The organism is Streptomyces sp. NPDC032091 (assembly GCF_055580265.1).
The window spans coordinates 55207-111233 of sequence record NZ_JBVILR010000022.1; the positions used below are offsets into that span (position 1 = coordinate 55207).

The 56027-nt window shown below is 72.4% G+C and carries 48 protein-coding genes (2 of these 48 only partly in view); 23 read left to right on the plus strand and 25 right to left on the minus strand.

Going from position 1 to position 56027, the window contains the following annotated elements; genetic code table 11:
* Positions 1-720: the 3' end of an ATP-binding protein gene (locus tag ACZ5NJ_RS29555; RefSeq protein WP_468768730.1), read on the plus strand. The gene continues 2670 nt to the left of window position 1, outside the view; only the last 720 of its 3390 coding nucleotides appear in the window; the start codon falls outside the window, past its left edge; it ends in the stop codon at positions 718-720.
* 135 nt (positions 721-855) lie between these two features.
* On the opposite strand, the gene nucS is transcribed toward ACZ5NJ_RS29555, so the two are convergent.
* The gene (gene nucS, locus ACZ5NJ_RS29560) at positions 856-1527 is read right to left on the minus strand and encodes an endonuclease NucS (RefSeq protein WP_468768732.1); all 672 of its coding nucleotides are present in this window, start codon (positions 1525-1527) and stop codon (positions 856-858) included.
* 220 nt (positions 1528-1747) lie between these two features.
* Between nucS and ACZ5NJ_RS29565 the strand changes: the two genes are divergently transcribed.
* Positions 1748-2140, plus strand: coding sequence for an SCO5389 family protein (locus ACZ5NJ_RS29565; protein WP_468768733.1), 393 nt, complete (start codon positions 1748-1750; stop codon positions 2138-2140).
* 105 nt (positions 2141-2245) lie between these two features.
* Here the strand turns inward: ACZ5NJ_RS29565 and ACZ5NJ_RS29570 are convergent, their stop codons facing one another.
* Entirely contained in the window at positions 2246-3277 is a 1032-nt protein-coding gene (locus ACZ5NJ_RS29570) for an LLM class flavin-dependent oxidoreductase (RefSeq protein ID WP_468768735.1), read from the minus strand.
* Positions 3278-3528: 251 nt separating this feature from the next.
* Between ACZ5NJ_RS29570 and ACZ5NJ_RS29575 the strand changes: the two genes are divergently transcribed.
* The gene (locus ACZ5NJ_RS29575; protein ID WP_468768736.1) at positions 3529-3855 is read left to right on the plus strand and encodes an ATP/GTP-binding protein; all 327 of its coding nucleotides are present in this window, start codon (positions 3529-3531) and stop codon (positions 3853-3855) included.
* A gap of 19 nt (positions 3856-3874) precedes the next feature.
* Here the strand turns inward: ACZ5NJ_RS29575 and ACZ5NJ_RS29580 are convergent, their stop codons facing one another.
* The 6 genes from ACZ5NJ_RS29580 to scy form a co-directional block, all read right to left on the minus strand.
* Positions 3875-4690, minus strand: a complete 816-nt coding sequence (locus ACZ5NJ_RS29580) for an ABC transporter permease (RefSeq protein ID WP_468768738.1) — start codon at positions 4688-4690, stop codon at positions 3875-3877.
* Entirely contained in the window at positions 4687-5808 is a 1122-nt protein-coding gene (locus ACZ5NJ_RS29585; protein WP_468768742.1) for an ABC transporter ATP-binding protein, read from the minus strand. The genes ACZ5NJ_RS29580 and ACZ5NJ_RS29585 overlap by 4 nt, the downstream gene beginning before the upstream one ends.
* A 166-nt stretch (positions 5809-5974) precedes the next feature.
* On the minus strand, positions 5975-6754 hold the full coding sequence (locus ACZ5NJ_RS29590; protein WP_468768743.1) for an ABC transporter permease: 780 nt from the start codon (positions 6752-6754) through the stop codon (positions 5975-5977).
* 2 nt (positions 6755-6756) lie between these two features.
* Complete coding sequence (locus tag ACZ5NJ_RS29595; protein WP_468768746.1) at positions 6757-7683, minus strand: ABC transporter ATP-binding protein; 927 nt, start codon at positions 7681-7683, stop codon at positions 6757-6759.
* 138 nt (positions 7684-7821) lie between these two features.
* Complete coding sequence (locus ACZ5NJ_RS29600; protein WP_042811317.1) at positions 7822-8760, minus strand: coiled-coil domain-containing protein; 939 nt, start codon at positions 8758-8760, stop codon at positions 7822-7824.
* A 194-nt stretch (positions 8761-8954) separates the two neighbouring features.
* A complete protein-coding gene (gene scy / locus ACZ5NJ_RS29605) occupies positions 8955-13643 on the minus strand; it encodes a polarized growth protein Scy (RefSeq protein ID WP_468768749.1) in 4689 nt (1562 codons plus the stop codon).
* Between the two features lie 900 nt (positions 13644-14543).
* On the opposite strand from scy, the gene ACZ5NJ_RS29610 reads away from it, so the two are divergent.
* Complete coding sequence (locus ACZ5NJ_RS29610) at positions 14544-14912, plus strand: zinc ribbon domain-containing protein (RefSeq protein ID WP_468768845.1); 369 nt, start codon at positions 14544-14546, stop codon at positions 14910-14912.
* Here ACZ5NJ_RS29610 and mce read toward each other — a convergent pair.
* Positions 14906-15349 (minus strand): methylmalonyl-CoA epimerase, encoded by a 444-nt coding sequence (mce, locus tag ACZ5NJ_RS29615; RefSeq protein WP_468768750.1) that lies wholly within the window; start codon positions 15347-15349, stop codon positions 14906-14908. The two genes, ACZ5NJ_RS29610 and mce, sit on opposite strands and share 7 nt — an antisense overlap.
* Before the next feature lie 146 nt (positions 15350-15495).
* Here mce and ACZ5NJ_RS29620 point away from each other — a divergent pair, with 146 nt between their 5' ends.
* Together ACZ5NJ_RS29620 and meaB are read left to right on the plus strand one after the other, a co-directional pair.
* The gene (locus ACZ5NJ_RS29620; RefSeq protein ID WP_468768752.1) at positions 15496-16698 is read left to right on the plus strand and encodes an acetyl-CoA C-acetyltransferase; all 1203 of its coding nucleotides are present in this window, start codon (positions 15496-15498) and stop codon (positions 16696-16698) included.
* Positions 16699-16709: 11 nt separating this feature from the next.
* Positions 16710-17672 carry a methylmalonyl Co-A mutase-associated GTPase MeaB gene (gene meaB, locus ACZ5NJ_RS29625; protein WP_468768754.1) on the plus strand — a complete coding sequence of 321 codons (963 nt, stop codon included), beginning with the start codon at positions 16710-16712 and terminating at the stop codon, positions 17670-17672.
* 53 nt (positions 17673-17725) lie between these two features.
* On the opposite strand, the gene ACZ5NJ_RS29630 is transcribed toward meaB, so the two are convergent.
* The 4 genes from ACZ5NJ_RS29630 to ACZ5NJ_RS29645 form a co-directional block, all read right to left on the minus strand.
* On the minus strand, positions 17726-18202 hold the full coding sequence (locus ACZ5NJ_RS29630; protein WP_468768847.1) for a MarR family winged helix-turn-helix transcriptional regulator: 477 nt from the start codon (positions 18200-18202) through the stop codon (positions 17726-17728).
* An 85-nt stretch (positions 18203-18287) separates the two neighbouring features.
* Positions 18288-19091, minus strand: a complete 804-nt coding sequence (locus tag ACZ5NJ_RS29635) for an AIM24 family protein (RefSeq protein ID WP_468768848.1) — start codon at positions 19089-19091, stop codon at positions 18288-18290.
* An 11-nt stretch (positions 19092-19102) separates the two neighbouring features.
* On the minus strand, positions 19103-19753 hold the full coding sequence (locus ACZ5NJ_RS29640; RefSeq protein WP_079429815.1) for an AIM24 family protein: 651 nt from the start codon (positions 19751-19753) through the stop codon (positions 19103-19105).
* Positions 19753-20391: an AIM24 family protein gene (locus tag ACZ5NJ_RS29645; protein ID WP_468768756.1), complete on the minus strand. Its 639-nt coding sequence runs from the start codon at positions 20389-20391 to the stop codon at positions 19753-19755. Before ACZ5NJ_RS29645 ends, ACZ5NJ_RS29640 begins: the two co-directional genes overlap by 1 nt.
* Positions 20392-20551: 160 nt before the next feature.
* Here ACZ5NJ_RS29645 and ACZ5NJ_RS29650 point away from each other — a divergent pair, with 160 nt between their 5' ends.
* Both ACZ5NJ_RS29650 and ACZ5NJ_RS29655 read left to right on the plus strand, forming a co-directional pair.
* Positions 20552-20896 (plus strand): DUF3817 domain-containing protein, encoded by a 345-nt coding sequence (locus tag ACZ5NJ_RS29650; protein ID WP_079429816.1) that lies wholly within the window; start codon positions 20552-20554, stop codon positions 20894-20896.
* Positions 20893-21189 carry an MTH1187 family thiamine-binding protein gene (locus ACZ5NJ_RS29655; protein WP_468768758.1) on the plus strand — a complete coding sequence of 99 codons (297 nt, stop codon included), beginning with the start codon at positions 20893-20895 and terminating at the stop codon, positions 21187-21189. The genes ACZ5NJ_RS29650 and ACZ5NJ_RS29655 overlap by 4 nt, the downstream gene beginning before the upstream one ends.
* Here the strand turns inward: ACZ5NJ_RS29655 and ACZ5NJ_RS29660 are convergent.
* Positions 21176-22174 carry an ArsR/SmtB family transcription factor gene (locus tag ACZ5NJ_RS29660; protein WP_468768760.1) on the minus strand — a complete coding sequence of 333 codons (999 nt, stop codon included), beginning with the start codon at positions 22172-22174 and terminating at the stop codon, positions 21176-21178. The two genes, ACZ5NJ_RS29655 and ACZ5NJ_RS29660, sit on opposite strands and share 14 nt — an antisense overlap.
* A 112-nt stretch (positions 22175-22286) precedes the next feature.
* Between ACZ5NJ_RS29660 and ACZ5NJ_RS29665 the strand changes: the two genes are divergently transcribed.
* The 4 genes from ACZ5NJ_RS29665 to ACZ5NJ_RS29680 all read left to right on the plus strand — a co-directional run bounded on the left by ACZ5NJ_RS29665 (position 22287) and on the right by ACZ5NJ_RS29680 (position 26312).
* Positions 22287-23561 (plus strand): MFS transporter, encoded by a 1275-nt coding sequence (locus tag ACZ5NJ_RS29665; protein ID WP_468768761.1) that lies wholly within the window; start codon positions 22287-22289, stop codon positions 23559-23561.
* Positions 23562-23604: 43 nt separating this feature from the next.
* Positions 23605-24114: a MarR family winged helix-turn-helix transcriptional regulator gene (locus ACZ5NJ_RS29670; RefSeq protein WP_468768763.1), complete on the plus strand. Its 510-nt coding sequence runs from the start codon at positions 23605-23607 to the stop codon at positions 24112-24114.
* 50 nt (positions 24115-24164) lie between these two features.
* Entirely contained in the window at positions 24165-24494 is a 330-nt protein-coding gene (locus ACZ5NJ_RS29675) for a DUF3817 domain-containing protein (protein ID WP_045948372.1), read from the plus strand.
* 117 nt (positions 24495-24611) lie between these two features.
* Positions 24612-26312: an acyl-CoA mutase large subunit family protein gene (locus ACZ5NJ_RS29680; RefSeq protein WP_468768764.1), complete on the plus strand. Its 1701-nt coding sequence runs from the start codon at positions 24612-24614 to the stop codon at positions 26310-26312.
* A 112-nt stretch (positions 26313-26424) separates the two neighbouring features.
* Here ACZ5NJ_RS29680 and ACZ5NJ_RS29685 read toward each other — a convergent pair whose 3' ends face one another.
* The gene (locus ACZ5NJ_RS29685) at positions 26425-27057 is read right to left on the minus strand and encodes a TetR/AcrR family transcriptional regulator (RefSeq protein WP_468768766.1); all 633 of its coding nucleotides are present in this window, start codon (positions 27055-27057) and stop codon (positions 26425-26427) included.
* A gap of 250 nt (positions 27058-27307) precedes the next feature.
* On the opposite strand from ACZ5NJ_RS29685, the gene ACZ5NJ_RS29690 reads away from it, so the two are divergent.
* The 4 genes from ACZ5NJ_RS29690 (at position 27308) to ACZ5NJ_RS29705 (ending at position 31503) form a co-directional block, all read left to right on the plus strand.
* On the plus strand, positions 27308-28291 hold the full coding sequence (locus tag ACZ5NJ_RS29690; RefSeq protein WP_468768767.1) for a tetratricopeptide repeat protein: 984 nt from the start codon (positions 27308-27310) through the stop codon (positions 28289-28291).
* A gap of 601 nt (positions 28292-28892) precedes the next feature.
* Positions 28893-29537, plus strand: a complete 645-nt coding sequence (locus ACZ5NJ_RS29695; protein ID WP_468768768.1) for a DUF6230 family protein — start codon at positions 28893-28895, stop codon at positions 29535-29537.
* Positions 29538-29651: 114 nt separating this feature from the next.
* Positions 29652-30203 carry a DUF6114 domain-containing protein gene (locus ACZ5NJ_RS29700; RefSeq protein ID WP_468768769.1) on the plus strand — a complete coding sequence of 184 codons (552 nt, stop codon included), beginning with the start codon at positions 29652-29654 and terminating at the stop codon, positions 30201-30203.
* Positions 30193-31503, plus strand: coding sequence for a hypothetical protein (locus ACZ5NJ_RS29705; protein ID WP_468768850.1), 1311 nt, complete (start codon positions 30193-30195; stop codon positions 31501-31503). The genes ACZ5NJ_RS29700 and ACZ5NJ_RS29705 overlap by 11 nt, the downstream gene beginning before the upstream one ends.
* 114 nt (positions 31504-31617) lie before the next feature.
* On the opposite strand, the gene pyk is transcribed toward ACZ5NJ_RS29705, so the two are convergent.
* The 3 genes from pyk to pta form a co-directional block, all read right to left on the minus strand.
* The gene (gene pyk / locus ACZ5NJ_RS29710) at positions 31618-33048 is read right to left on the minus strand and encodes a pyruvate kinase (RefSeq protein ID WP_468768770.1); all 1431 of its coding nucleotides are present in this window, start codon (positions 33046-33048) and stop codon (positions 31618-31620) included.
* 62 nt (positions 33049-33110) lie between these two features.
* A complete protein-coding gene (locus tag ACZ5NJ_RS29715) occupies positions 33111-34325 on the minus strand; it encodes an acetate/propionate family kinase (RefSeq protein ID WP_468768772.1) in 1215 nt (404 codons plus the stop codon).
* Between the two features lie 93 nt (positions 34326-34418).
* Entirely contained in the window at positions 34419-36512 is a 2094-nt protein-coding gene (gene pta / locus ACZ5NJ_RS29720; RefSeq protein ID WP_468768774.1) for a phosphate acetyltransferase, read from the minus strand.
* A gap of 263 nt (positions 36513-36775) precedes the next feature.
* Between pta and ACZ5NJ_RS29725 the strand changes: the two genes are divergently transcribed.
* Entirely contained in the window at positions 36776-37801 is a 1026-nt protein-coding gene (locus ACZ5NJ_RS29725) for an ATP-dependent 6-phosphofructokinase (RefSeq protein ID WP_468768775.1), read from the plus strand.
* A gap of 82 nt (positions 37802-37883) precedes the next feature.
* Here the strand turns inward: ACZ5NJ_RS29725 and ACZ5NJ_RS29730 are convergent, their stop codons facing one another.
* Positions 37884-38507 carry an XRE family transcriptional regulator gene (locus ACZ5NJ_RS29730; RefSeq protein ID WP_468768852.1) on the minus strand — a complete coding sequence of 208 codons (624 nt, stop codon included), beginning with the start codon at positions 38505-38507 and terminating at the stop codon, positions 37884-37886.
* Between the two features lie 403 nt (positions 38508-38910).
* On the opposite strand from ACZ5NJ_RS29730, the gene ACZ5NJ_RS29735 reads away from it, so the two are divergent.
* Together ACZ5NJ_RS29735 and ACZ5NJ_RS29740 are read left to right on the plus strand one after the other, a co-directional pair.
* The gene (locus tag ACZ5NJ_RS29735; RefSeq protein ID WP_468768777.1) at positions 38911-39318 is read left to right on the plus strand and encodes a MerR family transcriptional regulator; all 408 of its coding nucleotides are present in this window, start codon (positions 38911-38913) and stop codon (positions 39316-39318) included.
* Positions 39315-39659 (plus strand): thioredoxin family protein, encoded by a 345-nt coding sequence (locus ACZ5NJ_RS29740; RefSeq protein ID WP_468768779.1) that lies wholly within the window; start codon positions 39315-39317, stop codon positions 39657-39659. The genes ACZ5NJ_RS29735 and ACZ5NJ_RS29740 overlap by 4 nt, the downstream gene beginning before the upstream one ends.
* Here the strand turns inward: ACZ5NJ_RS29740 and glgB are convergent.
* The 4 genes from glgB to ACZ5NJ_RS29760 form a co-directional block, all read right to left on the minus strand.
* Positions 39649-41940: a 1,4-alpha-glucan branching enzyme gene (gene glgB / locus ACZ5NJ_RS29745; protein ID WP_468768780.1), complete on the minus strand. Its 2292-nt coding sequence runs from the start codon at positions 41938-41940 to the stop codon at positions 39649-39651. The two genes, ACZ5NJ_RS29740 and glgB, sit on opposite strands and share 11 nt — an antisense overlap.
* Complete coding sequence (locus ACZ5NJ_RS29750; protein ID WP_468768781.1) at positions 41937-43370, minus strand: maltokinase N-terminal cap-like domain-containing protein; 1434 nt, start codon at positions 43368-43370, stop codon at positions 41937-41939. Before ACZ5NJ_RS29750 ends, glgB begins: the two co-directional genes overlap by 4 nt.
* A gap of 185 nt (positions 43371-43555) precedes the next feature.
* Positions 43556-45250 carry a maltose alpha-D-glucosyltransferase gene (gene treS, locus ACZ5NJ_RS29755; protein ID WP_468768782.1) on the minus strand — a complete coding sequence of 565 codons (1695 nt, stop codon included), beginning with the start codon at positions 45248-45250 and terminating at the stop codon, positions 43556-43558.
* Positions 45247-47241 carry an alpha-1,4-glucan--maltose-1-phosphate maltosyltransferase gene (locus tag ACZ5NJ_RS29760; RefSeq protein ID WP_468768784.1) on the minus strand — a complete coding sequence of 665 codons (1995 nt, stop codon included), beginning with the start codon at positions 47239-47241 and terminating at the stop codon, positions 45247-45249. The genes treS and ACZ5NJ_RS29760 overlap by 4 nt, the downstream gene beginning before the upstream one ends.
* A gap of 499 nt (positions 47242-47740) precedes the next feature.
* On the opposite strand from ACZ5NJ_RS29760, the gene ACZ5NJ_RS29765 reads away from it, so the two are divergent.
* Together ACZ5NJ_RS29765 and glgP are read left to right on the plus strand one after the other, a co-directional pair.
* Positions 47741-48595: a hypothetical protein gene (locus ACZ5NJ_RS29765; protein WP_468768786.1), complete on the plus strand. Its 855-nt coding sequence runs from the start codon at positions 47741-47743 to the stop codon at positions 48593-48595.
* Between the two features lie 76 nt (positions 48596-48671).
* Positions 48672-51311 carry an alpha-glucan family phosphorylase gene (glgP, locus tag ACZ5NJ_RS29770; RefSeq protein WP_468768788.1) on the plus strand — a complete coding sequence of 880 codons (2640 nt, stop codon included), beginning with the start codon at positions 48672-48674 and terminating at the stop codon, positions 51309-51311.
* A 19-nt stretch (positions 51312-51330) separates the two neighbouring features.
* On the opposite strand, the gene ACZ5NJ_RS29775 is transcribed toward glgP, so the two are convergent.
* The gene (locus ACZ5NJ_RS29775) at positions 51331-52362 is read right to left on the minus strand and encodes an Lrp/AsnC family transcriptional regulator (protein WP_468768790.1); all 1032 of its coding nucleotides are present in this window, start codon (positions 52360-52362) and stop codon (positions 51331-51333) included.
* 157 nt (positions 52363-52519) lie between these two features.
* On the opposite strand from ACZ5NJ_RS29775, the gene ACZ5NJ_RS29780 reads away from it, so the two are divergent.
* Both ACZ5NJ_RS29780 and ACZ5NJ_RS29785 read left to right on the plus strand, forming a co-directional pair.
* The gene (locus ACZ5NJ_RS29780; RefSeq protein ID WP_468768791.1) at positions 52520-54061 is read left to right on the plus strand and encodes an MFS transporter; all 1542 of its coding nucleotides are present in this window, start codon (positions 52520-52522) and stop codon (positions 54059-54061) included.
* 187 nt (positions 54062-54248) lie between these two features.
* Entirely contained in the window at positions 54249-54764 is a 516-nt protein-coding gene (locus ACZ5NJ_RS29785) for a hypothetical protein (RefSeq protein WP_468768793.1), read from the plus strand.
* A 113-nt stretch (positions 54765-54877) separates the two neighbouring features.
* Here the strand turns inward: ACZ5NJ_RS29785 and ACZ5NJ_RS29790 are convergent, their stop codons facing one another.
* On the minus strand, positions 54878-56027 hold the 3' portion of the coding sequence (locus ACZ5NJ_RS29790; RefSeq protein WP_468768795.1) for a M4 family metallopeptidase. It continues 1127 nt past the right edge of the window; the window shows 1150 of its 2277 coding nt (coding positions 1128-2277); its start codon lies off the right edge, out of view; the stop codon is at positions 54878-54880.

Genomic DNA, 56027 nt, shown 5'->3' on the forward strand with positions numbered 1-56027 from the left:
CAGAGCGCGTCCGGGGCCGGGGGGAAGGGTTCCGTCGCGCGGCCTGGGGAGACGGGCGGCGGTGCGCCCGGGGCGGAGGCCGTCACGCAGGTGAACCCGGTGATCCGCCGGGCCCAGCTGCCGCCCCCGGAGACCCCCAAGAACCTCTCCGCGGTGTTCGGCAGCGCCTTCCCGCCGCCCGCGCCCGCGCCGCCGCCCGCCCCGCCCCGCCCCACCGGCCCGCACCCGGCGGCCGGCCGGGAGAGCCGGCGCCGGACGGCGCTGCTGGGGGCGGCCGGTGTGCTCACGGTGGCGGCCCTCGGCACGGTCATCGGTCTGGCGCTGGCCTCGGGCGGCACGGAGGCCCCCGAGGCCCCCTCGGTGTCATCGAGCCCCTCGGCGCAGGTGTCCCCGCGCGTCCCGCAGGTGCCCGGCACCGGCGGCGGCGACCCGGCGACGGACCCGGCCCCACCGGCCACCCCCGGCCGGTCCGCCGGCCCGCAGCCGAGTTCCAGCGGGGGCACCTCGGCCGCCCCGACGCCGAGCGGGACGCCCTCGTCCCAGCCCCCGGCGTCCTCGCCGGCCCCCGGGCCGTCGCCGAGCCCGTCGGCGCCGAGTCCGTCCGTGTCCGTCAGCTCCAGTGGGAACCCGAGCCCCTCCCACTCCGCGTCGGACTCGGGTCCGCCGGTGGTCCCGACGCCGCCGACGGCGGAGCCGCAGTCCCCGACGGCCACGCCCTGACGCGTCCGGGCCCTGCGGGGCCTGCCCCTCCCCACCCTTCGCCCGTTCCCCGGGGCTCCGCCCCGGACCCCGCGCCTCAAACGCCGGCGGGGCTGGAGAGTCTCCAGCCCCGCCGGCGTTCGTCCTCCGCGCGCGTCAGAACAGCCGCAGCTTGTCGTCCTCGATGCCGCGGAGGGCGTCGTAGTCCAGGACCACGCAGTCCATGCCCCGGTCGGTGGCCAGGACCCGGGCCTGCGGCTTGATCTCCTGCGCCGCGAAGACACCCCGTACCGGCGCCAGGTGCGGATCGCGGTTGAGCAGTTCCAGGTAGCGGGTCAGCTGCTCGACGCCGTCGATCTCCCCGCGCCGCTTGATCTCCACCGCCACCGTCGCGCCCGCGGCGTCCCGGCACAGGATGTCCACGGGCCCGATCGCCGTCATGTACTCGCGCCGGATCAGGGTGTAGCCCTCGCCCAGCGTCTCGATGCGGTCGGCCAGCAGCTCCTGGAGGTGCGCCTCGACGCCGTCCTTGATGAGGCCCGGGTCGGTGCCCAGCTCGTGGGAGGAGTCGTGGAGGACCTCCTCCATGGTGATGATGAGCTTCTCGCCCGCCTTGTTGACGACGGTCCAGACGTGTCCGTCGTCCCCGCTCCCCTCCTTGAGGGTGCACGGGGGCGACATCCAGTTGAGCGGTTTGTACGCCCGGTCGTCCGCGTGGATCGAGACACTGCCGTCGGCCTTCACGAGGATCAGACGGGGTGCCGAGGGCAGATGGGCGGTGAGCCGACCCGCGTAGTCGACGGAGCAGCGGGCAATGACGAGACGCATGGTCGGCAACGCTACTCGACCGACGGGCCTTCACGCGATTCGCCCCTGAAAGCCCCGTTCGCCGATGGCGCGTTGTATGCGCATTCTCCTGGTGCGCCACCCGGTGGGCGCCTACCGTGGTGAGCGGGAGGTTGCCGAGCGTGCACACTGCGTCGCGGCCTCCCTCCCTGCCCGAAGGACTCCGGCGACCCAAGAAGCCGGGGTCACGAGAGGAGAACCCATGTCGCTCGACGTCTCACCGGCCCTACTCGAACAGGCCGAGCGAGGCGAGGTCGACGAAGCCGCCTTCGTCGACTGCGTCCGGACCTCCCTGCCTTACGCATGGGAGATGATCAGCTCGTTGACGGCCCAGCTGGAGGTTGACGGCGGAGAGTTCGCCGACAACCAGACGCCGCCGCCGGACGAGCAGGCGCGCGGCCAGCTGCTGCGCGCGCTGGCGAGTGACGCGATACGGGGTGCGCTGCAGCGGCACTTCGGGGTGCGCCTGGCCTTCCAGAACTGCCACCGCGTCGCGGTGTTCCCGCTGGACCCCTCGGTGGACGACCGGCTGGCCAAGTTCACCTCGATCCGCGGCCAGCTGCTCAACCAGTCGCCCGAACTGCGCGACTGCTAGCAGGACCGGTACTCCGCTGCCGCTCCGTGTCGCGGGAGGTGCGACTGACACAGGAGCGGCAGCCCAGGCCGTACGGGCCGGGCCCGCCGCAGGCGGGCCGACGGGTCAGGCGAGCCGGGGCAGGACCTCCGCGCCGAGACGCCGGACGTTCTCCTCCGTCGCGGCCAGGTCCCCGGAACCCTCCGCCAGCAGCGCGAAGCGCGTGATGCCCGTCCGCTCGGCGGTGGCCGCCAGCCGGTCCGCCGCCAGCTCGGGCGTGCCGACGGGGTGCAGGTCGCACAGCAGCTCCGTGTAGGCGTGGGGGTCGCGCATCGCGCGGTGCCGGCCGTCCACCGTCACGTGCGCGTCGAGGCCCTGCCGCAGCCAGCCGGGCATGGCCTTCAGCAGGGTCTCGCGGGCGTCCGCCGTACGGTCCGCCAGCTGGCACACCCCGGCCGACACGTGCCCGGCCGCCCGTACGGCCCCGGGATCGTGCCCCGCCGCCAGCGCGGTCTCGCGCCACAGCGCGACCATCCCCGCCTTGTCCTCGTCCCCGCAGTGCATGCCCAGCAGCATCGGCAGCCCGCGCCGCGCCGCCGTCCGCACCGACGCGGGGGAGGTGCAGGCGACGATCACTTCCGGCCCCGTCCCGTCCCCGTCCAGGGACTCGGCCGGGCGCGGTACGACGGCCACCTCACGGAAGCCGTGCCGCTCACCCGCGGCACCCACCCGGGGCTCGGCCAGCCAGCGCCGCAGCAGGTCCAGGTCCTCCGGGAACCCGTTCTCGTACGCGTCGAGCCCGCCGCCGAACACCTCCAGGTCCACCCAGGGCCCGCCCCGCCCCACCCCCAGGGTGAACCGGCCCCCGGAGGTGACGTGGAGCAGGGCCGCCTGCTCCCCGAGGGCCACGGGGTGCGTGTTCGGCAGCACGCTCACCGCCGTCCCCACCCGGAGCCGCCGGGTCCGGCCCAGCATCAGCGCCGCCAGCGTCACCGCCGACGGGCAGACCCCGTACGGGACGAAGTGGTGCTCGGCGACCCAGGCCGAGTCGAGCCCGGCCTCCTCGGCCACCTCGGCGGTCCGCACCGCCCGGTGCAGCGCCTCCCCCTGCCCCTGGCCCGGGAACTGGGCAGCCAGTACAAACGCTCCTACGCGCATCGCCCTTGGCCTCCTCGCGGCTGGCGCGGCCTCCCCCAGGTGGACCGGCTCGTTGCTCGTCGACGGCATCGACTTCTGCTGGCAACAACGTCTGACACGTGCCAAAGGCACGGCCTGACAGGAAAGTTATTGAGATAGTCGGGCCAGTTCCGTTCGGACGCCGGCCTACACCGAACACCCTGCGGGTACCCCGCCTCGCGGCGCGTAGTCTGGGAGAAAGTCACCGACCGCCGCCCCTTCGTGAGGTATACGTGTCACCGCGCCACAACCGCCCCAGGGGCGGCGAGACCCCGGAAGAACGGCCCGCCTCCGGGTACGACCGGTACGGACTGGAGCGCACCGAGGAGTACCTGGGCGAGGACTGGAAGGTCCGGCACGTCGCGGGCGCCAGCGCGGCGGGCAAGCGCTACCGCTGCCCGGGCTGCGACCAGGAGATCCCCTCGGGCACCCCGCACCTGGTGGCGTGGCCCGAGTACGGCGGCGTCGACGACCGCCGGCACTGGCACAAGGCCTGCTGGAACGCGAAGGACCGCCGCACCTCCAAGGTGCAGCGGTCCCGCAACGCCCCGCGGTACTGATCCCCGCGGCCGCCGGCGCTCAGACGTCCCGGCGGCTGACCACGGCGTAGGAGGCGGCGATCGCGGCCGCCGTCACCAGGACGATCAGGCTCATCTGGGCCAGGTCGCTGGGCATCGTCGCCCCGCCCATCCCACTGTCCTGGATCCCGAACAGCTGGAACAGCCCGACGGGCGCGTTGTAGCGCAGGACCAGCCCGCCCACCCCGCTGGTGACCGGCCAGACCATCAGTATCGACCCGAGCACCGGGGGCATGGTGACCACGCCGAGCATCACCGCGATGGCGCCCGCCGAGTGCCGCACCAGCGCCCCGACGGCCATCGCGAGCAGGCCGAGCAGGGTCACGTAGAGGCAGCCGGCCAGCGCGCCCGCCCACTCGGCGAGGCCGTGCGGTCCGGCGGCCGGCCCGCTGTGGAGGATCGCCGCCCAGAGGCCGACGAACCCCACCGACAGGGTGGTGGTGACGAGGGCGACCGTGCCGAAGACCAGGTACTTGGCGGTGAGTACCCGCAGCCGGTCGGGGGCGGCGGTGAAGGTGGTGCGGATCAGGCCCGTGCCGTACTCCGAGGAGATCGTCAGCACACCGAGCATGATCACGGCGATCTGCCCGACCATCAGCCCGAAGAGGGCCGGTGCCGTGTAGGGGAGGTTCGCGTAGTCCCGGGAGGCGGTCTGCACCACGGCCAGCATGCCGACGCCGACGACCAGGCCCACCAGGGAGCCGAGCGTCCACAGGGTGGAGCGCACGGAGGTCAGCTTGGTCCACTCCGAAGCCAGTGCGTGCCCCAGGTGCGGCCGCGGGGTGGGCAGCGGCGAGCTGTAGGGGGTGGTGGTCATCGGGGGTCCTCGGGGGTGCGCTGGGGGGAGGGGGCCAGATCGGCGGCGGTGTCCGGCATCAGGAAGGGGCGCCGCTCGGCTCCCGGCGGCGGGGGAGCGAAGAAGCTCGCCGCCGTCTCGGGCGCGACGGCCGCCGGAGCCTCGTCCTCCCACGCGGGGACCGTCAGCGGCTCGGGTTCCCACAGCTCGGCGCGCGGATCGTCGGAGGAGGTGTACTCGACGGAGGACTGGGTCATCCGCATGTAGGCCTCCTCCAGCGAGGCCCGGTGCGGGGACAGCTCCCACAGCCGTACCCCGGCCGTGTGCGCGAGCTCGCTGATCCGCGGGAGCTCCAGCCCGGTGACGCGCAGCGCCCCGTCGGACTCCTGGAGCACCCGGCCGCCCGCCCCGGTCAGGGCGGTCGCCAGGGTCCGGCTGCCGTCGGGGTCCGCGTCGGCGGCGCGGACCCGCGCGAATCCGGCCGAGTTGTGCGTGATGAAGTCCTGCGTGCTCATGTCGGCCAGCAGCCGGCCCCGGCCGATCACGATCAGGTGGTCGGCGGTCAGGGCCATCTCGCTCATCAGGTGCGAGGAGACGAAGACGGTGCGGCCCTCGGCGGCGAGCTGCCGCATCAGGTTGCGGACCCAGAGGATGCCCTCGGGGTCGAGGCCGTTGACCGGCTCGTCGAAGAGCAGCACCTGGGGGTCGCCGAGCAGGGCGGCCGCGATGCCGAGCCGCTGGCCCATGCCGAGTGAGAAGCCCTTCGTCCGCTGGCGGGCCGCGGCCTGGAGGCCGACCACGCCGAGGACCTCGTCCACCCGCTTCTCGGGGATCCCGGAGAGCTGGGCGATGGACAGCAGGTGCGTACGGGCGCGGCGGCCGCCGTGCACGGCTTTGGCGTCGAGCAGGGCGCCGACGTGCCGCTGGGCGTTGGGCAGCTCCCGGAAGGGGAGGCCGTTGATCGTGACCCGGCCCGAGGTGGGCCGGTCCAGTCCGAGGATCATGCGCATGGTGGTCGACTTGCCGGAGCCGTTGGGCCCGAGGAAGCCGGTCACGTGGCCGGGCTTGACCTGGAAGGACAGCTCGTCGACGGCGGTCTTGGCGCCGAAACGCTTCGTCAGGCCGACGGCCTCGATCATGGTGCTGCCCCTTGTCGGCCCCGGACGGCTCTCGCCCGCCTATGCCCTAAGAGGATATCGAGCCCCGGCCGGTTCCCGCCGGGGCCGGATCCCTGAGCTGTCCCTGAGATCCGGCCCGGGGTTTTCCCGTAGTACGCGGGACGTCCGCCCTGAGGCGGACCCGCCGTCAGGCGTCCCGCTTGCGCAGGACCAGGTAGCCGCCGGCGACCGCGGCGAGGACCCACAGGACCATGATGCCGAGCCCGCCCCAGGGGCCGTAGGGGGCCTGGACCTGGTTCATGGCGTCCGGGACGGTTTCCATGATCTTGGAGCCGGCCTGGTCCGGGAAGTACTGGGCGACCTTCCGGGTCGAGGCGAAGGCGTGGAGGATGTTCGAGATCAGGAAGAAGAACGGCATCAGGATGCCCAGCGCCAGGATCGAGCTGCGCAGGACGGCGGTGACGCCCATCGAGAACAGCGCGATCAGGGCCATGTAGAGGCCGGCGCCGATCACCGCGCGCAGGGCGTGCTCCCGGCCGAGGCCGGTGCCGTGGTCGCCCAGGATCGCCTGGCCCAGGAAGAAGGACAGGAAGCTGGTCGCCAGGCCCACGGCCAGGGCGAGTGCGGTGGCGGCGGTGAGCTTGCCGAGCAGCAGGGTCCCGCGGCGCGGCACGGCGGCCAGCGAGGTGCGGATCATGCCCGTGCCGTACTCGGTGCCGACGACCAGGACACCGAAGACGATCATGGCGAGCTGGCCGAGGGACATGCCCGCGAAGCTGATCATGATCGGGTCGAAGGTGAGCTTCTCGGCGGGGGTCATGTCCTTGAAGCGGGATGCGGTGAAGGAGCACAGCAGGGCGCCGAGCCCGACCGTGACGACCAGGGCGCAGGCCAGGGTCCAGGTGGTCGAGGCCACGGTGCGGATCTTCGTCCACTCCGACCGCAGGACGGCGGGGAAGGAGGCCATGCTCACTCACCGCCCTGTCGGGGCGCGTGGGCGTGGTATTCGACGGAGTCCGCCGTCATGCGCATGAACGCTTCCTCCAGTGAAGCCCGTTGGGGGCTGAGTTCGTGCAGCACGATCTGGTGCTGGGCGGCGAGTTCGCCGAGCCGCTCGCTGGGGACGCCGTCGATTTCCAGGGCGCCGGTGGCGGGGACGCTGATCGCGTCGATGCCGGCCTGGTGCAGGACGTCCTTGAGGCGTTCCTGCTGCGGCGAGCGCAGACGTACGTAACTGCGGGAGTTCCGGTGGATGAAATCCGCCATGGACAAGTCGGCGAGGAGCTTTCCTTGTCCGATGACCACCAAATGGTCTGCGGTCAGCGCCATTTCGCTCATCAGATGGGAGGAGACGAAGATCGTCCTTCCCTCTGACGCCAGGCCCTTCATAAGATTGCGGATCCAGAGAATTCCCTCGGGGTCCAGACCATTGACGGGTTCGTCGAACATGAGGATCTGCGGATCGCCCAGCAGCGCGGCGGCGATTCCCAGCCGCTGGCCCATTCCGAGCGAAAATCCTTTCGACTTCTTCCGTGCCACCGGCGTCAGTCCGACCAGGTCCAGCACCTCGTCCACCCGGCTCCTGGGAATCCGGTTCGACTGGGCGAGGCAGAGCAGGTTGTTGTAGGCGCTGCGGCCGCCGTGCATGGCCTTGGCGTCCAGCAGCGCCCCGATGTGCTTCAGCGGTTCCTTGAGGTCCCGGTAGTGCTTCCCGTCGATCCGGACCGTGCCGCTGGTCGGATGGTCGAGGTCCAGCATCATGCGCATGGTGGTCGACTTCCCCGCCCCGTTCGGGCCGAGGAAGCCGGTCACCGCCCCCGGTTTGACCTGGAAGCTGAGGTGGTCCACGGCGGTCTTCGCGCCGAATCGTTTCGTGAGGCCCTCTAGCTCGATCATGCGGCCACGCTAGAACGCCGCAGGGCCGTACGCCACCTCGAAAGGTGATGTACGGCCCGGGATGCCCGATTTGGGGCTACCAGCGAGTAGGTCCGCGTGCGCACGGGGGTGTATCCGCACGCGGGCGTACGGGAGTTGCTAGCGGCTCTGCTGCGCCGGCACGCCGCGGGTGACCGGCTCGTCGTCGATCGGGGAGCCGGCGGCGGCCACGGCCGCACCGGTCAGGGTCGCCAGCATCTCGCGGACGTTGGTCAGCTGGGCGTTGATGGAGTCGCGGCGGTTGGTGAGCGCCGCCAGCTCGCGCTCGGACTCGCTGCGGATGCGGTCGGCCTTGGCGTTGGCGTCGGCGACGATGTCCTCGGCCTGGCGCTGCGCGGTCTCCACGGTCTGGCGGGCCCGGCGCTCGGCGTCCGTACGGAGCTTCTCGGCCTCCAGGCGCAGCTGTTCGGCGCGGTGCTCGATCTCCGCAAGGCGCTTTTCGGCCTTCTGCTGACGCGAGGCCAGGTCGCGCTCCGACTGCTCGCGACGCTTGGCCAGGTTGGTCTCGAAGTCCGCGGCGGCCTGGGCGGCCTTGGCGCGGGTCTCCTCGAAGAGGGCGTCGGCCTCCTCGCGCTTGGAGGCGGCGTCCTTCTGGGCCTCGGCGCGCAGGGTGGCGGCGTCCCCCTTCGCCTTCTCGACGATGCGGACGCCCTCGTCCTCCGCCTTCGACTTCCGGTCCGCGGCGAACGACTCGGCGTCGTTGCGCACCTGCTGCGCGGCGGACTCGGCCAGCTCACGGTGCTGCTCGGCCGCGCGACGGGCCTCCTCGCGCAGGTCCTTCGCCTCCTCCTCGGCCAGCCGCAGGATCTTCTCGACCCGGGCGCCGAGGCCGGCGTACGACGGCTCCGCGTCGCTCACCTGGGCCTGGGCGTTCTGCGTTTCGAGGTGCAGCTCCTCGATCCGCTTTTCCAGAGAGTTGATTCGTCCTAGGGCGCTGTCGCGGTCGGAGACCAGCTTGGTAATGCGGTCGTCCACCTGACCGCGGTCGTAACCACGCCGCACGAGCTCGAAGCCGAAGGGGGAGGAAGTGTCGCTCATGGGGTTCCTGTCGAATGAGACCGATGAGGTGCTACGTGAGGTGTTGAGGGGAATCCTAGGCGCCCGGGCGGCGTGTCATCGAGTCAATCCGCGTTTGCCCTGGACAATGACACCCCTTTTGAGTGGCAAGGCGACGGAATGATTGTCACTCCTTCGACTGAACCTCCCTCGGAAGCACACATCCTGCGCTCTGACTACCCCTCGGAGGCCTTGCCACCCGAACGAGTGGACCCCGCTGATGCGCCGGCCTTCACGCCCCCCGCGCCCTGGCCGCCCAATGCGGGCTTTCCGCCACCCGAAGGTGCCTCGAATGATTCCAACGCCTCAAGAACGTCCTGGACACGGGAGATCTCGGCCTGAATGTCCTCGCGCCTGCGCACCAGCACCTCCAGCTCGCGCCGGCCCTCGTCCACGATCCGCTCCGCCTCGGCCTGGGCCTCCGCGAGCGCCTTCTCGGCCTGGCGGGAAAGCTCCGCCTTCTTCGTCTCGGCCTCCTTGAGCAGCGTCTCGGCCTTGCGCACGGCCGCGATGCGGACCTTGCTCGCCTCGCTGCTCGCGTCCGACACCAGCTCCTTGGCCTTCGCCTCCGCCTCGGCACTCTGCTCGGTCGCCGCACGGACCAGCTTGTCCACGCGCTCGCCGGCCGACTTCATCTGCTCCGCCGACTCCCGGCGGGCACGCTCGTGCAGCTCCTCGACCTCGGACTCGACGCGGGTACGCAGCTCCTCCGCCCGCTCCCTTATCGCCGCGGCGTCGCTGCGCGCCCCGACCAGCAGCTCGTCGGCGTCCGTACGGGCCTTCTCCACCAGGGAGTTCCCCTCGACGGTCGCCTCGGAGGTGATCCGCGCGGCCTCCTTGCGCGCCGCGTCCACCATCGCGTCGGCCTGCTCCTCGGCCGCCGTCGTGGCGGCCAGGGCCTGCCGGCCCGCGTCGGAGGTCAGCTTGTCGGCCTCCGCCGCCGCCTCCGTGATGAGCCGGTCCACCTGCTCCGCGGCCTCGCGGCGGCGCTTGTTGGCCTCCTCGCGCGCCTCGTCCAGCGCCCGCTCGGACTCCTCGCGGGCCTGCGTACGGACCCGGTCCGCCTCGGTCGCGGCCTCCGCCTTGACCCGCTCCGCCTCGGAACGGGTGCGGGTGGCGTGCTCCTGCGCCGAAGCCAGCGCCTCGGCCGCCTCCGCGCGCAGCCGCTCGGCCTCGCCGGCCGCCTCGCCGACCGTGCGCTCGTTGTCCTTGCGGGTCTGCTCGGTGAGCTTCTCCGACTCCGACACGGCCTCGGTGATGAGCCGGTCCGCCTGCTCGGCGGCGTCCGTGCGCAGCCGGTTGCCCTCCGCGCGCGCCTCGTCGAGGGTCTGCTCCGCCTCCCGCTCGGCGCTCGCGAGGGTCTCGTTCGCCGCCGTGGTGACGCGCTCCGCCTCCGCGGTGGCCTCGCCGATGATCCGGCCGCCCTCCGCACGGGCCTCGTCCAGGGTCCGCGCCGCCTCGGCGCGCAGCCGGTCCGCCTCCGCGGCGGCCTCGCCGACCGTCAGCTCGTTCGCCGCGCGGGTCTCCTCGATCAGCCGGTCGCCCTCCGCACGGGAGTCCACCAGGATCTTGGCCGAATCCCGCTCGGCGGCGGCCAGCGTCGCCGCGGCCTGCGCCGTGAGCTTCTCCGCCTCGGCGGCGGCCTCGGTGATGAGGCGGTCGGCCTGCTCGGCGGCCTCGGTCCGCAGCCGGTTGGCCTCGGCACGCGCCTCGTCCAGCACGGCCTGCGCCTCGGCGCGGGCGGCCTCCGCGGCCTGCTCGGCCTCCGTCGTGAGGCGCTCCGCCTCCGCGGCGGCCTCGCCGACCGTCAGCTCGTTCGCCGCCCGGGTCTCCTCCGTCAGCCGCTCCGCCTCGGCGGCGGCCTCGGTGATGAGGCGGTCGGCCTGCTCGGCCGCCTCGGTCCGCAGCCGGTTGCCCTCGGCGCGGGCCTCGTCCAGGACGGACGCCGCCTCGGCGCGGGTGGCCTCCGCGGCCTGCTCGGCCTCCGTCGTGAGCCGCTCGGCCTCCGCCGTGGCCGCCGCGACCGTCAGTTCGTTCGCCGCGCGGGTCTCCTCGGTGACCCGCTCCGCCTCCGCCGTCGCCTCGGCCGTGATCCGGGCGCCCTCGGCGCGGGAGGCCTCCAGGGACTCCGCCGCCTCGTTCCGGATCCGGTTGGCGTCGTCACGGGCGTCCGCGCGGGTCCGCGCCGCGTCGCGCTCGGACGCCGCCAGGGCGTCGGTCGCCTCCGTACGCACCCGCTGCGCGTACTCGGCCGTGTCGGCGCGCAGCTGCTCCGCCTCGGCGATGGCGTCGCCGACCGTGCGCTCGGCCAGGGCCTTCGCCGCGTCCGTCTCGACCTTGGCCTCGTGGCGGATGCGGGTGGCGTCCTCGCCGGCCCGGTCCCGCTCGGCGTGGGCGTCGGCGCGGACCCGGTCCGCCTCCTGCTCCGCCTCGGCGCGGGTGCGCTCCGCCGCCACCTCGGCCGCGCTGCGCAGCCCGGCGATCTCCTCCTCGGCCTGCTCGTGCAGCCCGGCCACGGAGTCCCGTACCTGCTGGGCGGTGGCCTCGGCCGCCGCGACCAGCTCCGCCGCGCGGACCTCCGCCTCCTCGGTCAGGCGGGCCGCCTCGGCCTGTGCCTCCTCCGAGCGCTTGCGGGCCTGCGCCAGCAGCTCCTCGCTCTGCTCGCGGGCCTGCGCCCGCTCGTTGCCCGCGTCCGTCCGGGCCGCCGACAGGGTCTCCTCGGCCTCGCGACGGCGCCGGGCGGCCTCCTCCTGGGCGGCGGCCAGCGCCTCCGCGGCCTCCGCGGCGACCCGTTCGGCCGCCGCCTTCGCCTCGGCGCGCAGCCGGTCCGCGGTCTCCTGCGCCTCCGTGCGGACCCGCTCCGACTCGGCCTCCGCCTCGGCGCGCAGCCGTACGGCGACCAGCTCGGCCTCCGCGCGGACCCGGCCGGCGTCCTGCGCGGCCTCGGAGCGCAGCTGCTCGGCCTCCGCCTCCGCCTGCCCCTGGAGGGTGCGGATCCGCTCCGCCGACTCGGCGCGCAGCCGGTCGCTCTCCTCGGTGGTCTCCTTGCGGATGTTCTCCGCCGCCAGCCGGGACTCGCGCAGGGTCTGCTCGGCCGACGCCAGGCGGGCCTCGGCGTCCGTCTGGAGCCGGGTGAGCTCGGCGTCGGCCTCCGCCCGCTTGGCCGCCAGGGCCTGCTCGGTCTCCTCACGCCGTGCCCGGACCGCCGCGTCCGCCTCGGCGGTGACCGCCGCGGCCTGCTCCTCGGCCTCGGCGCGCAGCCGTTCCGCCTCGGCGCGGGTGCGCTCCAGGGTCTCCTCGGCCTGCCGGCGCAGGGTGGTGGCCCGCTCCACGGCCTCGGCGCGGACCCGCTCGCTCTCGGCGCTCGCGCCGGAGCGCAGCTCGTCGGCGTCGGCCTTGGCCTTGCCCAGCAGCTCCTCGGCGGTCTTGGCCGCCTCCTCGATCTGCCCGACCGCCTCGCGGCGGGCCTCGCCGCGGATCCGCTCGCCCTCGGCGACCGCCTCGGCGCGCAGCTGCTCGGCCTCGCCGCGCAGCCGCCGGGCCTCCTCCTGGAGTTCGACCGTGCGGGCCCGGTACTCCTCGGTGTCGTCCTTCGCGGCGCCCTTGAGCTCCGCTGCCGCGTCCGCCGCCTGGGCGCGCAGCCGCTCCGCCTCGGCCTCCGCCTCGCGGCGGATCCGCTCGGCCTCCTCGGAGGCGGCGCGGGTGGTCGCCCGGGCGTCCTCCGAGGCCTTGTTCAGTACGTCCTCGGCGGTACGGGCCGCCTTCGCCAGCTGCGCCGCCATGTCCTCGGCGGCGGCCGTACGGGCCTGCTCGCCGGCCTCGGTGCGCAGCCGCTCCGCCTCGGCGCGGGCGTCGGCCAGCGCGTGCTCGGCCTCGGCCTTGAGGGCCTCGGCCTCCTTGGTGGCCTCGCCGACCAGCCGTGCCACCTGCTCCTTGGCGGTGCGGGTGCGCTGCTCGTTGACGGACTCGGCCGAGGCGAGCTGCCGGGCGGCGCTCTCCTTGGCCTCCGCGAGCAGGGTCTCCGCCTCGGCCCGGGCCGAGCGCAGCGCGCCGTCGGCCTCCTGGACCCGCGCCTCGGCGACGCGGCCGAGGTCCAGGGTCTGCCGGCGGGTCTGCTCGGCCTCGGCGGTGGTGGTGGTGCGCAGCCGCTCGGCGTGCTCGGTGGCCTCCTGGGCCTGCGCGGAGGCGGCGGCCAGCAGCCGCTCGGCCTCCTTGCGGGCGCGCAGCAGCGCCTGCTCGGCCTCGGCGCGGGCGGCCTCGGCGTCGGCGGCGAGCCGGCGGCGGGCCTCCTCGGCGGTACGGGCGGCCTCGGCGCGGGCGGCGTTCAGCGCCTGCTCGGCCTCGGCGCGCGACTCCTCCATGAGCCGGCGGGCCTGGGCCTCGGTGCGGGCGCGCAGCTGCTCGGCCCAGGCGACGTTCTCGTTGACGTGCGCCTCGACGGTCTGGCGGCGCTCGTTGAGCTCCTGGTCCAGCCGCTGGCGGCGGTTGACGGCCTCGGCGTGCAGCTCGGCCTGGAGGCGCGCCTGGTGCTCGGCGTGCTCCTGGAGGATGCGCTGGGTCTGCGCCCGGGCGTCGCGCAGTTCGCGCTCGGCGTCGGAGCGCATCTGGTCGGCCTGGATCTGGGCGTTGCGCAGCAGCTGCTCCGCCTGGTATCCCATGTCCGCGCCGTCGTAGGCGGGCCGGGACGCGAGGGCGCGGCGCACCTCGTGCAGCTTGGCCCGCAGCACCTCGACCTGGTAGCCCAGGTCCTCGGCGTGCTGGACGGCCTTCCCGCGCTCCTTCCTCAGCCGTTCCATCTCGGCTTCGAGGCGCGTGAGATGGTCGGCTTCAGCCTGATGGCTCTCCTGGCTTTCGTAGCCGAGCACAGCGCGGTCCCGTCCGTCCCCTGGTCGCAAGCTCACCTTCAATTGAGCATCGCTCGCCCGCTGAACGACGCCCCCGGGGAAATGGTGTCAGAAACCGGGGCAGGGGTATCAGGTCCCGCCCCGTCTCCGACCGCACCCCGGCCGAGCCATGGCCACTCTACCGGCCGGGGAATGGGGGCATCAGTGCGCTGAGGCGGGGCTGTCCCCCGTCGGGTGCCGAGACGCCTTGCTCCATGGGCCCGTGATGAATGGATTTGCGGTGTTCGAATGAATCTGTCCGAGGGTGCCGAGTAGCGTCGTTGACGTGAAGCTCGTCGTCGAAGTGAAGCTTCAGCCTGCGGGAGCACACCTACGCCGAGGTCAAGACACGCTGGGGGCTGGGTGCGCAGGCCGCGCAGCATGTGATCAAGAAGACGTGCGACGCGTATGCGACTTTGAGGGCGAATCTGACGGCCGGCCGCCTTGGCGGGCCTGGGTCGAAGCGCCACCGCTTGGCATCGGGCAAGCCCATTGAGTTCCGGGCGGCCGCAGCCCAGCCGTATGACGACAGAATGCTTTCCTGGCAGCTGGATGCCCGCACCGTCTCCATCTGGAGCACCAGGGGCAGACTCAAGGGCCTCGCCTCCACGGGAGGCCGGGAGCAGCTGGCCACTCTGGCTCGGTACCGCATGGGGGAGTCGGACCTGGTCCACCGGGACGGTGCCTGGTTCCTGCTCGCGACGTGCGAGGTCCCCGAGGCGCAGCCGAACAGCAACCCGGTGGACCTCCTGGGTGTGGACCTGGGCGTCGTCAACATCGCCACCACCAGCGACGGCCATGTCATGGCGGGACGTCGTCTGAACCGCTCCCGCGCGCGGGATCGGTCTGGAAGACCTGACCGGGATCCGCGAACGGGTACGGCTGAGGAAGCCCCAACGGGCCATGGTGCACAGCTGGGCGTTTGCCCAGCTCGGCGCGTTCATTGCGTACAAGGCCCGCCGGGCCGGGGTGCCCGTCGTGTACGTCGATCCGGCGTACACCTCGTGCACCTGCTCCCGGTGCGGCTACGTTGACAAGGCGAACCGGGTCTCGCAGGCCCGCTTCGTGTGCCGGTCCTGCGGATTCGTTGATCACGCAGACCGCAACGGCTCCCGCAACGTCCGCGCACGTGCGCAGGCGTTGTGGCGCAGCGGGGCCCCGTCGACGGCCCCAGCCGCCCTTGTCGGGCTGGACGCGGACGGCACACCACAGCCAGCGGTGTGCCGTAACGCAAGCGCATCACGTCAGTGATGCGCGGTTGACTGCTCCGGGTTGCTGGTGACCAGTTCGGTGAGGACTCCGTGGCAGTCCTTGGGGTGCAGGAAGGTGATCCGGGAGCCCATCGAGCCGATGCGGGGCTCGTCGTAGAGGACCCGGACGCCCTTGGCCCGGATGGCCTCGGCGTCGCCGTCGACGTCGGCCGTGCCGAAGGCGATGTGGTGGACGCCCTCGCCGTTCTTGGCGAGCCACTTGCCCACCGCGGAGTCCTCGCGGGTGGGCTCCAGGAGCTGGAGGTAGGAGGCGCCGCCGTCGGAGGTCTCGTTGATCTTCAGCATGGCCTCACGGACGCCCTGCTCCTCGTTGACCTCGGTGTGGAACACCTCGAAGCCGTACGTGGCACGGTAGAACTCGACGGTCTTGTCCAGGTCGAAGCAGGCGATCCCGATGTGGTCGATTCTTGTCAGCATGGGTCCAGTGCACCGCCGAGGAGGGTCGTCACGCAACGTGCCAGCGATCACACCGACTGCCCGGTGACGGCGCGGGTACTGCTCAGTACATTCAGGTAAACCCTCGTTCACTCCTCAGCTTCCCCGCTGAAAGGGGATTCGCCCTCATGTCCGAAGCGATCAACACCACCTCAGTGATCGTCGCCGGGGCCCGCACGCCCATGGGGCGGCTGCTCGGCTCGCTGAAGTCCTTCTCGGGCGCCGACCTCGGCGGCTTCGCCATCAAGTCCGCGCTGGAGCGGGCCGGTATCTCCGGCGACCAGGTCCAGTACGTGATCATGGGCCAGGTGCTCCAGGCCGGCGCGGGCCAGATCCCGGCCCGCCAGGCCGCCGTCAAGGCCGGCATCCCCATGAACGTGCCCGCGCTCACCATCAACAAGGTGTGCCTCTCGGGCCTCGACGCCATCGCCCTCGCCGACCAGCTCATCCGCGCGGGCGAGTTCGACATCGTGGTCGCGGGCGGCCAGGAGTCGATGACGAACGCCCCGCACCTGCTGCCGAAGTCCCGCGAGGGCTACAAGTACGGCGCGATCGAGATGCTGGACGCGATGGCCTACGACGGCCTCACCGACGCCTTCGAGAACATCGCGATGGGCGAGTCCACGGAGAAGCACAACACCCGCCTGGGCATCGAGCGCGCCCCGCAGGACGAGTTCGCCGCCGCCTCGCACCAGCGGGCCGCCGCCGCGCAGAAGAACGGTGTCTTCGAGGCCGAGATCACCCCGGTGGAGATCCCGCAGCGCAAGGGTGACCCGGTGATCTTCGCCGCGGACGAGGGCATCCGCCCGGAGACCACGGTCGAGTCGCTCGGCAAGCTGCGCCCGGCGTTCGCCAAGGACGGCACCATCACCGCCGGCACCTCCTCGCAGATCTCCGACGGCGCCGCCGCCGTGGTCGTGATGAGCAAGGCCAAGGCCGAGGAGCTGGGCCTGGAGTGGCTCGCCGAGATCGGCGCCCACGGCAACGTGGCCGGCCCGGACAACTCCCTCCAGTCGCAGCCCTCGAACGCGATCCTGCACGCCCTGAAGAAGGACGGCCTGGAGGTCGCCGACCTGGACCTGATCGAGATCAACGAGGCCTTCGCCGCGGTCGCCGTGCAGTCAATGAAGGACCTCGGCGTGACCCCGGAAAAGGTGAACGTCAACGGCGGCGCCATTGCCCTGGGCCACCCGATCGGCATGTCCGGCGCCCGCGTGGTGCTCCACCTGGCGCTGGAGCTCAAGCGACGCGGCGGCGGGGTCGGCGCGGCCGCGCTGTGCGGCGGCGGCGGCCAGGGCGACGCCCTCGTCATCCGCGTTCCGAAGGCGTAGGTGCGGCCCTTATGACGACGGTGGACGTCCCCGCGCTGGTGGCGCAGGCCCGTGAGGGCCGGCCGCGGGCGGTCGCCCGGCTGATCTCCCTGGTCGAGGGGGCGTCCCCGCACCTGCGCGAGGTCATGGCCGCCCTGGCGCCGCTCACGGGCGGCGCGTACGTGGTCGGGCTGACCGGCTCCCCGGGGGTGGGCAAGTCGACCTCGACCTCGGCCCTGGTCACGGCCTACCGCAAGGCCGGCAAGCGGGTCGGCGTGCTCGCGGTGGACCCGTCCTCGCCCTTCTCGGGCGGGGCCCTGCTCGGCGACCGGGTCCGCATGTCGGACCACGCCTCCGACCCGGGGGTCTACATCCGCTCCATGGCCACCCGCGGGCACCTGGGCGGGCTCGCGTGGGCGGCGCCGCAGGCGATCCGGGTGCTGGACGCGGCCGGCTGCGACGTGGTCCTGGTCGAGACGGTCGGCGTCGGGCAGTCGGAGGTGGAGATCGCCTCGCAGGCCGACACCTCGGTGGTGCTGCTCGCGCCGGGGATGGGCGACGGGATCCAGGCCGCGAAGGCGGGGATCCTGGAGATCGGCGACGTGTACGTGGTGAACAAGGCCGACCGGGACGGCGCGGACGCGACCGCCCGGGAGCTGAACCACATGCTGGGCCTGGGAGAGTCCCGCGGCCCCGGCGACTGGCGGCCGCCGATCGTCAAGACGGTCGCGGCCCGGTCGCAGGGCATCGACGAGCTGGTCGAGCAGCTGGAGAAGCACCGGGCGTGGATGGACGAGCGCGGGGTGCTGGCCGAGCGGAGGGCCGCGCGGGCGGCGCGGGAGGTCGAGACCATCGCGATCACCGCGCTGCGGAGCCGGCTGGCCGACCTGCACGGGGACGCGCATCTGGGGGCGCTGGCCGCCAGGGTCGCCGGGGGCGAGCTTGATCCCTATGCGGCGGCCGACGCGCTGCTGGACAGCCTGACCGAGGGCTGAGGCCGCCTGCGGGGGCGGGGTGGGGTGTTTCCCCGCCCCGCCCTTTCGCAGCCCTAGATCTTGCCGCGGGTGCCGCGGAGGTGTTCCGCGACGGGTGCCAGGGATGCGCGCAGGGCCTGGAGGGCCTCCGGGGGGAGCAGGTCGATGAAGTGCTCCCGTACGGACGCCACGTGGCGCGGGGCGACCTTGCGCATGGTCTCCATGCCCTCGTCGGTGAGGACGGCGTACAGCCCGCGCCGGTCGGACTCGCAGTTGACCCGGCGCACCAGACCCGCGGTCTCCATGCGGGTGATCTGGTGCGAGAGCCGGCTCTTGGACTGGAGGGTGGCCGTCGCCAGGTCGCTCATGCGCATCCGGTGGCCCTCGGACTCCGAGAGGTTCACGAGGATCTCGTAGTCGTTGTTGGTGAGTCCGAAGGGCTGGAGATCCTTTTCCAGCTGGTGCATCAGCAGTCTGCTGACGTCCAGGTGGGTGCGCCAGGCGCACTGTTCGGCTTCGGTGAGCCAGCGGGTGGCCGTCTCGGTCTCCATCGTCTCCATGAATGAACTCTACCTAAGAAGTTGAATTACGTACAAAAATAGGAAGATCTTCCCGGCCCGCGAGGCGTGCTCCTCCTCACAGGCCGAGCCGCCGCTGGAGGTCGCCGAGCTGCCCCGGCATCCGCGGCACCCCCAGCTGCCCCAGCGGGCCCTGGCCGGCCCCCGGGACGCCCTGCGCGTTGCCCGCGGCCGCCCCGGCGCCCACCGCGCCGACCGACTGCTCCGCCATCAGCATCTCGCTCGACTGGAGCAGCACCGTGCCCGCCCCGACGAACTCGAACTGGTGCTCCTCGCCCGAGGCGCCTCCGATGCCCGTCAGGGCGCGCAGCCCGCCCATCACGCCGGACATGTAGCCGTGGTCGTAGTGGTGGCAGGGGGAGGGGCAGTCCGCCCAGCCCACCAGCGCCTGCGGATCCACCCGCAGCGGCGGCTCCATGAAGACCACCGGACCGTTGGACGCGGCCACGAACTTCCCGGTTCCGATCAGCGTGAGGAAACCCGGGACGATCGACTGCTTGAGGGCCAGCGAGGGCTGGTAGGCGAGGAGGTTCCCGGACCGGATGGTCAGGTTGCCCTCGTCCAGGTCGTACGAGTTCACGTCGAAGGCCCGGTCGGCCAGCAGCATCTTGCCCTGGCCCTCGGCCACCACCCAGTCGCTCGCGTGCAGCGGCGAGTGGAAGCTGGTGCGCAGCAGCCGGTCGAAGCGGCCGTGCCCGATGCCGTTGAACTCGATGCGCCCGTAGTACGAGATCATCTTGCCCTTCTGCAGGAACCACTGGTTCCCCTTGAGCTCCACGCAGAAGGTGTACTTGTTGACGTTGTCGTCGGAGGGCAGCGTGTACGGGTCGAAGACCGTCGGGCCGCCCGGCCCGCCGCTCACGGGTCCGAAGTTCACAGCTTCTCCTCCGAGGCCTGTACGTAGACGGCGCCCTGGCCGGACAGTTCCAGCTGGAACGCCTCGCCCGAGCCGCGCCCCACCATGTCCCGCCAGCCGAGCGCGGTGGAGAGCTTGTTCCTGACGTCCCCGTGGTGGGCCACGTACGCCTGCGGGTCGACGTGGACCGGCCGGTTCGGGGTGATGGGGAGCTCGATGACCCCGCCGTGGGCCATCACGGCGACCGCGCCGTGGCCCTTGAGGGTGGTGGTGAACAGGCCCTGCCCGGTCACCTGGCCGCGCACCATGCCCATGACGCCGCCCTGCGAGCCCATGAACATCGTGCCCTGCTGGAGGGTGCCGTCGAAGGCGAGCAGCCGGTCCGCCTCGACGTAGAGGGTGTCGCCCTGGAGGTTGATCACCTGGATGTGGTGGCCGCCGTGGCCGAACATCACCGTGCCGCTGCCCTCCACCTCCATCAGCGGGGTCTGCTCGTTCGCCACCCGGCGCCCGATCATGCCCATGACGCCGCCCTGGCCGCCGGTGATGCTCGGGGTGAAGGAGACCTCGCCGCGGTAGGCGAGCATCGCCCCGCGCTGGCTGTACATCTTCTGCCCGGGGACCACCTGGGCCTCGACCATCTTCGAGTTGATCTCGCGGAACGGCATCAGAGGTCGCCCCCGATCGTGTTGCGCTCGCTGGGCTGCACGTACACCAGGCCCTCGCCCTCGAAGCGGATCTGGAACGCCTCGCCCGATCCCTCGCCGATCAGGGTCCGGAAGTTGATCCCCGACTGGAAGGACTGCTGGAGGTTGCCCGTGTGGGCGATGTACGCGCCCGGGTCGACCGAGAGCGGGTACTGGGCGCTGACGCGCAGCACCACCGCCGGGCCGTCGGACATGATCGCCGCCTGGCCGGAGCCCTCCACCGTCGTGGTGAAGAGCCCGTTGCCGGTGCTCGCGCCGCGCAGACCGGTGAAGGTCGTGCCGGTGCGCAGGGAGGAGTCGGTGCACAGCAGGTTGCTGGACTCGACGTAGAGCTTCTCCCCGCGCAGGTTCACCAGGTTGATCTCGCTCGCACGGTCCGCGAAGTAGCAGGTGCCGTGTCCCTGCACCTCCATCACGGTCATCTGCTCGCCGGTGAGCCGGCGCGTCACCATTCCGCGGAGGCCTTCGCCGCCGCCCGTCATCTTCTTGAAGGCCATCTGCCCGTCGTACGCGACCATGGAGCCGTTCTTCGCTTTCACGGCGTCCCCGGTCAGCTCGACGGCCAGCACCTTGCTGCCTTGGAGTCGGAACTGAGCCACGGGGACGAAGGTATCGGCACCCGGCGGCACCGAACAGGGCCCGGAGGTCGATATACGCCACATTCATCCGGTGTTGGGGGTTCCGGCCCCCCGCCCGAAGATCCCCGGGAGCGGCTGAGACACTGGAACGGCCCCCGGTCCCCGGCCCCGAAGGTTCCACGTGGACATCAAGACCGCCTCCGCCCTGCACCGGCTGCGCCTCATCTCCGTACCGGAGGCGCTGTCGTTCCCGGCCCTGCTGATCTTCGGCTCGCTGCTGAGCCGGATCTCGGACATCGACTACCTGATGATGCCGCTGGGCATCCTGCACGGGATCCTGTTCGTCATCTACGCGGTGTTCCTGCTGGACGTGTGGAACAAGGCGAAGTGGCCGCTGAAGAAGGTCGCCCTGTTCTTCCTGCTCGCCCTGCTGCCCTTCGGCGGACTGTACGGCGACCGGCTGCTCAAGCGGGACGAGGCCGACAGCGTCGTCGCCGCCCGTGCGCGCGAGGCGGCCCGGGCGTGATCGTCGCGTTCTCGGTGACCCCGCTGGGGGTGGGTGAGGAGGTCGGCGAGTACGTCGCCGACGCGGTCCGCGTGGTGCGCGAGTCGGGGCTGCCGAACCGCACCGACGCGATGTTCACCACCGTCGAGGGCGAGTGGGACGAGGTGATGGACGTGGTCCGCCGCGCCGTCGCCGCGGTGGAGGAGCGCGCCCCCCGCGTCTCCTTCGTCCTCAAGGCCGACATCCGCCCCGGTGTCACCGACGGGATCACCTCGAAGGTCGAGACGGTCGAACGCCACCTCACCCGGGACTGACCCCGCCCGAGGCGAGGGCTATCGCCAGAGGGGTGCGTTCGTAGCGGACCTGGTGGCCGTGGCGGGACGGGATCAGCAGGCCCGCCTCCCGGAGGACCTTCAGGTGCGCCGACACCGTCGAGGGGGCCAGGCCCAGCCGGTGGGCCAGCGCCGTGGTGGAGGCGGGCTCCTCCAGGGCGCACAGCACGTCGGCCCTGACCCGGCCCAGCAGCCGGGCCAGCGCCGCCGGGGTGTCCTCCCGCACCGGCGTCCACAGGGCGCCGATGCCCCGGGCCGCGTAGACCACGGTCGGCTGCCAGGGCGGGTCGAAACCGCCCGCGATCTGCGGCCAGACGAAGGCGCTCGGCATCAGCAGCAGGCCCTGTCCGCCGAGGACGCGCTCGTGGTGGGCGGGCCGCTCGATGGTCAGGGTGAGGGAGGCGGAGTCCCAGGAGACGTCCGGGTGCAGCCCGTCGAAGAGGGCCTCCAGCCCGCCGGCGGCGAGCCGGCGCGAATGGAAGAGGACGTCCGCCTCCAGCAGGGCCCGCAGCCGCGGCCAGTGCGGCTCCACCAGCACGCTCCAGGCCCGCTCCAGCAGGTCGGCCAGCTCCCGCACGGACCGCGCCGGATCCGCGAGCAGGTACCGGCCCAGCTCGCTGTCGAGGGCCCCCGGCGTGCAGGCGAGGGACTGGGACATGTCCTCGCGCGCCGCGGCCGGATCCGCCGCGCGGACCAGCGCCAGCTCCTGCGCGAAGGACACGGCGGGCCCGCTCGGCGGAGGGCTGATGAAGTCCGTACTGTGCCCGCGCCGCGGCATCAGCAGCCACAGCGGCCGCAGGTCCAGCCCGGCGGCCGCCGCGCGGATCCCGCGCAGCCAGGGCAGGTGGTAGCCCTGCCGGTCGGGGCGCTTGAGGGTGCGCACCGCCTCCTGGGTCTCCCACAGCGGCGACAGCGCGAACCGGCACCGCAGCAGGTCCTCGTGCCCGAAGTGGTGGAGCAGTCCCATCCCGGCCCGCCTCCCCTCCGCACCCGACGGCGCCGACCCCGCTACTGTGCCCCGACATTCGCCCCCACGCGAATCCCTGCCCCCCGGGGCCGGCCCCGGGGAGGCTGCGGCCATGTCCACCGAGCCCGAAGCCCCGGCCCCCGCCGGGTCCGCACCCGCCACGCTCCCGCACCGGGACGGCCCCGCCGCCGGCTACCGGGACGTGTTCCGGGTCCCCGAGTTCCCCGCCGTCTTCGCCGCGCACCTGATGTCCGTCCTCGGTGTCGTCGTCGCCGAGATCTCCCTGACCGTCCTGGTCTACCGCGCCACCGGCTCCCCCCTGATGAGCGCGCTCACCTTCGCCCTCGGCTTCCTCCCCTACGCCTTCGGCGGCACCCTGCTCGCCGGGCTCGCCGACCGCCACCCCGCCCGCCGGCTCCTGGTCACCTGCGACCTGCTGTGCGCCGCCTGCGCGGCGGCCATGGTCTGGCCGGGCACGCCCGTCGCGGGGATCCTCGTCCTGCGCTGCGCCATGGCCTTCGTCGCACCGCTCTTCCAGGGCGCCCGCAGCGCCTCCCTCGCCGACATCCTCGGCTCCGGAGAGGCCTTCGTCCTCGGCCGCTCGCTGCTGCGGATGGTCGCGCAGAGCGCCCAGCTGACCGGCTTCGGCCTCGGCGGTCTGCTGCTGACCGTGCTCGCACCGCGCGGGGCCATCGCCCTGACCGCCGTCGGGTTCCTCGCCTCGGCCCTGCTGCTGCGCCTCGGCACCCGGCACCGGCCGGCCCGCGCCGGGGCCGTGCGCCACTCCGCGCTCGGCGGGCTGCGCGCCGTCCTCGGGGACCGCCGGCTGCGCGTCCTCACCCTGCTGTGCTGGATCCCGTCCGCCTTCACCGTCGTCCCGGAGGCCCTGCTCACCCCCTACGCCGACGGGCTCGGCGCCGGCACCGCCACCCTCGGGATCCTGATGTGCGCCCTCCCCGTGGGCACCATCGCGGGTGAACTCTGGGCCGGCTCCGCCCTCGGCGCCCGGACGCGGGCGCGGATCACCGCCCCGCTGGCCGCCGTCTGCCTGCTCCCCTTCCTCGTCTACGCGCTCCGCCCCGGACCCGTCGCCGTCGCGGTGGCGCTGGTCCTCGCCGGGCTGGCGCACGCCCACGCCCTCGGCATCGACCGGATGTACGTGGACGCCGTCCCCGAGGAGCTGCGCGGCCGGGCGATGACCCTGCTGAGCACCGGGCTGATGACCTTCCAGGGGGTGGGCATGGCGCTGGCCGGGGCCGCCGCCGAGGTCGTCCCGGCCCACGTCGTGGTCGCCGGCTCGGCCCTGCTCGGCACCCTCGCCGTCCTCCTGCTGCTCGCCGGGCTGCGCGCCACCGCACCCCCGCCGGGGGAGCGGGCCGAGGAGTGAGACGGGGGCCGCCGGAAATGAACCGACCGGTAGGGTCTGGTGGATGCCGAAGCCGCTCAGCCTCCCCTTCGACCCCATCGCCCGCGCCGACGAGCTCTGGCGGCAGCGCTGGGGTCCCGTGCCGTCCATGGCGGCGATCACCTCGATCATGCGCGCGCACCAGATCCTGCTGGCCGAGGTCGACGCGGTGGTGAAGCCGTACGGCCTGACCTTCGCCCGCTACGAGGCGCTGGTGCTGCTCACCTTCTCCCAGGCGGGGGAGCTGCCGATGTCCAAGATCGGCGAGCGGCTGATGGTCCACCCGACCTCGGTGACGAACACGGTGGACCGCCTCGTCAGGTCCGGGCTGGTGGCCAAGCGCCCCAACCCGCACGACGGGCGCGGCACGCTCGCGTCGATCACGGAGAAGGGCCGCGAGGTCGTCGAGGCGGCGACCAAGGACCTGATGGCGGTCGAGTTCGGCCTCGGCGTCTACGACGCGGAGGAGTGCGCGGAGATCTTCGCCCTGCTCAGGCCGCTGCGCGTGGCCGCCGCGGACTTCGAGGAGAGCTGACGGACGGGGTGCGTCAAGATCGAGCAAATCGGGCGGTTACGCTCGACGGCATGAAACGAAGCGTGCTGACCCGCTACCGCGTCATGGCCTACGTGACCGCGGTCATGCTCCTGATCCTCTGTGCCTGCATGGTGGCGAAGTACGGCTTCGACACCGGAGCCGACCTGACCCTCGCGGTCTCGCAGGTCCACGGCGTGCTGTTCATGATCTACCTGGTGTTCGCCTTCGACCTGGGCTCCAAGGCCAAGTGGCCCTTCGGCAAGCTGCTGTGGGTCCTGGCGTCGGGCACGATCCCGCTGGCGGCCTTCTTCGTCGAGCGCGGGGTCCGCGCCGAGGTCGAGCCGCTGGTCGCGGACGCCCCGGTCACCGTCGGCGCGTAGCCTCCGTCCGGGCCCGCTCGCGCGGGCCTGTAGGAACGCTCGAAACCACACCCCCGGGGGAGACTCCCGGGGGTTTGCCATCGACATTTACTAGGACGTCCTAGTAAATTCGAAGGTATGGACGCAGACGCCATCGAGGAGGGCCGCCGACGCTGGCAGGCCCGTTATGACAAGGCCCGCAAGCGGGACGCGGATTTCACCACGCTCTCCGGCGATGAGGTCGACCCCGTCTACGGGCCCCGGCCCGGCGACGCCTACGAGGGATTCGAGCGCATCGGCTGGCCCGGCGAGTACCCCTACACCCGCGGCCTGCACGCCACCGGGTACCGGGGCCGGACCTGGACCATCCGCCAGTTCGCCGGCTTCGGCAACGCCGAGCAGACCAACGAGCGCTACAAGATGATCCTGGCCGCCGGCGGCGGCGGGCTCTCGGTGGCCTTCGACATGCCCACCCTGATGGGCCGCGACTCCGACGACCCGCGCGCGCTCGGCGAGGTCGGGCACTGCGGCGTCGCCATCGACTCCGCCGCCGACATGGAGGTCCTCTTCAAGGACATCCCGCTCGGTGACGTGACCACCTCGATGACGATCTCCGGCCCGGCCGTCCCCGCCTTCTGCATGTACCTCGTCGCCGCCGAGCGCCAGGGCGTGGACCCGTCCGTGCTCAACGGCACCCTCCAGACGGACATCTTCAAGGAGTACATCGCCCAGAAGGAGTGGCTCTTCGAACCCGAGCCGCACCTGCGCCTCATCGGCGACCTGATCGAGTACTGCGCGAACGGCATCCCCGCCTACAAGCCGCTGTCCGTCTCCGGCTACCACATCCGCGAAGCCGGGGCCACGGCCGCGCAGGAGCTCGCCTACACCCTCGCCGACGGCTTCGGCTACGTGGAACTCGGCCTCTCCCGCGGCCTGGACGTCGACCACTTCGCCCCCGGCCTGTCCTTCTTCTTCGACGCGCACCTCGACTTCTTCGAGGAGATCGCCAAGTTCCGCGCCGCCCGCCGGATCTGGGCCCGCTGGATGAAGGAGGTCTACGGCGCGAAGAACGAGAAGTCGATGTGGCTGCGCTTCCACACGCAGACCGCCGGCGTCTCCCTGACGGCCCAGCAGCCGTACAACAACGTGGTGCGCACCGCCGTCGAGGCCCTCGCGGCCGTCCTCGGCGGCACCAACTCCCTGCACACCAACGCCCTCGACGAGACCCTCGCCCTCCCCAGCGAGCAGGCCGCCGAGATCGCGCTGCGCACGCAGCAGGTGCTGATGGAGGAGACCGGCGTCGCCAACGTCGCCGACCCGCTGGGCGGTTCCTGGTACGTCGAGCAGCTCACCGACCGCATCGAGGCCGACGCCGAGAAGATCTTCGACCAGATCAAGGAGCGCGGCCTGCGCGCCCACCCGGACGGGCGGCACCCGATCGGCCCCATCACCTCGGGCATCCTGCGCGGCATCGAGGACGGCTGGTTCACCGGCGAGATCGCCGAGTCGGCCTTCCAGTACCAGCGCGCCCTGGAGAAGGGCGACAAGCGCGTGGTCGGCGTCAACGTCCACCACGGCTCGGTCACCGGCGACCTGGAGATCCTGCGCGTCAGCCACGAGGTGGAGCGCGAGCAGGTGCGGGTGCTCGCCGCCCGCAAGGAGCGCCGCGACGACGCCAGGGTGACGGCCGCGCTCGAGGCGATGCTCGACGCCGCCCGCGACGGCTCCAACATGATCCCGGCCATGCTGGACGCCGTCCGCGCGGAGGCCACGATGGGCGAGATCTGCAACGTCCTGCGCGACGAATGGGGCACCTACACCGAGCCCCCGGGCTTCTGACCCCCGCCCGCCGTCGCGAAGGGCCGGCCGCGCGGTTCCCCACGGGGAGCCCGCGGCCGGCCCTTCCCGTTGCCCCGGCCGATCGGGCGCGGGCGGTCAGGCGCGCGGGCGCTCAGGCGCGGGCGGTCAGGCCGTGCATCAGGAGCGTGGTGAAGGCCGCCACCCAGCCCTCGTCCACCGGCTCGGAGCTCACCAGGGCGCGGTGCACCACCGTGCCCGCGATCACGTCGAAGATCAGGTCCGTGGTGTGTCCGGCCAGGGACTGGTCCTCCTCGTACGGGAGTTCCCCGCGGGCCTGCGCCCGTTCGCGCCCCAGTACGACGAGACGTTTCTGCCGGTCCACGATCGCCGACCGGATCCGGTCCCGCAGCGCCGGGTCCCGGGTGGACTCGGCGACCACCGCCATCAGGGCCGTACGCGCCTCCGGCCGCCGCAGCAGTTCCGCGAACTGCAGGACCACGTACTCGATGTCCGCTTCCAGCGAGCCCCGGTCGGGCAGTTCCAGCGCGTCGAAGAGCTCCGCCACCGCGTCCACGACCAGCTCGTTCTTCCCCGCCCAGCGCCGGTAGAGGGTGGTCTTCGCGACGCCGGCCCGGGCCGACACGTCCCCCATCGTCAGCTTCGACCAGCCCAGCTCCACCAGCGCGTCCCGCGTCGCCGCGAGGATCGCCGCGTCCGCAGCCGCGCTGCGGGGGCGGCCGGTGCGGCCTGGCTGGGGGGTGCTGCGGGGGCAGGGGTTGCGCATGGCCGAGACCATACCCGTCAGTAGGGGAACCGTCGGGGGCCTCTGCGGTGTGGTTCAGATCACGGGGCGCCCGGCGCCCCGGGGAGTTACGCTACGGCTCGTAGCGAAAGAGCGACAACCACGCGAAGAGCTACCGGTGCCAGGTGGGGACCCGGCGCCACAGCAGTCCACGAACGGCAGGACCGAGGTTTCGGCGGGGATCTTCCGGGATCCTTTTCGTCGGCGCGCGCACACGGGGGAGGATGTACGCATGCAGCCCAGAAACATGTCCATGAGCGGCGTCGTCGACCTCGCCGCGGTGAAGGCGGCCGGCGAAGCCAAGGCGAAGGCCGAGCAGGCGCGCGCGGAAGCGGCCCGCCAGGGCGGCGGCGCGCCCGGTGGCGCCGTTCCGCCGTCCGCGCTCGTCATCGACGTCGACGAGGCCGGGTTCGAAAGCACCGTCCTCCCGCTCTCCAACGAGGTCCCGGTCGTCCTCGACTTCTGGGCCGAGTGGTGCGAGCCGTGCAAGCAGCTCGGCCCGCTCCTGGAGCGGCTGACCGTCGAGGCCAACGGACGCCTCGTGCTGGCGAAGATCGACGTCGACGCCAACCAGATGCTGATGCAGCAGTTCGGCATCCAGGGCATCCCGGCCGTGTTCGCCGTCGTCGCGGGCCAGGCGCTGCCGCTGTTCCAGGGCGCGGTGCCCGAGCAGCAGATCCGTGAGACCCTGGCCCAGCTGGTCCAGGTCGCCGAGGAGCGCTTCGGCATCCTCGGCCTCCCGGTCGACCCCGAGGCCGCCGGCGCCCCCGCGGCCGCCGCGGCGCCCGTTCCGGCCGGCCCGTACGACGCCCTGCTGGAGGCGGCGGTCGTCGCGCTGGACGCGGGCGACCTGAGCGGGGCCGTGCAGGCGTACAAGAACGTGCTCGCCGACGCCCCGGCCAACACCGAGGCCAAGCTGGGCCTGGCCCAGGCCGAGCTGCTCTCCCGGGTGCAGCACATGAACCCGCAGACCGTGCGCGCCCAGGCCGCCGAGAACCCGCGCGACCCGGCCGCCCAGATGGCCGCCGCCGACCTGGACCTGGCCGGCGGCCACGTCGCGGACGCCTTCTCCCGCCTGGTGGACACCGTACGGGTGACGGCGGGCGACGACCGGGACTCCGTACGGGTGCGGCTCCTGGAGCTCTTCGAGGTCATCGGCGCCGACGACCCGCGGGTCACGGCGGCCCGCACGGCGCTGGCGCGCGTCCTCTTCTAGAGCCCCGCCCGGCCGCGGCTGGAGCGGTACACCGCCGGGCGACCGGCGATTTGTTGACACAGAGATAAACAGCGGCCGCGCTTTGCCAAAACTTGGCAATCGCGGCCGCTGTTACTCGCAGTAAATGGAACCCCGTGAACTGTCCGGTTGGTTCCTTCTTCACCCCTTCTGTCGTGGCCCAGGGTGACACCCTGTGTGGCCGCCGTGCGACCCCGGGCAGCACTGCGGTTACCCAGCCGTTACCCGCGAGTAACGACCCCCCTTGTGCCCCGGCCTGGAATGGACCACGATCGGCGACGCTCGGTCCTTCCCGTAGAGCCGCCACACCCGGCGGCCGCGGCGGAGGGTCCCCACCGGGTGGGCCGGTGGCACGCACACCGGCCGTGGACAGGGGGGTCTCTGCCACACCGGCAGGGCCTGTCCTCCAGGTTGCGCGAACGCGTGGCCCAGTGGTTGTCGCTCGGGGGTGATCGCCGGTGTATCGGACGCGGCTGCGCCGCGGCTCGGCCGCCTGCGCTCCTTCCCGAGGACGTAGCACTTCTCCCATCCCAGGCCGGGCTCTGTCCGGACCGGAGATGTACGTCCGAGAAGGAGGAACGAAATGAGTTCTCAGGTTCGTGGCGGGACCAGATGGAAGCGCTTCGCGCTCGTCATGGTGCCGTCCATCGCGGCCACGGCCGCGGTCGGTGTGGGTCTGGCGCAGGGTGCCCTCGCGGCCTCGTTCAGCGTGTCCGGGCAGGACTTCAAGGTGTCGGCCGACCAGCTCGTCGGTGACAACCTGATCCAGTACGGCAGCGTTGCCGAGGGTGCGACCCTCGGCAGCAAGGACATCAGCAAGCACCCCGTGACGATCTCCGGCTTCAGCCGCGCCGAGATCACCAACATGTGCCAGTCGCTGGTCACCCCGGTGCCGGGCCTCGGCGCCATCACGCTCCAGCTGCACACCGGCAACAAGGGCAAGCCGGCCGTCGCCGAGAACATCTACCTCGACGTCGCCGAGCTGGACGCGGACGCCAAGTTCGACCAGCTCGACATCGGTGTCGCGGTCGGCGACGGCAGCCACGCCACCAAGCCGGTCCCCGGCACGGTGGCGGACGGCGGCCTGTTCTCGCAGCGCGCCAAGAAGGCGACGCTGACGAACGTGCGCCAGAAGGCGTGGGCGACGACGGCGGGCACCTTCACGCTGCCCGACCTCAAGCTGCGCCTGCTCAGCGGCAACCAGCCGTGCTACCAGGACGAGAAGTAAGCCTCGTCCCGGCTGTGTGACTGACCGGACGGGCGGGCGGCGGCGGCCGCCGGTGCCCGCCCGTCCGGGCTCCACAGAGTTCTCCGTACCACCGTTTCCAGGGAGCTGTTGTCCATGAACCCCCAGGCCCCGGTTCACGCCGCAGACGATCACTGGCTCACTGTCATGCGCCTCCGCTTCCGTGCCTGGCGTGGTACCCGTCCTTTCTGGGCCGGCCTGTTCACGCTCCTCGGCGGAGTGCCGATCATCTACTTCCCGTTCGCGGACATCCGGCTGGCCAACGTCACCCTTGCGATCGCGACGACGTCCGGCTCCGTCTCGTTGATCCTGGGCGTCCTGCTGGTCACCCTGGGCATCGCCCTCTGGTTCCAGCAGGGCATCCGGGTCTTCGCGGGTGTCGCCGCGATCCTCCTGGCCCTGGTGTCGATCCCGAAGTCCAACCTCGGCGGCTTCTTCGTCGGCTTCCTCATGGCCATGGTCGGCGGATGCCTCGCGCTGGCGTGGTCGCCGGGCGACCCGGCGGAGCAGGAGCCGGAGCAGGCCGAAGCGGCCGAGGCGGCGCCCGTGGACCCGTTCCACGGCATTCCGGGGCCCCGTGAGACGGAAACGGCGTACGTGACCGAGAAGACTGCCCACGCCGATGGCGGGAGGAACAGTGCGGGGTGACGAGACGCAGCGGGGGGTCGCCCCCGGCGCAGAGTCCCGTGAGAGAAAGGGCCGCCACGCGGCGCCCAGGAAGTCGCTGCTGAACAAGCTCCAGATACCCGTCGGCAGGACGATGGCGCTCGCGGCGATGCCGACGGCCGTCCTCGTCGGGATGGGCATGGCGCCCAAGCTGGCCCTGGCCGACGACAAGGACATCCCCTTCGCGCCCGGCCCGTGCGTGACACGCTCCGACGAGCCCTCCGCTTCGGCCTCGCCCTCCCCGTCCGGCTCCCCGTCCGCCACGCCCTCCCCGGGTACGTCGCCGGGTGCGAGCCCCTCGCCGGGCGCGAGCCAGGCCCCGAAGCCGGGTGCCAGCCCCGCGGCGACCCCGTCGGCGAAGCAGCCCGAGGCCCCGAAGGAGCGGAAGCCGCAGACCCCGGCGGCCAAGCCGTCCGCGAGCGCCTCCCCGTCCCCCTCGGCGACCAAGACGCCCAACCCGCTCGACCCGCTGGGCGTCGGCGACGCCCTCAAGGGCCTGGTGGACGGCCTCGGCAAGCCCCTCCAGGGCGCGCAGAAGCCGGCCGCCCCCGCGACTCCCGCCCCGAGCACCCCCAAGGCCCCCGCCGCCGGCCCCACGGCCGACGCGATCCGCGACGCCGCGAAGAAGGCCGGCGCCACGGTCGAGGAGCTGCCCCAGGACGTCAAGGACACCGTCAAGACCCCGAAGGACGAGACGGGCAAGACGGCGGCCGACGCGGACAAGACCGGCACGGACAAGGCGGACGCCTCGCCCTCCCCCTCCGCCACGGCGGACCCGGACGGCAAGCAGCCCTTCCCCTGCCCCACCTTCGACGCCAAGGCCCTGGCCGACGCGAAGCTGGAGCCGGGCATCCCGCTCCTGCCCGACGAGCCCTGGTACCTGGACAGCTCCCTGCTGACCCTCTACGGCCTGGACTACGCGGGCATCGTCGAGGTGAAGACGGCGAGCGGGCACACCAAGAAGGTCCTGAAGTTCACGGCGGACTCGCTGGACATCAAGGACCTCTACCAGACGGTCGGCAAGACGGGGAACGTCGCCCACCTGAAGTCGCGCCCGGGCTCCACGTCCACGATCCGCGGCGGCAAGGTCACGATGTACACGGAGAGCCTGAAGGGCAACCTCTTCGGCCTCATCCCGATCGAGTTCACCCCGAACAGCCCGCCGCCCCTGAACGTCCCCTTCGCGTTCTTCACGCACGTCAAGGTCGTCCAGGCCGGCCAGTTCGGCGGCAACCTCACGGTCCCGGGCCTGCACAACTACATCGGCCCGCCGGAGGGCTAATACGAGCGGCACCGCGTTCGAGGAAAACACCGAGGGCGGCACCCCGGGTCCCTGTCAAGGGGTCGGGGTGCCGCCCTCGGTCTCTGTGCGGCAGAGGCGGTGGGCTTCGGGGGCTCAGTCGCGGGTGGATCCGCCCAGGTGGTGGACGCGGACCATGTTGGTGGTGCCCGGGACGCCGGGGGGCGAGCCGGCGGTGATGATCATGGTGTCGCCCGGGTTGAAGCGCTGGAGCTTCAGCACCTCGCCGTCGACCAGGTCGACCATCGCGTCCGTGCTGTCCGCGTGCGGGACGACGGCCGATTCGACGCCCCAGCTCAGGGTGAGCTGGTTGCGGGTGTTCACGTCGGTGGTGAACGCCAGGATCGGCTGCTGGGCGCGGTAGCGGGACAGGCGCCGGGCGGTGTCGCCGGACTGGGTGAAGGCGACCAGGGCCTTGCCGTCGAGGAAGTCCGCGATCTCGCAGGCCGCGCGGGCGACGGAGCCGCCCTGGGTACGCGGCTTCTTGCCCGGGACCAGCGGCTGGAGGCCCTTGGAGAGGAGCTCCTCCTCGGCCGCCGTGACGATCTTCGACATCGTCTTGACGGTCTCGATCGGGTAGGCGCCCACCGAGGACTCGGCCGAGAGCATGACCGCGTCGGCGCCGTCGAGGATGGCGTTGGCGACGTCGGAGGCTTCCGCGCGGGTCGGGCGGGAGTTGGTGATCATCGACTCCATCATCTGGGTGGCGACGATGACCGGCTTGGCGTTGCGGCGGCACATCTCGATGAGCCGCTTCTGGACCATCGGGACCTTTTCGAGCGGGTACTCGACGGCCAGGTCGCCGCGGGCCACCATGACCGCGTCGAAGGCCGCGACCACGGCCTCCATGTTCTCGACGGCCTGCGGCTTCTCCACCTTGGCGATGACGGGGACCCGGCGGCCCTCCTCGTCCATGACGCGGTGGACGTCCTTGACGTCGTTGGCGTCGCGGACGAAGGACAGGGCGACCATGTCGCAGCCCATGCGGAGGGCGAAGCGCAGGTCGTCGACGTCCTTCTCCGACAGGGCGGGGACGTTCACGGCGGCACCCGGCAGGTTGATGCCCTTGTGGTCCGAGATGACACCGCCCTCGATGACGATGGTCTTGACCTGCGAGCCCTGGACCTCGGTCACCCGCAGTTCGACGTTGCCGTCGTTGATCAGGATCTGGTCACCCTTGGCGACGTCGCCCGGGAGGCCCTTGTAGGTGGTGCCGCAGATGGACTTGTCGCCCGGGACGTCCTCGGTGGTGATGGTGAACTCGTCACCGCGCACCAGCTCGACGGGACCCTCGGCGAAGGTCTCCAGACGGATCTTCGGACCCTGGAGGTCGGCGAGGACGCCGACCGCGCGCCCGGTCTCCTCGCAAGCCCTCCGGACGCGGTCGTACCGCTCCTGGTGTTCTGCCTGGGTACCGTGGCTGAAGTTGAATCGGGCCACGTTCATACCTGCCTCGATGAGTGCTTTCAGCTGCTCAAGCGAGTCGACGGCGGGGCCCAGCGTGCAGACGATTTTGGAACGGCGCATGAAGCGGATCCTATCCGTTTGTTTCGTAGCGGAATATTCCGTCTGGTGGAAAGTCCAAGTGACTACTGGGTAACCAGCGCGTACGCCTGGGTGGCGATCTCCAGCTCCTCATCCGTGGGCACCACCGCCACCGCCACCCGGGACCGGGCCGTGGAGATCAACCGGGGCTCGGGGGAGCGTGCGGCGTTCGCCTCCGGGTCCAGCGCGAGCCCCAGCTCCTCCAGTCCGGAAATCGCCGCCTCCCGCACCACCGAGGCGTTCTCGCCGACGCCGGCCGTGAACACCACCGCGTCCACCCGGCCCAGCACCGCCGTGTAGGCGCCGATGTACTTCTTCAGCCGGTGGACGTACGCCGCCAGCGCCAGGCGCGCCGACTCGTCGCCCGCCTCCGCCCGCCGGGTCACCTCGCGCATGTCGTTGTCGCCGCACAGACCCAGCAGACCGCTCTTCTTGTTGAGCAGCGAGTCGATCTCGTCGACCGACAGTCCGCCCACCCGCGCCAGGTGGAAGATCACCGCCGGGTCCAGGTCCCCCGAGCGGGTCCCCATGACCAGCCCCTCCAGCGGGGTCAGGCCCATCGAGGTCTCCACGCACACCCCGCCGCGCACGGCCGAGGCGGAGGCCCCGTTGCCGAGGTGCAGCACGATCACGTTCACGTCCTCCACCGCCCGGCCCAGCAGCGCGGCCGTCGCCCGGGACACGTAGGCGTGGGAGGTGCCGTGGAAGCCGTACCGCCGGACGGAGTACTTCTCGGCGGTCGCCGCGTCGATCGCGTACCGGGCCACGTGCTCCGGGATCGTCGAGTGGAAGGCCGTGTCGAAGACGGCCACCTGCGGCAGGTCCGCGCGCAGCTCGCGCGCCACCTCGATGCCCGTCACGTTCGCCGGGTTGTGCAGCGGGGCCAGCGGGATCAGGCTGCGGATCTCCGCCAGCACCTCGTCGTCGATCACCGTCGGGGCGGTGAACCGGGTCCCGCCGTGCACCACCCGGTGCCCCACGGCGGCCAGTTCGGGGGAGTCCAGGCCCAGGCCGTCGGCGGCCAGCTCCTCGGCGACCGCCCGCAGCGCCTCCCCGTGGTCCGCGATCGCCCCGGCCCGCTCGCGCCTGCCGCCGGCGGCCCCGGACCCGGCGAGCGGCTCGTGCACCAGGCGCGAGCCCTCCTCCCCGATCCGCTCCACCAGACCCACGGCCAGGCGGGAGGAGTCCGCCATGTCGAGGAGCTGGTACTTGACCGACGAGGAGCCGGAGTTGAGGACGAGTACGCGCGTTGCGGTCACGGCGGGGGTCTTTCCTTCGGACGGGCGGAGGGACGGGCGGAGGGGCGGAGCGAGGGACGGACGGGGAGACGGCGCAGGGACGGTGAGGCAGGGTCAGGCGGTGGGGGCGGCCGGCGTGCCCTGGGACTGGGCCTGGATCGCGGTGATCGCGACCGTGGTGACGATGTCCTGGACGAGCGCCCCGCGCGAGAGGTCGTTGACCGGCTTGCGCAGGCCCTGGAGCACGGGGCCGACCGCGACGGCGCCCGCCGAACGCTGCACCGCCTTGTACGTGTTGTTGCCCGTGTTCAGGTCCGGGAAGATCAGCACGCTCGCCCGGCCGGCCACGTCGGAGCCCGGCAGCTTGGTCGCCGCCACCGAGGGCTCCACGGCGGCGTCGTACTGGATCGGGCCCTCGACGAGCAGGTCCGGACGGCCCTCGCGGACGATCTCGGTGGCCTTGCGGACCTTCTCCACGTCCGCGCCGGAGCCGGAGGTGCCGGTGGAGTACGAGAGCATCGCGATCCGCGGCTCGACGCCGAAGGCCGCCGCCGTGGCGGCCGACTGGACGGCGATGTCGGCGAGCTGCTCGGCGTTCGGGTCCGGGTTGACCGCGCAGTCCCCGTAGACGAGGACCCGGTCGGCCAGGCACATGAAGAAGACGGAGGAGACGATCGACGCCTCCGGCTTGGTCTTGATGATCTCGAAGGCCGGGCGGATGGTCGCGGCGGTGGAGTGCACGGAGCCGGAGACCATGCCGTCGGCCAGGCCCTCCTGGACCATCAGCGTGCCGAAGTAGTTGACGTCGGTGACCACGTCATGGGCCAGCTCGACGGTCATGCCCTTGTGGGCGCGGACCTGCGCGTAGTACTCGGCGAAGCGTTCCCGCATCGGGGAGGTCGCCGGGTCGATGAGCTGCGCGGCCGAGATGTCGACGCCGAGATCGGCGGCCTTCTTCAGGATCGCCTGCTCCTCGCCCAGCAGGGTCAGGTCGCAGACCCCGCGGCGCAGCACCACGTCGGCGGCGCGCAGCACCCGCTCCTCGGTGCCCTCGGGCAGGACCACCCGCCGGCGCTCGGCGCGGGCCCGCTCCAGCAGCTCGTGCTCGAACATCATCGGGGTGACGCGCTCCGAGCGGGCCACCGACAGCAGACCGCGCAGCTCGGAGGTGTTCACGTGCCGCTCGAAGAGGCCGAGGGCCGTCTCCAGCTTGCGCGGGGTCGCGGAGTTCAAACGGCTCTGCAGCGAGAAGAGTTCGGCGGCCGTCGGGAAGCTGTTGCCGGCCACCGAGACCACCGGGGTGCCGGGCGCCAGCTTCGAGGCGAGGGTCAGGACGTCCTGCCCCGGGCGCTCGCCCAGGGTCAGCAGCACGCCGGCGATCGGCGGGGTGCCCGAGGTGTGCGCGGCCAGGGCGCCGACGACCAGGTCGGCGCGGTCCCCGGGGGTGACCACCAGACAGCCGGGGGTCAGGGCGGCCAGGAAGTTGGGCAGCATCGCGCCGCCGAAGACGAAGTCCACGGCATCGCGCGCCAGCCCGGCGTCGTCGCCGAGGAGCACCTCGCCGCCGAGCGCCCGGGTGATCTGGGCGACGGTGGGGGCCGACAGGGACTTGTCGTCCGGCAGGACGTAGCAGGGCACGGGGAGGCGGGCCGCGAGCCGCTCGGCTATGGAGTCCCGGTCGCCGGCGGCGACCCGGTTGACCACCATCGCCACCACGTGGCAGCCCAGGCTCTCGTAGGCCCGGTAGGCGTTGCGGGCCTCGGCGCGCACCGCGTCGGCGGGCTGCCCCGTGCCCCCCACGACGGGAACGACGACGGCCCCCAGCTCGTTGGCGAGGCGGGCGTTCAGCGCCAGCTCGTCGGGGAGGTTGGTGTCGGCGTAGTCGGTGCCGAGGACCAGCATGACCTCGTAGTCGCGCGCCACCCGGTGGTAGCGGTCCACGAGCCGGGAGACCAGTTCGTCGGTGCCCTTCTCGGCCAGCACCGCCGAGGCCTCCCCGTACTCCATCCCGTACGCGGCCGAGGCGTCCTGGTCGAGCCGGTAGCGGGCCTTGACGAGGTCGAAGAGGCGGTCCGGTGCGTCGTGCAGCAGCGGACGGTAGACGCCGACCCGGCCGGTCTGGCGGGTCAGCAGCTCCATGATCCCCAGTTCGACGACCTGGCGGCCGTCCCCCCGCTCGATCCCGGTCACGTACACGCTGCGCGTCACGCGTGCTCTCCGTCCATGCTGGTGGATATCCGTTTGGTCTGGCTCGACCTCTTGACAATACCCCGGTCAGTGGATAATGCGCCCGCCGGAAGAACGTCCCGGGCGGCCGGGACGAAAGGCCTGGTGGGCGGAGTAATGCGGAGCGCGGGGCACCCGGGCGCCGTGGAACAATCGGACACCTGGGATCAATACGACCATCACTGCGACCGTCACCACGACCATCCAGTGCGACCAGGACGACCAGGAGCAGGAGACACAGGACGATGCGCATCGGAGTTCTCACCGCAGGCGGTGACTGTCCCGGCCTGAACGCCGTCATCCGGTCGGTCGTACACCGCGCGCTGGTCGGCCACGGCGACGAGGTCATCGGTTTCGAGGACGGGTTCAAGGGCCTCCTCGACGGCCACTACCGCCCCCTGGACATCAACGCCGTCAGCGGCATCCTCGCCCGCGGCGGCACCATCCTCGGCTCGGCGCGCATGGAGCGCGCCCGGCTGCACGAAGCCGCCGAGAACGCCGAGGAGCTGGCGCGGCGCTACCAGATCGACGCCCTGATCCCGATCGGCGGCGAGGGCACCCTGACGGCCTCCCGGATGCTCGCGGACGCCGGGATGCCGGTCGTCGGCGTCCCGAAGACCATCGACAACGACATCTCCGCCACCGACCGCACCTTCGGCTTCGACACCGCCGTCACCGTCGCCACCGAGGCCATCGACCGCCTCAAGACCACCGCCGAATCGCACCAGCGCGTGATGGTCGTCGAGGTCATGGGCCGGCACGCGGGCTGGATCGCCCTGGAGTCCGGGATGGCCGGCGGCGCCCACGGCATCTGCCTGCCCGAGCGCCCCTTCGAGGTGGACGCCCTGGTCAAGATGGTGGAGGAACGATTCGCCCGGGGGAAGAAGTTCGCCGTCATCTGCGTCGCCGAGGGCGCGCACCCGGCCGAGGGATCCATGCCCTACGAGAAGGGCGCCATCGACGCGTACGGCCACGAGCGCTTCGCCGGCATCGGCAACCGGCTGGCCGTCGAGCTGGAGCACCGCCTCGGCAAGGAGGCCCGTCCGGTCATCCTCGGCCACGTCCAGCGCGGCGGCGTGCCCACCGCCTACGACCGCGTCCTGGCCACCCGCTTCGGCTGGCACGCCGTCGAGGCCGTCCACCGCGGGGACTTCGGCAACATGACCGCCCTGCGGGGCACCGACGTGGTCATGGCGCCGCTGGCGGAGGCCGTGACCGAGCTGAAGACGGTCCCCGACGACCGCATGTACGAGGCCGAGTCCGTCTTCTGACGCGCCCCGCGGGCCGGGCCCTGCGACCCGGCCCGCCGGGACCTCCGTCACCGGTTCCGCGCCGGACGGCCCCGGTCGTGTCCTATCCCGCACCGCCGGCCAGCGACCAGAACCGCTCCGAGATCGCGTCCAGGTACTCCCGGCCGGCGTCGCCGGTCCAGGTCGAGCTGTCGCCGCCACCCCAGCTGACGGTGGCCACCATCCGCTGCTGGTACTCGTTGTGGAGCAGCTCCAGGACCCGCTCCAGATGGGCCTTGGGCACCGGCAGCAGCTTGGCCAGCGGCTTGACGTACGCCTGCCAGCGAGTGGTGGCGGCGCTGCGCAGCAGCCCGTCGAGCTCCTCCTGCCTGCCGGTCACCCCCACGAACTGGGCCAGGCTCAGCTTGAGGGCCGAGGCCAGGGCGGCGGACTGGCGCTCGTTGCCCTTCCAGCGCCCGCTCTCCTCCATCTTCAGGTACGCGTTCGGCTCGACGCCGACGCGGCGGGCCAGGTCCTCGGGGTCCAGGCCCCGGGCCATCCGGTGCTCCCGCAGGGTGACGGGCTCGGCGAGCAGTTCCCCGGGAGAACACCAGAGCACGCCGGCGAGGGCGGTGAGCTCGGCGGAGCTGGGCGACTGCTCGCCCTGCTCCCAGGCCATCACGGTCTCGGGCGCGACGAGCAGGCCGTACTGGGCCCGCAGGCCGTAGGCGACATGACCGGGCGCCATGCCCAGGGCCGCGCGCAGGCGACGCGCGGCGGGGGCATTGAAAGGTGGGCTGGAGTGCACATGGCACACGGTAGAAGTGGCCAAGGCCCGGCGACTACAGGCCGTTCAAACAAGCCAATAACTCGTAGGAAAGTCCTATGGAGTTCATGACTTTATGCGGTTTGCCCGGCGACTGTCCGGTAATCGGATAGTCGGAAGATCCATTTACAGCGTACGGATCCGGCCACTCCATTTCAGGCGGCTTTCCGTACTCGTGGCGTGATCCCGGCCACACACCGTGAACCACACCCCCAGGCCGTACGTGATCCATGGCGGGGCCCTCGCATACGGGGGTGGCGAGGGCCCCCGGACACCCGCCCACGCCCCTTTCCCTGACGTCGGCGTCAAGGAATACGGTCGGCCCATGCGCATCGGCGAACTGGCGAAACGGGCCGGGACCAGCACCCGCACGCTGAGGTACTACGAGTCGCGCGGTCTCCTGACCGCCCGGCGGACCGGCAACGGCTACCGCGACTACGACGAGGACGACCTGCGGCTCCTGCTCCAGATCCGTACCCTCCAGGGCTTCGGCTTCGACCTGGAGGACACCCGCCCCTTCGTCGACTGCCTGCGCGACGGCCACCCGGCCGGCGACAGCTGCCCCGCCTCGCTCGCCGTCTACCGGCGCAAGCTCGCCGAGCTCGACGGGCTGATCGGCCGGCTGGCCGACGTACGCGAGCAGGTCGCGCACCAGTTGGCGGCGGCTGAGGAGGCCGCCGGAGAGGCACAGCCGCGCTGCGAGATGACCGGCTGGGAGAGGGGAACACGATGATCCACGCCAAGGGTGTGGCCGAGGTGACCGACGCGGACTTCGCGACGGAGGTGCTGGCCGAACGGGACCGCGCCGTCCTGGTGGAGTTCACCGCGGACTGGTGCGGCCCCTGCCGCCAGCTCGCCCCCGTGCTGTCCGCCGTGGCGGCCGAGCAGGCGGGGCGCCTCAAGGTGGTGCAGATCGACGCGGACTCCAACCCCGGGGCCGTCACGCGCTACGGGGTGCTGGCCATGCCGACCATGCTCCTCTTCCGCGAGGGCGAGCCCGTCCGGCAGATCACCGGCGCCCGCCCCAAGCGCCGCCTCCTCCTAGAGCTGGAGGAGGCGCTCGTCACGGCCTGAACCAGAGCGTCGCCATCGGCGGGAGCGTCATCCGCAGGCTCTTCCCGCGCCCCTGGGCCGGCACCGGCTCGGGGCGCAGCGGGCGTTCGTGGTGGACGCCGCTCCCGCCGTACACCTCCCGGTCCGTGTTGAGGACCTCCCGCCACAGCGGGACCTCCTCCGGCACCCCGATCCGGTACCCGTGCCGGACCACCGGCGAGAAGTTCGACACGCACAGCAGCGGCGAGCCGTCGCCCGCGTACCGCAGGAACGCGAAGACGTTGTCGTCGGCGGCGTCCGCCTCCACCCACGCGAAGCCCTCCGGCACCGAGTCCCGCTCCCACAGCGCGGGCGCCGCCGTGTACGCCCGGTTCAGGTCGCCCACCAGCTCCCGTACCCCCCGGTGGTCCCCGGCCGCCGGGTACGAGGAGTCCAGCACCCACCAGTCCGGCCCGTACGTCTCCGACCACTCCGAACCCTGCGCGAACTCCTGCCCCATGAACAGCAGCTGCTTGCCCGGGTGGGCCCACATGAACCCCAGGTACGCCCGGTGCGTGGCCCGCTGCTGCCACCAGTCGCCCGGCATCTTCGACACCAGCGACCGCTTGCCGTGCACCACCTCGTCGTGCGAGATCGGCAGCACGTAGTTCTCACTGAACGCGTACACCATCCCGAAGGTCATGTCGTGGTGGTGGTACTTGCGGTGCACCGGCTCCTTCGACACGTACCGCAGCGTGTCGTGCATCCAGCCCATGTTCCACTTCAGCCCGAAGCCCAGGCCGCCCGAGTCCGTCGGCCGGGTCACCCCGTTCCAGGCCGTGGACTCCTCGGCGATCGTCACCGCGCCCGGGCAGCGCCGGTAGACCGTCGCGTTCATCTCCTGGAGCAGCGCCACCGCGTCCAGGTTCTCCCGGCCGCCGTGTTCGTTCGGCGACCAGTCGCCCTCGTCGCGCGAGTAGTCCAGGTACAGCATCGAGGCCACCGCGTCCACGCGCAGCCCGTCCACGTGGAACTCCTGGCACCAGTACACGGCGTTGGCCACGAGGAAGTTGCGCACCTCCTTGCGCCCGTAGTCGAACTCCAGCGTCCCCCAGTCGGGGTGCGCGGCCCGGCGCGGGTCCTGGTGCTCGTACAGCGCCCGCCCGTCGAACTCGGCCAGCGCCCAGTCGTCGCGCGGGAAGTGCGCGGGCACCCAGTCGACGATCACCCCGATCCCGGCCCGGTGCAGCGAGTCCACCAGGAACCGGAAGTCGTCCGGGGTGCCCAGCCGCGAGGTCGGCGCGTAGAAGCCGGTCACCTGGTAGCCCCACGAGCCGCCGAAGGGGTGCTCGGCGACCGGCATGAACTCCACGTGCGTGAAGCCCAGCTCCTTGACGTACGAGGGCAGCTGCTCGGCCAGGCTGCGGTAGCTCAGCCCCGGCCGCCACGACGCCAGGTGCAGCTCGTACACCGACATCGGCGACTGGTGCACCGGCCGCAGCCCCCGCGCGGCCATCCACCGGGCGTCGCCCCACTCGTAGCGGGACGCCGTGACCACCGAGGCGTTGGCCGGCGGGACCTCCGCGTGGCGGGCCATCGGGTCGGCGCGCAGGGTGTGTCCGCCGTCCGGGCGGGTGATGTCGTACTTGTACAGGGTCCCCTCGCCCACGCCCGGCAGGAACAGCTCCCACACCCCGGTCGAGCCCAGCGAGCGCATCGGGTACGCCACCGGGTCCCAGTACGAGAAGTCCCCGCTGACCCGGACGCCCTGCGCGTTCGGCGCCCACACCGTGAACCGGGTGCCGGCCACGCCCTGGTGCTCCATGACCTGCGAGCCCAGCGCCGTCCACAGCTCCTCGTGCCGGCCCTCGCCGATCAGGTGCAGGTCCAGGTCGCCGAGGGTGGGCAGGAACCGGTACGGGTCGTGGACCTCGATCTCGTCGCTCTCGTACGCCACCAGGAGCCGGTAGTCCGGTACCCCGGTCAGCGGCAGCACCCCGGAGAACAGCCCGTCCCCCTCGTCGAGGAGCTCGGCCCGCAGCCCCTTCGCCACGACGGTGACGGCCTTGGCGTACGGGCGCAGCACCCGGAAGGCCACCCCGTCCCGCTGGGCGCGGGCGCCCAGCAGCGCGTGCGGGTCGTGGTGGCGGCCCTCCAGCAGCCGGGCCCGTTCCCCCGCCTCCAGCGCGGGGGCCGGACGGACCCCGTGCGGTGGGGCGGCGCGGCGGGCGCGCGGGGTGCGGGGGCGTTTCGCGTTCGCGGACTCGGGGGCCGCCACGGCTTCCTCGCGGGCGGTCGGTGACGGCTGTCGTGCGGCGCTCACGCGAGCGGCCTCCTCGGGGGCTTCGGGTGGGGTGTGGTGCCGGGTACGGGCGGGGGCATGCGGTGGGCGGGGCGTTCGGGCGCCGACAGCCGGCGGATCGCCGCCATCGGGACGTGCAGCCAGTCGGGGCGGTGCCGGAACTCGTAGCGGGCCTCGTACACCGCCTTGTCGGTCTCGTACGCGCGCAGCAGGACCGGGTCCTCGCGCGGGTCGCGGCCGGTGGTGCGGGCGTAGCCCTCGCAGAACGCGGCCCGGCAGGCGTCGGCCCAGGCGGGGGCGAAGGGCCGGTGGGAGCGGGCGGCGTAGTCGAAGGAGCGCAGTATCCCGGCGATGTCGCGGACGGCCGGTTCGGGGCGGCGGCGGTCGGCCAGCGGGCGGGCGGGCTCGCCCTCGAAGTCGATCAGGGCCCAGCTGCCGTCGGCGGTGCGCAGGGTCTGGCCCAGGTGGAGGTCGCCGTGGATGCGCTGGGCGGGCACCCCGGCGCCCCGGGAGGCGGCCAGGGCGTCGAAGGCGCCGCGCAGCCCGGCCTCGTAGGGCCGCAGCGCGGGGACCTCGCGGGCGGTGGCGGCCAGCCGGGCGGTCATCCCGGCGGCGAGCCGGGCGGTCTGCTCGGGGCCCAGGGCCAGGGTGGGCAGGGCGTCGGCGAGGGCGCTGTGCACCTCGGCGGTGGCCCGGCCCAGGGCGTGGGCCTCGGCGGTGAAGTCGGCGCCGGCGCCGAGCCGGCGCAGGGCCAGCTGCCAGCCGTCGTCGGAGCCGCGCAGGTAGGGCTGGAGCACGCCGAGGGTCAACGGTTCTCCACCGTCGGGCGCGGCCTCGTACCAGGCGACCGGGGCCGGGACGCGGGAGCAGCCGGCGGCGGCGAGCGCTCTGGGCAGTTCCAGGTCCGGGTTGATCCCGGGGCCGACCCGGCGGAACACCTTCAGGATGTACGTGTCCCCGTAGATCAGCGAGGAGTTGGTCTGTTCCCCGGACAGCGGGCGGGGGGTCAGGCCGGGTTCGATCGGGGTGTCCGGGTCCCGGTCGAAGCGGAGGGGGCCCAGGGTGCCGGGGGAGCGCAGCCGCTCCAGCAGCAGGGCGGCGAGCCGGGGGTCGCCCAGGGCGGCGTACACCGCCATGCCGGCGTACGGGCCGGAGCCCGGGTGTCCGATCAGGGCGGGGGCGAGGGCGGGCGGCAGCGGGGATGGGCGGATGCCCAGCAGCACTTGGTAGCAGTCCCCGTCCACGTCGAGCAGCAGGTGCAGCAGTCCCGGGCTGGAGCCCGGGGGTAGCAGCTCGGCCGCCGAGACGGGCCGCAGCCGGCCGATCCCGCGTCCCTTGCCCGCGAACCAGCGCTGCGCGGGCAGCCATTCCCTCAGCATCGGTTCGAGCGGGCCGATCCCGGCGGCCCGGTCGGCCGCCAGCCGGCTCCGGGCGGATGCAGCCTCCGACATGGCGTCGCGTCCTTTCCCCGGGCCGTCACAGAATGCGCAGAGTGTCCCGGATGTGCGGCAGTTGCTTCTCCGGTAAGTGCGAGTGTCGGGTCAGGATGCTCCGTACAGGGGCGGGCGTTGACCCGTTGGAGTGCCCGCCCCGTTCCGGTACGCGCAGGTTCGCGCGACTGGCCTAACGCCGGCGCCTACTCCCGGCGCAGGCGGAACCAGTAGAAGCCGTGGCCCGCCAGGGTCAGCAGGTACGGCCACTCGCCGATCGGCGGGAAGCGCACGTCACCCGTGAGCTCCACCGGGACCCGCCCGTTGAACGACCTCAGGTCCAGCTCGGTGGGCTGCGCGAAGCGCGAGAAGTTGTGCACGCACAGCACCAGGTCGTCCCCGTACTCGCGCAGGAACGCGAGGACGGCCGGGTTGGACGAGGGCAGTTCGGTGTACGAGCCGAGTCCGAAGGCGGGGTTCACCTTGCGGATCTCGATGAGCCTGCGGGTCCAGTGCAGCAGTGAGGAGGGCGACGCCATGGCCGCCTCGACGTTGGTGACCGTGTACCCGTAGACCGGGTCCATGATGACCGGCAGGTTCAGCCTTCCCGGATCGCAGGAGGAGAAACCGGCGTTGCGGTCGGGGGTCCACTGCATGGGCGTGCGCACGCCGTCGCGGTCGCCCAGCCAGATGTTGTCGCCCATGCCGATCTCGTCGCCGTAGTAGAGGATCGGCGAGCCGGGCAGGGACAGCAGCAGGGCGGTGAACAGCTCGATCTGGTTGCGGTCGTTGTCCAGGAGCGGGGCGAGGCGGCGCCGGATGCCGATGTTGGCGCGCATCCGGGGGTCCTTGGCGTACTCGGAGTACATGTAGTCGCGCTCTTCGTCCGTGACCATTTCGAGGGTGAGCTCGTCGTGGTTGCGCAGGAAGATGCCCCACTGGCAGCGGTCCGGGATCGCCGGGGTCTTGGCCAGGATCTCCGAGACGGGGTAGCGCGACTCGCGGCGCACGGCCATGAAGATGCGCGGCATGACGGGGAAGTGGAAGGCCATGTGGCACTCGTCCCCGCCGGTCGCGTAGTTCCCGAAGTAGTCCACGACGTCCTCGGGCCACTGGTTGGCCTCGGCGAGCAGGACGGTGTCCGGGTAGTGCGCGTCGATCTCCGCTCTGACCCGCTTGAGGAGCTCGTGGGTGCGCGGCAGGTTCTCGCAGTTGGTGCCCTCCTCGGCGTACAGGTAGGGCACGGCGTCGAGGCGGAAGCCGTCGATGCCGAGGTCCAGCCAGAAGCGGAGGGCGGAGACGATCTCCTCGACGACGGCCGGGTTCTCGTAGTTGAGGTCCGGCTGGTGCGAGAAGAAGCGGTGCCAGTAGTACTGCTTGCGGACCGGGTCGTACGTCCAGTTCGAGGTCTCGGTGTCGATGAAGATGATCCGGGCGTCCTGGTACTGCTTGTCGTTGTCCGCCCACATGTAGTAGTCCCCGTAGGGACCGTCCGGATCCTTGCGGGACTGCTGGAACCACTCGTGCTGGTCGCTGGTGTGGTTCATGACGAAGTCGATGATCACCCGCATGCCGCGGCTGTGCGCGGCGTCCACGAACTCCACGAAGTCGGCGAGGTCTCCGAACTCGGGGAGCACGGAGGTGTAGTCGGAGACGTCGTAGCCGCCGTCGCGCAGCGGCGAGGCGAAGAACGGCGGCAGCCAGAGGCAGTCGACGCCCAGCCACTGGAGGTAGTCCAGCTTCTGGGTGAGCCCCTTGAGGTCCCCGACGCCGTCGCCGTTGCTGTCGTGGAAGGAGCGGACGAGGACCTCGTAGAAGACGGCCCGCTTGAACCAGTCGGGGTCGCGGTCCTTGGCGGGGGTGTCCTCGAAGGTGTCGGGGACGGGATCGTTGATCATCATGTGGTGGGTGACCCTCCGGTGGGCGGGGACGGTCGCAGAGCGGCCAGGACGTGCGCGGGCGTACGGCCCGGTTCCAAACGCACGTAGTTCGCCCTGCCCCAGTGATAGGTCTCGCCGGTGAGCTCGTCGCGCACCGCGAGGGACCCGTGCCAGTCGAGGCCGAGTACCGGCATGTCCAACGAGACCGTCGCCTCCTGGGTGTGGTGCGGATCGAGGTTGACGACCACCAGTACGGAATTGCCACCCGCGTGCTTCGAATAGGCGATCACCTGTTCGTTGTCGGTCGCGTGGAAGTGGAGGTCCCGCAGCTGCTGGAGGGCCGGGTTGCGCCGGCGCAGCCGGTTCAGGGTGGTGATCAGCGGGGCGATGGTGCGGCCCTCGCGGTCGGCGGCCGCCCAGTCGCGCGGGCGTAGCTCGTACTTCTCGGAGTTCAGGTACTCCTCGCTGCCCTCGCGCACCGGCTCGTTCTCGCACAGCTCGTAACCGGCGTAGACGCCCCAGGTGGGGGAGAGGGTGGCGGCGAGGACCGCGCGGACCTCGAACGCCGGGCGGCCGCCCTTCTGGAGGTACGCGTGGAGGATGTCGGGCGTGTTGACGAAGAAGTTCGGCCGCATCACGGAGGCCGAGCGGGTCCCGGACAGCTCGGTCAGGTACTCGGTCAGCTCCGCCTTGGTGTTGCGCCAGGTGAAGTACGTGTACGACTGCTGGAAGCCGACCGAGGCCAGCGCCCGCATCATGGCCGGGCGGGTGAAGGCTTCCGCCAGGAAGATCACGTCGGGGTCGGACTTGTTGATGTCCGCGATCACCTTCTGCCAGAAGACGACCGGCTTGGTGTGCGGGTTGTCCACCCGGAAGATCCGGACGCCGTGGTCCATCCAGTGCCGCAGGATCCGGCAGGTCTCCTCGACGATCCCGGCCATGTCGGTGTCGAAGTGGACGGGGTAGATGTCCTGGTACTTCTTCGGCGGGTTCTCGGCGTAGGCGATCGTCCCGTCGGCGCGGTGGCGGAACCACTCCGGGTGCTTGTCCACCCAGGGGTGGTCCGGGGAGCACTGCAGGGCGAAGTCGAGGGCGATCTCCATGCCCAGTTCGCGGGCCCGCGCCACGAAGGCGTCGAAGTCCTCCAGCGTCCCCAGGTCGGGGTGGACGGCGTCGTGCCCGCCCTCCGGGGAGCCGATCGCCCACGGCACCCCGGGATCCCAACTTCCGGCCGAAAGCGTGTTGTTGGGGCCCTTGCGGTAGGTCGACCCGATCGGGTGGATCGGCGGCAGGTACACCACGTCGAAGCCCATGGCGGCAATGGCCGGAAGCCGGCCGGCGGCGGTCCGGAACGTGCCGCTCACCGGAGCCGAGCCGGGCTCCACCACCGCTCCCTCGGAGCGGGGGAACATCTCGTACCAGGATCCGAAGAGGGCCCGCTTGCGTTCGACGAGCAGGGGCAGCGCCTTCGCGGAGGTCACCAGCTCCCGGTACGGGCGCCGCGCGAGCGCCGCGTCGACGGCCGGGGCGAGCGCGGCCGCGTGGCGCACCTCCACGGGCAGGTCCTCGTCGCGCATCGCGTCCGCCGCGGCCAGCACGGCCTCGCGCCCGTCGCGCTTGGGAACCTTGGCGGCCGCCCGCTCGTAGAGCTCGGCGCCCTCCAGGAACACCAGCCCGGTGTCGATGCCCGCCGGGATCTTCACCGCGGCGTGGGCCCGCCAGGTGGCCACCGGGTCGCTCCACGCCTCGACGGTGTACGTCCACCTCCCCTCGACCTCGGCGGAGACCCGGGCCCCCCACCGGTCGGTACCGGGGGCCAGCTCGCGCATCGGGACCGGCGGGCGCAGCCGCCCGCTCGGATCACGCAGGACCACATGGGCGGAAACGGCGTCGTGACCCTCCCGGAAGATGGTGGCGGAAATCTCGAAGACCTCGTCCACCACCGCTTTGGCGGGTCTGGCGCCGCAGTCGACGGCGGGGAGGACGTCCAGCACGGGAATGCGACCGATCATGATGGGATCACCTGAAGGCAGTTCGCAGGACTCGGTGACGGGCCAGCCGGAATCACGGCTGGTAGTGCACGCTCTGTTCGCTCTGTTTCTAGCCGCTCGGAAGACGGCTGGGCTGCGGGCATGGCCGCTCCTGTCCGCGTTCACTCGGGTGGCGGGAGAAGGTCGGGGGAGGGTGCTGCCGTGCGTGTACCGCGTGTACCCGCTCAGCCCTTCCCAATCTCCCGGCGCCCAATCCGTGCTGTCGGTCAACTACTCGTACGTAGGGAGCGCCCCATTCCCCAAGGGTCCGCTCGACATCCGCCGAGGCTCCGTCAAGTCGGCGAGGACCAAGTGACGTCCAACGAGGCACCCCCGCACCCCTCGCCCCGCTGACCCCACCGGCCCCTGGGGGCGCCCCGCTGCCGGACGGCGTCCCGCTCGCCGACCGCCCGCGACTGACGGGGTTTCAGCACTTCGGAAGGGGTCACCCGGGCGCCCGATCCGCGCGAGAATGCGCGGCATGGGTCTGACCGAGCAGCTCGTGCATCCCGACCCCCGGCAGCGCGAACGGGCCGCGCGGCGGGTGAGCGGCGCCGTGTGGGACCCCGGCTCGGAGGAGGAGCTGGCCGGGGTGCTCGTCGAGGCCGCCTGCGCCGAGGAGGACCCCGGCGCGCTGGAGGCACAGCTCGGCGCGCTCGTCGCCGTCGAGGGCGGAGTCAGCGACCTCGGGCTCCGGCGACTCGGCCGGATCTGGCCCGCCCCGCCCGCGCTGGAACGCCTCCTCGCGCGGGCCGGACGGCTCCAGGTCTCCGCGCCCGTCACCCCCGGCGGAACCGCCACCCTCGCCGTGGTGCGCTGCCTGCGCGGGGCGCCGCGGACCGGCTCGCGGCTGCGCACCCCCGACGGGGCGTGGGTGGTGCTGGAGCGCATCGAGCTCTACGGACGGGCCGTCGAGCGGCTCGACGCCGGCAGCACCGCCCGGGTCCTGCTGACCGGGGCCGGGGCGCGCGGGCTGGAGGAGTGGGACCGGCTCGACGCCGACCCCCGCGCCCGCGAGTGCGTACGGCGGCTGCGGGACCCCGACCCCCGGGTGCGGAGCCTGGCCGCCGACGAGGCCGCCGACTGGCCCGACGCCTGGGACGCCGACGCCGGCCGCCGGCTGTGCGCCGCCCTGGCCCGCGCCGCCGTCGCCGAGACCGACCCCGAGGCGCTGGAGAGCGAACTGCACGCCCTGCTGCGGCTGGGGTACTTCGTCTCCGCCCCGGTCCTGGTCCTGCTCCGCGGCCTCGAACGCGATCTCGTACCGCCCGCGCTGCGCCCGTACCTGGCGGACCTGTTGGACGAACGGCCGCCCGGCGACCGGATCCCGCAGTAGATTTCCGGAGGCGTTGCGCGCCCGCACAGCGTGGTGCGGCCGCTCCGATCCGTCATCCCCTGCGAAGGTGGAACACGTGAAGGCTATCCGTCGATTCACCGTGCGCCCCGTCCTCCCCGAACCCCTCATGCCACTCGCCGAGCTCGCGCGCAACCTGCGCTGGTCATGGCATACGGAAACCCGCGAACTCTTCCACTCCGTCGACCCCGAGGGCTGGCAGGCAGCCGGCGGTGATCCCGTCCGGCTGCTCGGTGCCGTCCCCGCCGCCCGGCTCGCCGAACTCGCCGCCGACCGGCGCTTCCTGCGCCGGCTCGCCGTCGCGGTCGCCGACCTCGACGACTACGTCCACGGCGGCAGGTGGTACCAGACCCACCAGAACAGCGGCGGCCTCCCCGCCGCCATCGCCTACTTCTCTCCGGAATTCGGCATCACCGCCGCCCTTCCCCAGTACTCCGGCGGGCTCGGGATCCTCGCCGGCGACCACCTCAAGGCCGCCAGCGACCTCGGCGTCCCGATCATCGGCGTCGGCCTGCTCTACCGCCACGGCTACTTCCGCCAGTCCCTCTCCCGCGACGGCTGGCAGCAGGAGCACTACCCCGTCCTCGACCCCCACGAGCTGCCCCTGTCCCTGCTCCGCCAGGAGGACGGCACCCCCGCCAGGGTGACCCTCGCCCTCCCCGGCGGACGCTCGTTGCACGCGCACATCTGGCAGGCCCGCGTCGGCCGCGTCCCGCTGCTGCTGCTCGACTCCGACGTCGAGGACAACGACGCCGGCGCCCGCGAGGTGACCGACCGGCTCTACGGCGGCGGCAGCGACCACCGCCTCCTCCAGGAGATGCTCCTCGGCATCGGCGGCGTCCGGGCCGTCCGCGCCTACTGCCGCATCACCGGCCACCCCGACCCCGAGGTCTTCCACACCAACGAGGGCCACGCCGGCTTCCTCGGCCTCGAACGCATAAGGGAACTGGAAGGGGAGCGCGGCCTCGGCTTCGACGCCGCCGTCGAGGCCGTCCGCGCCGGGACCGTCTTCACCACCCACACCCCCGTCCCCGCCGGCATCGACCGCTTCGAGCGCTCCCTCGTCGCCCGCCACTTCGGCGAGGGCGGCGAACTGGCCGGCGTACCCGTCGAACGCGTCCTGGAGCTCGGCGCCGAGTCCTACCCCGGCGGCGACCCCGGCGTGTTCAACATGGCCGTCATGGGCCTGCGCCTCGCCCAGCGCGCCAACGGGGTCTCCACCCTCCACGGCGCCGTCAGCCGCGGCATGTTCGCCGGGCTCTGGCCGGGCTTCGACCCGGCCGACGTGCCCATCACCTCCGTGACCAACGGGGTCCACGCCCCGACCTGGGTCGCCCCCGAGGTGATGCGGCTCGGCGCCCGACAGATCGGCCCCGGACGCACCGAGGACGCCCTCGCCGTCGGCGGCTCCACCCGCTGGGACGCCGTCGCCCAGATCGCCGACCAGGACGTGTGGGACGTACGGCGCTCCCTGCGCGAACAGCTGGTGCAGGAGGTACGGGACCGGCTGCGCACCTCCTGGAAGCAGCGCGGCGCCGCCGACGCCGAGCTCGGCTGGGTGGACACCGTCCTCGACCCCGACGTGCTGACCATCGGGTTCGCCCGGCGCGTCCCCTCGTACAAGCGGCTCACCCTGATGCTGCGCGACCCCGAGCGGCTGCGCCGCCTGCTGCTGGACCCCGACCGTCCGGTGCAGATCGTCGTCGCGGGCAAGGCGCATCCGGCGGACGACGGCGGCAAGCGGCTCGTCCAGGAGCTGGTGCGCTTCTCGGACGACCCGCGCGTGCGCCACCGGATCGTCTTCCTCCCGGACTACGGCATGGCGATGGCGCAGAAGCTCTACCCGGGCTGCGACGTCTGGCTCAACAACCCGCTGCGGCCGCTGGAGGCCTGCGGGACCAGCGGGATGAAGGCCGCCCTCAACGGCTGCCTCAACCTGTCGGTCCTGGACGGCTGGTGGGACGAGTGGTTCGAGCCCGACTTCGGCTGGGCCATCCCCACGGCCGACGGGCTCGGCACGGACGAGGAGCGGCGTGACGACCTGGAGGCGGCCGCGCTCTACGAGCTGATCGAGAACCGGGTCGCGCCCCGCTTCTACGACCGCTCCGGCCGCACCGGGCTGCCCGACCGGTGGATCGAGATGGTCCGGCGCACCCTGGTGTCCCTGGGCCCGAAGGTGCTCGCGGGGCGGATGGTACGGGAGTACGTGGAGCGGCTCTACGCCCCCGCCGCGCTCTCCCACCGCGCCCTGACCGCCGACGCGGCCCGGGACCTGGCCTGGTGGAAGGGCCGGATCCGGGCGGCCTGGGCGGGGGTGGCCGTGGAGCACGTCGAGGCCGTCGCCGCGACACCGGTGGGCGGCACCGCCGAGCTCGGGGCCACCCTCACGCTGCGGGTGCGGGTGGCGCTCGACGCGCTCGCGCCCGAGGACGTGGAGGTGCAGGCCGTCGCGGGACGGGTCGACGCCCAGGACGTGATCAAGGACGGCCGGGCCTTCCCGCTCAAGCCCGCCGCCGGTCCCGACCTGGAGGGGCGCTGGGTGTACGAGGGCCCGCTCGCCCTCGACCGGACGGGCCCCTTCGGCTACACGGTACGGGTCCTGCCCACCCACCCGCTGCTGGCGAGCCCGGCCGAACTGGGCCTGGTCGCGGGCCCGGTGGCGGACCCCGACCCGTCGGGCGGCGTCCTGCTGCGCTGACGCCCGGAGCCGGGAGGGGTCAGGGGGCGGGCGGCGGGTCCACCAGCCGCCCGTCCTCGACCAGCATCCCGGCCCGCTTGAGGGTCCGCAGGTTGGGGATCACCTCCACCTGCCCGATGCCGGGCACCGCGCCGATCCGCTCGGTCAGGTACGTGTACAGCGCGTCGGTGTCCCGGCACAGCACCACCGCCAGCAGGTTCGCCGCCCCGGTGATGGCCGCCGCGAACGGCACCTCCGGGTGGCTCCCCAGGGCGGCCCCCACCTCCGCCAGCCGGGCCGGCGGCACGGTCAGCAGCAGGGAGGCGTCCGCCTCGAAACCCAGGTGCTCCGGGATGATCTCCACGTCGAAGTAGACCGCCCCGCGCTCCCGCAGCCGCTCCAGCCGCCGCCGGGCCGTGGACTCCGACAGGCCCGAGGCCCGGGCCAGCTCCGGATAGCCGGCCCGGCCGTCGCGGCGCAGGACCGCCAGCAGCGCCAGCTCGGCCTCGTCGAGGGCGTAGCGCGCCTCCTCGTACTCCGGCGCGGGCGGCGGCGGCCGCAGGGCCGCGGCCTGGTCCGGGCGCAGCCCCGCCAGCCCCGCCCAGACGCCGGGTCCGCCGATGTACTTGCGCAGCACGGTGTGCGCGCTGATGGCCGTCACCCTCCGGGTACGGGGCAGCTTCTCCAGCAGCAGGGCGTCCCGGTCCTCGCGGGTCCGGGCCCGGGTCATGCAGTGGATCTCCGTACCGCCCGAGTTCAGCGTCACCCACGCGATGTCCGGCCGCCGGGCCAGCGCCTCGGCCACCGCGAGCGCCGCGTCGGGTGCGCACTGCACGCGCAGCCAGGACTCGAACAGCCCGACGCGGCCGCCGACGGGCAGTCCGACGACCCGCAGCAGGCCGTTGCCGCGCAGCCGGTGGTAGCGGCGCACCACGGTCTGGTCGGAGACCTCCAGCACCTCGGCGAGCCGGCTGAAGGGGGCCCGGCCGTCGAGGGACAGGGCGTGGGCGAGGACCCGGTCGAAGGCGTCCAGCTCGGTCGGACGGCTCCCGGGCCGGAGTGTGGGATGCATGGTTCCCATCATCGCAGGGGCGCCGATGGGAGGAATCCTGCGCGGCGGTGCTTCCGGGTGGGTGATTCGGGAATCCGCTGCCACGGTGGGGCGACCCACAGACCGATCCGCCGGGCACCGACGACCCCGGCTCGGAAGAACCACGAGGAGAATCCCCATGCGCAAATGGCTGCCCCTGACGGCGGTGTGCATCGGGGCGTTCATGCTGCTGGTCGACGTCACGATCGTGACCGTCGCCCTCCCGGACATGGCCGCCGCCCTGCACACCGGTTTCTCGGGGCTCCAGTGGGTGATGGACATCTACGCCCTCGCCCTCGCCGCCCTGCTGCTCGGCTCCGGCTCCCTCGCCGACCGGATCGGCCGCCGCCGCGTCTACCTCGGCGGGCTCGTGCTCTTCGCCGGCGCCTCCCTCGTCTGCGGACTGGCCGACGGGCCGGGCGCGCTGATCGCCTTCCGTGCCGTCCAGGGCATCGGCGGCGCGGCGATGGCCGCCACCTCCATGGCCCTGCTCAGCGCCTCCTACCAGGGCCGTGACCGCGGGGTGGCCTTCGGCGTCTGGGGCGCGGTCAACGGCGCCGCCGCGGCGGCCGGGCCGATCGTCGGCGGGCTGCTCACCGAGCACTTCGGCTGGCGCTGGATCTTCTTCATCAACCTGCCGCTGTGCGCCCTCGCCGTGTTCGTGACCCTCAGGGTGGTGACCGAGTCCCGCGACCCGCGGGCCCAGGGGCTGGACCTGCCCGGCATGGCCGCCTTCACCGTCGGGGCCGGCGCCCTCACGTACGCGCTGATCCGGGCCGGTGAGGACGGCTGGACCTCGCCCGCCACCCTGGGGCTGTTCGCCCTGGCGGCGGTCGCCTTCGCCGCCTTCGTCGTCGTCGAGCTGCGCGGCTCCCGCCCGATGCTGGACCTCTCGCTGTTCCGCAGCCCGGTCTTCGGGGCGGTCATGACCGCCGGACTGCTGACCTCCGGGGCGGCGTTCTCGTACCTGATGTACGTCTCCCTGTGGCTGCAGTCCGCCGAGGGGATGAGCCCGGTGGGCGCCGGCCTGGCGCTGGTGCCGATGAGCCTGGCGGCCTTCGTCGTCGCGGCGGTGGCCGGACGGCTGCTGCACGGGGTCTCCGCGCGGCTGACCATCGGCGGCGGGCTGCTGCTGATCGGCGGGGGCGCGCTGCTCCAGGCGTGGATGCTCGACGCCGGCGACAGCTGGCCCGCGCTGGTGCCGGGGCTGGCGCTGACGGGTGTCGGGGTGGGCGTGTCGATGCCGGCGCTGGCGGCCACCGCGATGGGGGCGGTGCCGGCGGCCCGGGCGGGCATGGCCGGAGGCGTGCTGAACACCTCGCGGCAGCTGGGCACGGCCCTGGGCATCGCGGTGCTGGGCGGTGTCTTCCACGCCGGGCTGGCGGACGGGCTCGACGGGCAGCCGGCCGCCACCGCCGACGCCCTGGCCTCCGGCGGCGCGGGGCGGCTGCTGGCGACAGTGCCGGGGGCGCGGTCCTGGGTGGACGCGGCGTTCGCGAGCGGGCTGGGGGAGACGTTCGTGGTCTCGGGGGCGCTGGGCCTGGCCGGCGGCGTGGCGGTCCTCCTCCTGATCCCCCGCCGGCCGGCTCCCGCCGCCGCCCGGCCGGTGGCCCCCGTCCCGGCCCAGGCCTCCGGCCAGGCCTCCGGTCAGGCCGAGGACGGCGAGCCGGCCCGGCCGTAGCCGGAGGCGCGGGGCGTCGGTGGGGCTGCCGCCGCGCGGGGCCGGGAGACGGCTCCGCGCGGCGGAGCGATGGGCGGACCAGGAGGGTGAACCTCCGAACACCTGGCGCATGGCGCCCCTTCCGGACCCCGGCAGCCTCCTAGGCTGCCCCGCGGACACCGCCGCTCCCGCGAGAAACGGACCCTCCATGCGCCTTCGCTCCACCGCCACAGCCGCCGCACTCCTCGCCGCCGCGCTGGTCCTGCCCACCGCCGGCCAGTCCCTGGCCAGCGACCCCGACCACGACCACGGCACCCTCGGCGAAATCCACTACCGCTTCACGGACGACGACGGCGACGTCCGCCACGGCACGATCGAGCCCGCCGACAACGACACCTGCTACCGCCTGACCGGCACCTCCCGCAACCGCCCGGCCTTCGCGGTGCAGAACGACACGGACTCGCTGGCCCTCGTCTTCCGGGACAGCAGCTGCGGCGGCGAGGCCCAGGAGGTGCTGCGGCCGGGCGAGCGGGCGCACGACCTGAACGCCCGCTCGGTCTTCCTCAAGCCCACCGACGACCACCACCACGGCCGCCACGACCGCGACGACCGTGACGACGACTGGGGTGACGAGGACCGCGCCCGGCCCCGCCAGGAGCGCGGCAAGGACCGCGTCGTGTTCGACAAGGCCTACCTCGACGCGGCGTTCCGCTCGATCGGCTGACCCGCGGCCGCCGATCCGCCGCCGCATGGGACAGGGCCGCCCGGGGAGGTTTCCTCCCGGGCGGCCCCGTGGTTTCAGCGGTTCAGCCGTGGTTCACTTCCCGCCCCGAGGGGTCAGAAGGTGAGCTTCCAGCTGTCGATCTTGCCGGTGTCCAGGCTGGCGTTGTCGTTCACGCGCAGCTTCCAGACGCCGTTGGCCACCTCGGACGAGGCGTCGACCGTGTAGCTCTTGATGATGTTGTCGGCGCTGCCGCCCGAGCGGTTGTGCAGGTTGTAGACGCTGCCGTCCGGCGCCACCAGGTCGACCTTCAGGTCACCGATGTAGGTGTGCAGGATGTTGACGTCCACCTTGAGGGTGGAGGGCGCGTTGCCCGGGCGGCCGCTCACCGTGATCGGGGACTCGACCGTCGCGTTGTCGTTGATCGCGTAGTCGGTCGTGTTCTCGAAGACGCTCGGCAGCGAGGTGCCGACCGTCCAGGTGAAGGACGCGGTGCCCGTCTTGCCCGCCGAGTCGGTGACGGTGACGGTCACGTTGGACGTGGCCGCGGTGGTCGCCGTGCCGGAGATCAGACCGGTGGAGGAGTTGATCGACAGGCCGGCCGGCAGGCCGGTCGCCGCGTAGGTCAGGGCGCCCGGGTTGGTGCTGGTCGCCTGGACCTGGAGGCTCACCGCGGAGTTGATCTGGGTGTTCTGGTTCGGTATCGCGGTGACGGTGACCCCGTCGTTGATGCGCGGACCGACGTTGATGGCGGCCCAGGCGTTGGCCACGTTGTTGTACGTGGTCGAGCCCGCGCCGTACAGGTCGGCGGCGGCCTTCAGCGTCTGGACGCGGGCGTCGGCGTAGTTGGTGGTCGACTTGAAGTAGCCCACCGTCAGCGCGCGGAACCAGATCTTCGCGGCGGCGTCACGGCCGATCGCGGTGACCGGGAGGCCGTCGGAGGTCGGCGAGTCGTAGCTCACGCCGTTGATGACCTTGGCGCCGGAGCCCTCGGAGGCCAGGTAGAACCAGTGGTTGGCCGGGCCCGAGGAGTAGTGGACGTCGATCGAGCTGATGCCCGAGTACCACGCGTCCTTCGACGCGCCGTCCTTGCTCGGCTTGTCCATGTAGCGCAGCGGGGTGCCGTCGCCGTTGATGTCGATCTTCTCGCCGACGAGGTAGTCGCCCACGTCGGTCGGGTTGTTGGCCCAGAACTCGACCGCGGCGGCCATGATGTCGGAGGTGGCCTCGTTCAGACCGCCGGACTCACCGCTGTAGGTCATGTTG

What these genes read in the sequence shown, in the direction of transcription:
- ACZ5NJ_RS29595 (WP_468768746.1), bottom strand. Translation starts at nt 7,683, where the DNA reads ATGATCGAGCTAGAGGGCCTCACGAAACGATTCGGCGCGAAGACCGCC.
- nucS (WP_468768732.1), bottom strand. Translation starts at nt 1,527, where the DNA reads ATGCGTCTCGTCATTGCCCGCTGCTCCGTCGACTACGCGGGTCGGCTC.
- pyk (WP_468768770.1), bottom strand. Translation starts at nt 33,048, where the DNA reads ATGCGCCGTTCCAAAATCGTCTGCACGCTGGGCCCCGCCGTCGACTCG.
- ACZ5NJ_RS29750 (WP_468768781.1), bottom strand. Translation starts at nt 43,370, where the DNA reads ATGTCGGAGGCTGCATCCGCCCGGAGCCGGCTGGCGGCCGACCGGGCC.
- treS (WP_468768782.1), bottom strand. Translation starts at nt 45,250, where the DNA reads ATGATGATCAACGATCCCGTCCCCGACACCTTCGAGGACACCCCCGCC.
- ACZ5NJ_RS29580 (WP_468768738.1), bottom strand. Translation starts at nt 4,690, where the DNA reads ATGACCACCACCCCCTACAGCTCGCCGCTGCCCACCCCGCGGCCGCAC.
- ACZ5NJ_RS29680 (WP_468768764.1), top strand. Translation starts at nt 24,612, where the DNA reads ATGGACGCAGACGCCATCGAGGAGGGCCGCCGACGCTGGCAGGCCCGT.
- ACZ5NJ_RS29695 (WP_468768768.1), top strand. Translation starts at nt 28,893, where the DNA reads ATGAGTTCTCAGGTTCGTGGCGGGACCAGATGGAAGCGCTTCGCGCTC.
- ACZ5NJ_RS29565 (WP_468768733.1), top strand. Translation starts at nt 1,748, where the DNA reads ATGTCGCTCGACGTCTCACCGGCCCTACTCGAACAGGCCGAGCGAGGC.
- ACZ5NJ_RS29630 (WP_468768847.1), bottom strand. Translation starts at nt 18,202, where the DNA reads ATGGAGACCGAGACGGCCACCCGCTGGCTCACCGAAGCCGAACAGTGC.
- ACZ5NJ_RS29700 (WP_468768769.1), top strand. Translation starts at nt 29,652, where the DNA reads ATGAACCCCCAGGCCCCGGTTCACGCCGCAGACGATCACTGGCTCACT.
- ACZ5NJ_RS29665 (WP_468768761.1), top strand. Translation starts at nt 22,287, where the DNA reads ATGTCCACCGAGCCCGAAGCCCCGGCCCCCGCCGGGTCCGCACCCGCC.
- ACZ5NJ_RS29760 (WP_468768784.1), bottom strand. Translation starts at nt 47,241, where the DNA reads ATGATCGGTCGCATTCCCGTGCTGGACGTCCTCCCCGCCGTCGACTGC.
- ACZ5NJ_RS29735 (WP_468768777.1), top strand. Translation starts at nt 38,911, where the DNA reads ATGCGCATCGGCGAACTGGCGAAACGGGCCGGGACCAGCACCCGCACG.
- ACZ5NJ_RS29670 (WP_468768763.1), top strand. Translation starts at nt 23,605, where the DNA reads ATGCCGAAGCCGCTCAGCCTCCCCTTCGACCCCATCGCCCGCGCCGAC.
- ACZ5NJ_RS29765 (WP_468768786.1), top strand. Translation starts at nt 47,741, where the DNA reads ATGGGTCTGACCGAGCAGCTCGTGCATCCCGACCCCCGGCAGCGCGAA.
- ACZ5NJ_RS29585 (WP_468768742.1), bottom strand. Translation starts at nt 5,808, where the DNA reads ATGATCGAGGCCGTCGGCCTGACGAAGCGTTTCGGCGCCAAGACCGCC.
- ACZ5NJ_RS29675 (WP_045948372.1), top strand. Translation starts at nt 24,165, where the DNA reads ATGAAACGAAGCGTGCTGACCCGCTACCGCGTCATGGCCTACGTGACC.
- ACZ5NJ_RS29640 (WP_079429815.1), bottom strand. Translation starts at nt 19,753, where the DNA reads ATGCCGTTCCGCGAGATCAACTCGAAGATGGTCGAGGCCCAGGTGGTC.
- ACZ5NJ_RS29660 (WP_468768760.1), bottom strand. Translation starts at nt 22,174, where the DNA reads ATGGGACTGCTCCACCACTTCGGGCACGAGGACCTGCTGCGGTGCCGG.
- ACZ5NJ_RS29685 (WP_468768766.1), bottom strand. Translation starts at nt 27,057, where the DNA reads ATGCGCAACCCCTGCCCCCGCAGCACCCCCCAGCCAGGCCGCACCGGC.
- ACZ5NJ_RS29600 (WP_042811317.1), bottom strand. Translation starts at nt 8,760, where the DNA reads ATGAGCGACACTTCCTCCCCCTTCGGCTTCGAGCTCGTGCGGCGTGGT.
- mce (WP_468768750.1), bottom strand. Translation starts at nt 15,349, where the DNA reads ATGCTGACAAGAATCGACCACATCGGGATCGCCTGCTTCGACCTGGAC.
- ACZ5NJ_RS29620 (WP_468768752.1), top strand. Translation starts at nt 15,496, where the DNA reads ATGTCCGAAGCGATCAACACCACCTCAGTGATCGTCGCCGGGGCCCGC.
- ACZ5NJ_RS29730 (WP_468768852.1), bottom strand. Translation starts at nt 38,507, where the DNA reads ATGGCGCCCGGTCATGTCGCCTACGGCCTGCGGGCCCAGTACGGCCTG.
- ACZ5NJ_RS29690 (WP_468768767.1), top strand. Translation starts at nt 27,308, where the DNA reads ATGCAGCCCAGAAACATGTCCATGAGCGGCGTCGTCGACCTCGCCGCG.
- ACZ5NJ_RS29780 (WP_468768791.1), top strand. Translation starts at nt 52,520, where the DNA reads ATGCGCAAATGGCTGCCCCTGACGGCGGTGTGCATCGGGGCGTTCATG.
- ACZ5NJ_RS29570 (WP_468768735.1), bottom strand. Translation starts at nt 3,277, where the DNA reads ATGCGCGTAGGAGCGTTTGTACTGGCTGCCCAGTTCCCGGGCCAGGGG.
- ACZ5NJ_RS29740 (WP_468768779.1), top strand. Translation starts at nt 39,315, where the DNA reads ATGATCCACGCCAAGGGTGTGGCCGAGGTGACCGACGCGGACTTCGCG.
- meaB (WP_468768754.1), top strand. Translation starts at nt 16,710, where the DNA reads ATGACGACGGTGGACGTCCCCGCGCTGGTGGCGCAGGCCCGTGAGGGC.
- ACZ5NJ_RS29590 (WP_468768743.1), bottom strand. Translation starts at nt 6,754, where the DNA reads ATGGCCTCCTTCCCCGCCGTCCTGCGGTCGGAGTGGACGAAGATCCGC.
- ACZ5NJ_RS29725 (WP_468768775.1), top strand. Translation starts at nt 36,776, where the DNA reads ATGCGCATCGGAGTTCTCACCGCAGGCGGTGACTGTCCCGGCCTGAAC.
- ACZ5NJ_RS29775 (WP_468768790.1), bottom strand. Translation starts at nt 52,362, where the DNA reads ATGCATCCCACACTCCGGCCCGGGAGCCGTCCGACCGAGCTGGACGCC.
- ACZ5NJ_RS29785 (WP_468768793.1), top strand. Translation starts at nt 54,249, where the DNA reads ATGCGCCTTCGCTCCACCGCCACAGCCGCCGCACTCCTCGCCGCCGCG.